The organism is Amycolatopsis sp. NPDC049252, from assembly GCF_043197175.1.
In the GTDB taxonomy this organism is placed as follows: domain Bacteria; phylum Actinomycetota; class Actinomycetes; order Mycobacteriales; family Pseudonocardiaceae; genus Amycolatopsis.
The window spans coordinates 1-56015 of the sequence record NZ_JBICSQ010000028.1 but is presented as its reverse complement, the minus strand read 5'-3'; the positions used below and the strand labels follow the sequence as shown (position 1 = coordinate 56015).

Sequence of the window (56015 nt, the reverse complement as noted above, 5' to 3'; positions counted from 1 at the left end):
CGCGGCGAGGTTCTTCTCGGCCGCGTCCGTGAGCCCGACGGGCGCGTGGCCGCGGACGACGTCGACGACCTGGGCGGCGGTCATGGGTTCCGGGCCCAGGAGCACTTTTTCCGGCATGGGCCCATTGGACACGGCGCTTACCGCTGGTGGGATGCCCCACGGAGTGGTTTCGTCTGGGATCCTAGACATTAGGCTCGGGGCATGGGCGACAGCAGCGAGGTCCCGGCGCTGCGCCGCGGGCTGGCGGTGCTGCGGCTGCTGGCGACGCGCCCGGGCCCGGTGACCGCGTCGGCCATCGCGCGCGAAGCCGGCCTCCCCCGCTCCACGACGTACCACCTGCTCAACGAGCTGGAAGCCGCCGGTTTTGTCGTGCACCTGCCCGCGGAACGCCGGTACGGCCTGGGCATCGCGGCCTTCGAGCTGGGCTCGGCGTACCTGCGCCACGACCCGCTGGAGCGGCTGGCCGGGCCGTTGCTGCGCAAGCTCGTCGACCGCGCCGGGCACACCGCGCACCTCGGCGTGCTGCACGGCAACGAGTCGCTGTACCTGATCAAGGAACGCCCGGCCCGCCCGGAGACGCTGGTGACGGAGGTCGGCGTCCGGCTGCCGGCCCAGCTGACGGCGTCCGGCCGCGCGATCCTCCGGCACCTGCCCGCCCCGCACGTCCGCGCACTGTTCCCGTCGGCCTCGACGTTCGTCCTCCGCACCGGCCGCGGCCCGAGCACCCTGGCCGAACTCCGTCGCACGCTCACCGCGGAACGCCATCTCGGCTGGTCGATCGAAGACGGCCACGTCACGGACGGTTTCGCGTCGGTGGCCTGCCCGGTCTTCGACCACGGCGCCCGCCCGCTGGCCGCGATCAGCGTGACCTTGCGCCACCACTGCACGTCGGAACCGTGCGAAGAGACGTGGCCGGAGCTGGCGGCCGAGGTCGCGGCGACGGCGTCGGAACTGACCACCCGCATCGGCGGCCATCCCGGCTGACCGCCACCCGGCGGCGCCCGGCTGGTGCGATCGGGGCAACTGTCACCGAACGCCTCGATTCCACTGCGCTGGGTGATTACCTTGATTCGACAACGGTTTCGGGGGCGCGAGGGGAACCGGCGGATGGACGACGTTGCGGCATCCCGGCAGCCGGGGCACCGATGGTGACCCGGGTGGGTTTCGGCGCGGTGCTGGCCGTCGCCGAGTTCCGCGCCATGTGGACCGCCGAGCTGCTGTCGATCTGCGGTGACCAGCTCGCCCGCGTCGCGCTCGCCGTCCTGGTGTTCCAGCGAACCGACTCGGCCGCGCTGACCGGCCTGACCTACGCCCTCACCTACGTCCCGTCGCTGCTCGGAGGGGTCCTGCTGGCCGGCGCGGGCGACCGGTGGCCGCGGCGCGACGTGATGATCGGGTCCGACCTGGCCCGGGCCGCGCTGGTCGCGATCATCGCGATCCCCGGCGTCCCGCTGTGGGTGCTGTGCGTGCTGGTCGCGGTGATGACGATGCTGGGCGGGCCGTTCAAGGCGGCGCAGCAGGCGCTGCTGCCGTCGGTCCTCGAGGGTGAGCGCTACCTGGTCGGGATGGCCCTGCGGAACGTGACCATCCAGGGCGCGCAGCTGGCCGGGTTCGCCGGTGGCGGGCTGCTGATCGCGGCCCTCGCCCCGACGGCGGCCTTGGCCCTGGACGCCGTGACCTTCCTGCTGTCGGCCGCGCTGCTGGCGTCCGGGGTGCGACGACGTCCGGCTGTGGCCGCCGCGGCGACGACCGGCGGCCGCGCCTGGCTGGCGTCGACCACGGCCGGCGCGCGGCTGATCTGGCGCGATCCGGCGCTGCGGACGCTGGTGGCGCTGAACTGGCTGGCCGGGTTCTACATCGTCCCGGAAGCGCTGGCCGCGCCGTACGCGGCGGGCATCGGCGCGGGCGCGACGCTGGTCGGCCTGATCATGGCCGCGGACCCGGCGGGCAGCGTGCTCGGCGGGTTCGTCTTCGGCAAGTGGATCCCGGAAGCGGCGCAGGTCCGGCTGCTCGGCTGGCTCGGGATCGCCGCCGGGCTGCCGCTGGTCGTGTTCGTCGTGCGGCCGGGGCTGGTCCCGGCGGTGGTGCTGCTGGCCGCGTCGGGGCTACTGGCGACCGGCTACAACATCCAGGGCACGGTCTCGTTCATGCGGCGGGTACCGGACGAGCACCGCGCGCAGTGCGCCGGCGTGAACTCGGCCGGGCTGATCACCGTGCAGGGTGTCGGCGCGGCGGCCGCGGGTGTTCTGGCCGACGTGCTGAGCCCGGCGCACACCATCGCGGTGGCCGGGGCGGCGGGGGCCGCCGTGGCCGTGCCGATCGCGAGGGCGTGGCGCCGGGTCCGGCTGCTCGGCTCGGAGGAAGAGCGATGACATCAGTTGTCGCGACCGCACATGGCGCGCCTCCTTTCGCCACCTCGGTCCGAACCGGCTCCGTCACCGGGCGGACACCATGAGTATGCGCGGTGGCGGAGCACCGCGCTTTCGTGACGTCCTCGTCCCGCCGCCGCGGTGGGCGCTGTGGCGGCAGGGCCCACGGGTGATCACGTACTACCTGGTCAGCGAGACACTGGCGGTGGTGCTGACGCTGCGGCCGTCACCGATCGAGGTCGACCGCCGGACCGTCGCGATCCTCGGGGTGCTGCTGACGCTCGGAGTGCTGCAGTCGGAGACGGGCCGCCGGGTGGAGCGGATCCGCCGCCGCGTGTCGGGCACACCGCACATCAACATGACGTCGGTGTGGACGTTCGCCGGCGTCCTGCTGCTCCCGCCGCCGCTGCTCGCGGTGCTGGTCACGGGCTTGTACCTGCACCTGGCGATGCGCAGCTGGTACCGGCTGCAGCGCGTCCCGGCGTCGCGGACGGTCAGCAACGCGGCGATCATCCTGCTCTCCTGCTACGCGGCTCAGGGGGTGCTGCGCCTGGCGGGTCTCGACGACATCCGCTCGGCGATGACGCACGGCTGGGCGGGCACGTTCGCGGTGGCCGCGGCCGGCGTGACGTTCTTCGTGGTCAACGCCCTGCTGGTGCTGCCGGCCCGCCGCGAGATCGGCCGGACTCCGGAGGCGTTGTTCGGCACGTGGCCGGACAACGGCCTGGAGGTGGCGACGCTCTGTCTGGGCGCGTTGAACGCGCTGGCGGTGGCGACGCTGCCGGGCCTGGTCGTCCTGGTCCTGCCCCCGCTGCTGTTGCTGCACCGGACGGTGCTGGTCAAGCAGCTGGAGGTGGCGGCTCACCGCGACGACAAGACGGGCCTGTACAACACGAGCGGCTGGCACGCCCTGGCCGAACGCACCTTGGCGGGCGCGGCCCGCCAAGGCGGCACGTTCGGCATCCTGATGCTGGACCTGGACCACTTCAAGCAGGTGAACGACACATACGGCCACCTGGCCGGCGACGCGGTCCTCCGCGCGGTGGCCGAAGCGATCATCGCGGCCGTCCGCGGCCGTGGCGACGCGGTCGGCCGCTTCGGCGGCGACGCGGTCGGCCGCTTCGGCGGCGAGGAGTTCGTGGTCCTGCTACCAGGTATCGCCCACCAGGACATCGCCCCGGTGGCCGAGCGAATCCGCAGGGCGATCAGCACCCTGACCGTCCCGGTGGGTCAGCTGCAGGTGACGGGCCTGTCGGTATCGATAGGCATAGCCGCGTACCCCACGGCGGGAACAGCCCTGCAAAGACTGCTCGACGCCGCGGACACAGCCCTTTACCACGCAAAAGCCACGGGAAGGAACAAGGTGGTCCACGTAGCGGACCTGGTCTAGCGGAAGGTTATGAGGCCCGAACGAACCGGCGCCGCCCGGAAGAGGCATCAAGCCCCAACATAGCGAGCAGCTCAGCACACTCGGTGACATCCGAGGAGTGCCCGGCAACAGTGATGACGGCCTTGTCGTTCTGCTCGGCAAGCCGCTCAGCCTCTTCAGCCCGGATAACACCCATCCGGCTGTCTTCGTCGTTGGCGGTGGAGCTGCCATTGGATCGGGCCCAGGTCATCTGGCACCTACTTCCGGCACGGGCATCCCCGGCCGAGACCGACCGGAAACCCACAACCATTCGTCGACCCACAGCATGACACCCCGAGTGAAATCACCCACAAGGAGGCCCCCTACAACACCCCCAGTAATCACCCGGCCACACCCCATCCAGCCCCGAAAAACCACAAGGAAAGATCGACAACGGCCACCAAGGAGACCCCCTGACGGGCCGCCGCTGAGCCGAAGAGCCAAGGGGCGAAGCCCCAGGCACAAGCCGGAAAGCAGACGGGACACAGAGCCCGGAAAACGCGGAGCGAAGCGAGCCGGAGACAAGGCCGAGGCACCCGCGGCAAAGCGAGCAGAACGCCGCCCCCGAGCACGAGGGTGAAGCGACGCAGTGGGAGCAGAGCCCAGAAACGCGGAGCGAAGCGAGCCGGGGGCCGAGGTCCAGGCACGAGTGGAAAAGAGGCAAAGAGCAGAGCCCCCGGATCGCAGGGCGAGACCCGGGCACAAGGAGACGAACTGGACCAAGCGAAGCCCAGGCACGACAGACAGACCGGAGCCAGAGCCGAGCCCAGAGGCGAGGTGGCAAGAGCAGCAAGGACGGACCAGAACACGACCGAAGCGGCCCGGCCGCAACCACCAGAAGGCACGGAGTGAAGCCCGGCACGAAGGAAAGCGGCAAGGACAGAGCCCCCGGAACAAGGTGGCAAGCGAGGCAAGCGCCGAGGCCAGGACCACAGACCGAAGCAAGGCCGAGCCCCAGACATGAGGAGCAAAACGAACCCCCGGCGGAGCCCAAACACGCGGAGCGGAACGAACCCTGGCGGAGCCCAAACACGCGGAGCGAAGCCTGGCGGAGCCCAAACATGCGGAGCGGAGCGAAGCCAGAGCAGCGCCCAGCCGGGAGAAGCGGAGCGGGGGCAAGGGGCGAAGCCCCAAGTCAGAGGGGCGAAGCCAAAGGCGAAGGGGCGAAGCCCCGAAGCCCAGGCCCGAGGAGCGAAGCGAGGGGGCAAGGGGCGAAGCCCCAAGCATGAGGGGCGAAGCCCAGGGCGAAAGGGCGAAGCCCATGAGCCCCCAAGCCCGAGAACCAGGGGCAAAGCCCCGACCGGGGCCAGGGGGCGAAGCCCCCGGCGGGGGTCCAGGGGGCGGAGCCCCCTGGCGGGGGTCTGGGGGTTCGACCCCCAGATGCGATGAACGAAACGAAGAGAAGGCCCAAGCCCCGAAGGGGCGAGGGCCTTCTCGAAGTGGAGGTGCCGGGAATTGAACCCGGGTCCTCTGGCGTATCGACAGGACTTCTCCGTGCGCAGTCCGCTGCGTCTCTACTTGGCTCCTTCAGTCACGCGAACAAGCTGAAGTGACGAGCCCAGCCACTGTTTGCTTCACGGCAGGTCCCCGTGGCCGGGACTGCCGCTGAGCCTCCTAGCTGATGCCGGTACCCGGGTCGGAGGCACACCCGGGCCGACAGAGACGCACTCGCTCAGGCGGCGAGGGCGTACTCGCGCTGATTGGAATCGGCGCTTATTCGATTGCGATGACGCTTACGGTGGTCTCTCGCCTGCACCGGCACGCTTCTCCTGCCTCAACGTCCAAAGTCGAAACCGTTCACCCCCTTGGTGGGACACAACCTGTACATCATAACGCGTGGCGCCACCCGGTTACTCCCAGCCGGGGTAGGGCCAGCCCTACCGGCGGGATGCCCGCGCGCACCATGTCGGACGAGCTCCGGAAACGCGAGGCTTGGTGGCATCGTGGGATGAAGGGAGCCAGGTCATGGCCAGCGAGAGGCGGGATCCGCCGTTCGGCGGTTCGGTGGTGTTCCTGCTGATGAACCTGCCGTTGGGGGTGGCGGCGTTCGCGTTGCTGACGTCGTTCACGGCGGCCGGTCTGGGGACGGCCGTGGTGTGGGTGGGTGTCGGCTTGCTGGCGGTGCTGGTGCTGGCGGTGCGGGGTGCCGCGCGGATGGAGCGGGCGCGGGTCTACGCGTTGCTGGACCGGTACATCGATCTGCCGTACCTGCCGTTGCCCGCCGGTAAGCAGTCGCTGCGGTGGAAGGCGCGGTTGAAGGACACGTCGACGTGGCGGGACCTGCTGTACTTCTTCGTGTTGTTCCCGCTGGGGCTGATCGAGTTCACGCTGGTGACGGCGTTCTGGTCGACGAGCCTGGCGCTGGCGGGGCTGCCGGTCTACTTCCGGTGGCTGCCGGGTGGGGCGTACCACTTCCCGTCGGACGAGCTGCGCTGGCTGACCGTGGACTCCACGGTCGAAGCGCTACCGTGGGCGGCGCTGGGGGTGTTGTTCATCGCGTTGTCGGTGGCGCTGACGAGGGCGCTGGCGGGGACGCACGCCCGGCTCGCGAACGCGTTGCTGGGCCCGACGGTGGCGCAGCGCCGTCGGATGGAGTGCTGGTGGGAAGACGCGGAAGAGAAGAACCTGGTGGCGGGATGAGTCCCGAGCAACAGCAGCTGGAGCACCCGCGGCCGCACCCGGCCCGCACGATCGGGTACATGATCCTGAGCTTCTTCTTCCGGATCCTGCAGTTCGTGCTGATCGTGACCGGGATTTCGGTGGGTGTCGGCACGGCGGTGGTGTGGATCGGGTTCCCGATCCTGCTGGCGACGACGAGCTTCGTCCGCTGGTCGGCGGATCGGGAGCGGAGCTGGGCCGGGACGATGCTGCGGGTGCCGCTGCCGCCGGTGGAGCGGCGGCCGTACGAAGAGGGCCAGCCGCTGTTGCGGCGGTGGATGGTGCGGCTGAGTGATCCGACGACGTGGCGGGACCTGGCTTACCTGATGGCGGCGTTCCCGCTGGCGTGCGTGGAGCTCGGGATCGCGCTGGCGTCGGTCGTGCTGCTGCCGATGGCGGTCTGGGTGACGCCGTGGCTGGGCTGGTTGCACGGGGAGCTGGCGATCGCGTTGCTGGGCCCGAACCGCACGAAGCGGCTGGAGCAGAAGGCCGAGCGGCTGCAGGCGTCGCGGGCTCGAGGGGTGGACGCGGCCGAGGCGGAGCGTCGCCGCATCGAGCGTGATCTGCACGACGGCGCGCAGCAGCGGCTGGTGGCCGTCGCGATGAGCCTGGGACGGGCGAAGTCGAAGTTCGACCACGATCCCGAGGGTGTGCGGGCGCTGATCGACGAGGCGCACGCGGACGCGAAGCTCGCGGTGTCGGAGCTGCGGGACCTGGCGCGCGGGATCTACCCGGCGGTGCTGGGCGACCGGGGCCTGGACGCGGCCCTGTCGGCGCAGGCGGCGAAGTCGCCGATCCCGGTGGACGTCACGGTGGACGTGAACCCGCGGCCGCCGGCGGCGGTGGAGACCACGGCGTACTTCATCGTCGGCGAGACCCTGACGAACATCGCGAAGCACTCCGGCGCGACCGAAGCGGGCGTGAAGGTGTGGCGGACCGACAACCACGTCGTCGTCGAGATCACCGACAACGGCCACGGTGGCGCCGAGGTGCGTCCCGGCGGCGGGCTGGCCGGGCTGGCCGACCGCGCCGCAACGATCGACGGCGTGATCACCGTCGTCAGCCCGGTCGGCGGCCCGACCGTAATCCGGGCTGACCTCCCCTGTGAATGGTGAATAGGCTGGGCCCCGTTCATCCACGAACCTGGGGGCCGGATGCGGGTAGTCATCGCCGAAGACGCCGTGCTGCTGCGGGCCGGGGTGACCCGTCTGCTCGCCGACGAGGGCATCGAGACGGTCGCGGCCGTCGACAACGGGGACGACCTGCTCGGCGCGGTCCAGGAACACCGTCCTGACCTGGCGATCGTCGACGTGCGGATGCCCCCGACGTTCACCGACGAGGGCCTGCGCGCCGCCCTCGCGGCCCGCAAGGAGCTGCCGGGCCTGCCGGTGCTGGTGCTGTCGCAGTACGTCGAGGAGTCGTACGCGGTCGAGCTGCTCTCGGGCGGCGCCGGCGGCGTGGGCTACCTGCTGAAGGAGCGGGTGGCGGACGTCGCGGACTTCCTGGACGCGGTCCGCCGGGTGGCGAACGGCGGCACGGCGATCGACCCGGACGTCATCGCCCAGCTGATGGCCCGCGGCCGCCGCAACCCGCTGGACGCCCTGACCGCCCGCGAATCCGAGGTCCTCGGCCTGATGGCCCAGGGCCTGTCGAACACGGCGATCGCGAACTCCCTGGTGGTCTCCCACGGCGCGGTGGAGAAGCACATCGGCAACATCTTCTCGAAACTCGGCCTGGAGGCGAGCGCGGAGGAACACCGTCGCGTCCGTGCTGTCCTCACCTATCTCGGCCGCTGAGCGGACGTTCGGTGACCAAAAGTCCCGTAAGGTGGACGCTGGGTCACCCGTTCTGACGGCGGCGCCTGCGAGTCCCCTCACCTACCATGAGCGGACCCGCGGGAGAGAGGAGCGCGCGGATGTCCGACGAAACCCGCTGCGTCCGCTTCTTCGGCGGTCCGCTCGACGGCCGGGTCCAGGAGCTCGGGGACGCCGAGCCGGTGCCCGGCACCGTCATCCGGCACATCCACCTGCACGCCGGCCCGAAGATCGAGACGCGCTACGAGCTCGGCCTCACCGAAGACGGCTGGGAGTACCGGGTCGCCGCGCCTTCGCGCAGTGAAGCCGAACCCGACGGCATCCGGGAGTCCTGAGGCCGTCCGGGGGTAGGGAGAACCCCCGCAGGGCGCGGGGGTGAACAGGACCCCGAAGAGGGCGGTCAGCACCGCTGTTCCCGCAGGTCGATGCGGCCAAGCTCTACTGCATGCAGACAAGCCAGGGGGTCGCACGAGGCGGCCGGGACAGGTTTCTCGACGTCGTCCGGGCGGGGGCCATCCTCGCCGTCATCACCCAGCACTGGGTCATGCCGGTGCTCTCCTACTCCGACGGCAACCTCAGCACCGGCAACGCGCTGGCGACGCCGGGCTGGTGGGTCGTCACCTGGCTGTCGCAGGTGATGCCCCTCGTTTTCTTCGCCGGGGGCGCCGCCAACCTCATCTCGCTGCGCCGGGCCGAGTCGCCGCGCAAGTGGCTCGCCGCGCGAATCCGGCGCCTGATGGTGCCGGTGCTGCCGCTGATGGCCGTTTGGCTGGTCGTGCCGGACTTCCTGCGCGGCCTGGGGGTTCCGCCGCAGCCGTTGCAGGTCGGCAGCGCGATCGCCGCGCAGCTGCTGTGGTTCCTCGCGGTGTACGTCCTGGTCGTGCTGCTCACGCCGGTGATGGTCGCCGCACACCGCCGCTGGGGCCTCAAGGTTCCGCTGGTGATGGCCGTGGCGGGCGTGCTCGTCGACGTCGCGCGCTTCAACGACCTCGGCTACATCGGTTACGCCAACGCGATCTTCGTCTGGGTCGCGGTGCACCAGCTCGGCTTCCACTACGTCGAAGGCCGGCTCGGCTCGCTGACCCGTCGCGGCGCGCTGACGCTCTCGGCCGCCGGCTTCGGCGTCACCGCGCTGATGGTCGCGTTCGGCCCCTACCCGGCCAGCATGATCGGCATGCCGGGGGCGCCGGTGTCGAACATGAGCCCGCCGACCGTGCTGCTCGCCTTCCTCGCCGTCGGCCAGATCGGCCTGCTGCTCGCCTTCCGCCCGCAGCTCAACGCCCTGGCCGAGCGGCCGGGGATCGGGAACGCGCTCAGCTGGCTGGGCGCGCGGTTCATGAGCGTCTACCTGTGGCACATGCCGGCGCTGATCGTGGTGGCGGGCGTGACGGTCTACGGCCTCGGCTACGAAACCCCGGCGCCGGGATCGCTGCTCTGGCTGGTCATGGCGCCCGCGTGGTTCGCCGTGTGCGGCATGGTCCTGCTGGGCCTGCTGCGGCTGTTCGCCCACTTCGAGACGCAGCGTGACGCGTTCGCCGTCACCGCGAAGCTGCCGCAGCTGATCGTGGCCGGGCTGATGGTGTCGGGTGGCCTGCTCGGCCTCGCCGCCCACGGCTTCGCGCCGCTGTCGGACGGGATAGCGCACGGCCCGGTGCCGTGGGTGGTGCTCGCCACGGCGGGGTTCCTGTTGGCGGGCAAGCACCTCCCGGTGACGGACCTGGGCACCCGGCTGCTGGGCCGCGCGGTCGCCGTCTCGGAACGGGCCACCGTCAGGCGTTGAGCAACCGCAGCGGGGTGTCGTGCAGGACGGCCCGCAGGAACGGCTCCCCCAGGCGATCGTCGGCGGCCCAGCCGGCGATCGCCTGCAGCTGTGTCGCGTAGGAGTACGGGATGTTCGGGAAGTCGGTGCCCAGCACGACGCGATCGGCGACGTCCGCCAGCCGCGACGTCCAGTCCGGCGGCAACGGCGACATCGCCTCGGCGAACGGCACCCCGACCATCGTCGTGTCGAGGTGCACCCGCGGGTACCTGGCGAGCAGGTCGAACGCGGCGCCGAACTCCGGCATCGCCGAGTGCGCCAGCACCGCCGTCAGGTTCGGGTGCCGGGCCAGGACTTCTTCGAACACCCGCAACCCGGTGAAGTCGCCCCGCAACGGACCGTGTCCACAGTGGACGACCACGGGCACGCCCGCGTCGGCCAGCGCGCCCCACACCGGCGTCAGCTGCTCGTCACGCGGGTCGTACGCGCCGACCTGCACGTGCGCCTTGAACACCTTCGCACCGGCCCGCAGCGCACTGTCCACAGCGGACCCCGCGCCCGGCTCCGGGTAGAACGTCCCGGTCGGCACGGCGTCCGGCACCCGCGACGCGAACTCCAGCGCCCACTCGGTCAGCCACTGCGCCATTCCCGGCTTGTGCGGGTAGACGAGCGGCGCGAACCGGGTCACGCCGAGGGTCTTCAGCGTGGCGATCCGGTCCTGCTCGTCGGTGCGGTAGTGCACCGGCCACTCGGTGCCGTAGTGCGTGGTGGCCCGGTCGAAGTACGCCCAGACCTTGTCCATCACCGGTTTCGGCAGGAAGTGGACGTGCAGGTCCACCAGGCCCGGCAGGCCGAGCGCAGACGTCCAGCGCGCGACGTCGGCGTCGCCGGCAGGCCCCGCCGTCACTCCGTGAACCGGCCCTTCAGCGCGCGTCCCATCGCCTTGCTGATGTCCCGCTCGGCGTCGCGCTTGGCCAGCGTCTGCCGCTTGTCGTAGGCCTTCTTGCCCTTCGCCAGCGCGATTTCGACCTTGACCTTGCCGTCCTTGAAGTACATCGACAGCGGCACCAGCGAGAGCCCGCTCTCCTTGGTCTTGCCGATGAGCTTCTCGATCTCCCGCCGGTGCAGCAGCAGCTTCCGGGTGCGCCGCGGGGTGTGGTTGGTCCACGTACCCTGCGTGTACTCCGGGATGTGCACGTTGCGCAGCCAGACTTCGCCGTCGTCGACGGTCGCGAACGCGTCCGCCAGGGACGCCTTGCCCTCGCGCAGGCTCTTCACCTCGGTGCCGACGAGCACGAGACCGGCCTCGTAGGTGTCGAGAATGGAGTAATCGTGCCGCGCCTTGCGGTTCGACACGATCACCTTCTGGCCACGTTCCTTGGGCATACGACCACTCTACGTGATTCTCGAAACGACGAGCAGCTGGTTAAAACTAGTGCCGGACGTACAGGCGGAGCGTGACGTAACCGGTGAGGGCGGAGATCACCACGGACACCCCGAGCAGGATCGGCGCGACCGGGAACAGCAGTTCCAGCATGGTGATCTTCGGGAACACGTCACCGGTGAACACCGAGTCGAGGAAGCTCGCCTTGGTGAGCACCAGCATGATGATCCCGAGGACCGCGCCGACCACGCCGGCGACCACCGCCTCCAGGAGGAACGGCAGCTGCGTGTACCAGCGCGTCGCGCCGACCAGCCGCATGATCCCGACCTCGGTGCGCCGGGTGAACGCGGACACCTGGATCGTGTTCGCGATCAGCAGCAGCGCGGCGATGGCCATGATGAGCGCGGCACCGAAGGCCATGTTCCGGACACCGTTGAAGGCGTTGAACACGCGGTCGAGGAACTTCTTCTGGTCGTCGACCTTCCGCACGCCCGGCTTGGTGCTGTAGGCCTGCACGATCGACTCGCTGCGGTCCGGGTCCTTCAGCTTCACGTGCAGCGAAGCGGGCAGGGACTCGGGACCGGTGAGGGCCACCAGCTCGGGCTGGCTCTCGAAGATCTTCTTGAACCGATCGAAGGCCTGGTCGCGGTTCTCGAACACGACCGACTCGACACCGTCGTTGCCCTGCAGGTCCGAACGCAGCGACTGGCAGAGCGACTGGGTGCAGTTCTTGTCGTTCGCGCTGATGTCGTCGGTGAGGTAGACCGAAACCTCGACGTCGGCGAGGAAGTTGGACTTCATCTTGTCGATCGTCCGCACGGCCAGCAGGCCGCCGCCGAGCATGGCGAGCGACACGGCCGTGGTCAGCATCATCGCGATGGTCATCGTGATGTTCCGGCGCAGGCCGGTGATTACCTCACTGAAGACGAAACTGGCGCGCATGTCGGGTGCAGATCCTTGGGGTCGGGGGCGTGCGGGGGTGGGCGGTCAGCGGCCGATGCCGTAGACGCCGCGGGCGTCGTCGCGGACCACCCGGCCGAGCTGCAGCTCGACGACACGGCGCCGCATGGAGTCCACGATGCCGTGGTCGTGGGTCGCCATCAGGACGGTCGTGCCGGTGCGGTTGATCCGCTCCAGCAACAGCATGATGTCCTGGCTGGTGTCGGGGTCCAGGTTCCCGGTCGGCTCGTCGGCGAGCAGCACCAGCGGCCGGTTCACGAACGCGCGCGCGATCGCGACGCGCTGCTGCTCACCACCGGAGAGCTCGTTGGGCAGCCGGTCCGCCTTGCCGTCGAGGCCGACGAGCTCGAGCACCTCGGGGACGACCTTCTTGATGGTCGGGCCGGGCTTGCCGATGACCTCGAGGGCGAACGCGACGTTCTCGGCGACGGTCTTGTTGGCCAGCAGGCGGAAGTCCTGGAAGACGCAGCCGATGGTCTGCCGCAGGCGGGGGACCCGGCGGCGGGCCAGCTTGGCGACGTCGAAGTTGGACACCATCACGCGGCCCTTGCTCGGCGTCTCTTCGCGCAGCAGCAGCCGGAGGAAGGTCGACTTCCCCGATCCCGAGGGACCGATGAGGAAGACGAACTCACCCTTTTCGATGTCGACGGACACCCGCTCGAGCGCGGGCCGCGTCGAGGTCTTGTAGACCTTGGAAACCTCTTCGAGCCGGATCACGATTCGGCATACTACCCACCGGTCTCGTGAAGCCCCGGTTGCCTGTGCCACCCGGGTGGAGCAAGGGGCGTTTGCGCACGGTGAGCGGTCACGCGAACACCCCTTGCGCCGTTAAACGGCCGCCGACTGCTTCCGCCAGCGGATGCCGGCGTCGAGGAAGCCGTCGATCTCACCGTCGAGCACCGCCGACGGGTTGCCGACCTCGAAGTCGGTCCGCAGGTCCTTGACCATCTGGTACGGGTGCAGCACGTAGGAGCGCATCTGGTTGCCCCAGCTGGAGCCGCCGTCCTTGAGCGCGTCCATCTCGGCGCGCTCCTCTTCCTTCTTGCGCAGCATCAGCCGGGCCTGGAGGACCTTCAGCGCGGCGGCCTTGTTCTGCAGCTGCGACTTCTCGTTCTGGCAGGAGACGACGATGCCGGTCGGCAGGTGCGTGATGCGCACCGCGGAGTCGGTCGTGTTGACGCTCTGCCCACCCGGGCCGGACGACCGGTAGACGTCGACGCGGATGTCCTTCTCCGCGATGTCGACGTGGTCGACCTCTTCGACCTCGGGCAGCACCTCGACGTGCGCGAAGGAGGTCTGGCGGCGGCTCTGGTTGTCGAACGGCGAGATCCGGACGAGCCGGTGGGTGCCCTGCTCGACCGAGAGGGTGCCGTAGACGTAGGGGGCGGTGACCTTGAAGGTCGCCGACTTGATCCCCGCTTCTTCGGCGTAGGAGATGTCGTAGACGTCGGTCGGGTAGCCGTGGCGCTCCGCCCAGCGCAGGTACATGCGGAGCAGCATCTCGGCGAAGTCCGCGGCGTCGACGCCGCCGGCCTCGGAGCGGATGGTGACGACGGCGTTGCGGTCGTCGTACTCGCCGGAGAGCAGGGTACGGACCTCGAGGCCGTCGATGGCCTTGCCGAGATCGGTCAGCTCGCCCTCGGCCTCGGCCATGCTGCCGACGTCACCCTCGGCCTCGGAGAGCTCGTAGAGCACGCCCAGGTCGTCGAGCCGCTGGCGCAGCTCGCTGACCCGGCGCAGCTCGCCCTGGCGGTGGGACAGCTGACTCGTCACCTTCTGCGCCGCCTCCGGGTCGTCCCAGAGGTTGGGGCTCGAAGCCTGCTGCTCCAGGTCGGCCACCTGCGCGCGCAACGAGTCGAGGTCCATCACCGACTCGATCTGCGTCAGCTTGCCGGTCAGGTCCTTCAATGCCGCGTCGAACTCATCACTCACGTTTGTCGAGGTTACGGCAAAACCCACGACCGGTCGCGAGCACCGGTCGTGGGCGGGGTGAACCTCAGGCCGACGGGATGGCGTCGAGCAGCTTCAGCGCGGCCTTGGCCTGAGCCTGGGCGAACTCGGCGACGGCCTTTTCGTAGGGACCTTCGGCCGACTTCGTGGCCGTCTTCGCGTCGTCGAGCTGCTGGCCGTAGCTGGTGCGAGCCGACTCGAGGAGCGCCCCGCGCTGCTTCGCCGTCAACGACCCGGCGTGCACGAGCCGCAGGATCAGCGGGCTGCGGAGGTGGTCGGGACCGGCCTCGGACGTCAGCCAGGCCTTGAAGGCCTTCTTGCCGGCCGCGGTGATCAGGTACTGCTGGCTGGAGCGCGGGCCCTGCTTGCCGAGCCGGACGAGGCCTTCCTTGGACAGCGCCGGGAGCTCCCGGTACACCTGACTGCGGGTGACGCTGAAGAAGGCACCGAAGCGCTCACCGGCGCCCGCGACGAGCTGCCCGCCGGTGGCAGGACCGTCGTGGAGCAGACCGAGCAGGGCGGCGGCTGTTGCATTCAATTCGGACACGCCCTCTACATTCCCACTTATCGGCGTCTGTGTCCACAGTGGTCAGCGGATCTGTCCATTGTGGCTAGTGAGATCCCCTCGTTCGGCCCAATCCGCTCTGGTCCACAGTGGACCTCGGACACGCAGCGCTACCACCGTGGCGCCACATTGGTCCGACCAGCCGCATCCGGACGGCCCTCGCAACCACCAGGCAGGTGAGTTCCCGCAGCGACCCTCCCCGGCTGGCCCACTGTGGACACGCACCGCAACCACCGGCAACCGGAGTTCATCTGACGGAATCCGTCGCGATTCGACAGTTTCGCGGAAGAGTCGGCAGCGAAAGTCGTCCGGGCATGACAAAAGAGGCGCGTTCCCGGTTTCCCGAGAACGCGCCTCCTGGTGGTAGCGGGGACAGGATTTGAACCTGCGACCTCTGGGTTATGAGCCCAGCGAGCTACCGAGCTGCTCCACCCCGCGCCGTTGTGGTACTTGAGAAAGATTACACGGTGCGTTCAAGACGTTCACAGGGGGGTGCCGAAAGCCGCTGACCAGGCGTTATGCCTGCCCGAGCCACTGGCGGGCGCCACCGAGGACGATCGCCAGGCCGTCCTCGAAGCGCGCGTCGACATCTCTCAGCACCGAGCCGCCCAGCGCCCCGCGGTAACGCTCGTCCAACTGCCCGGGCACGGGGTAGACGGCCTGCTCTTCGATGGTGAACCCGACGACGAAGCTGTAGACGGTGAAGAGCACCTGGTCCGCCCGCCGCTCGTCCAGCCCGGCGTCGATGCTCCGGCGGAACGGGTGCGCCCCGACCAGGCTCAGGTCGCCGAGGTAGGTCCCGGCGAAGACCTTCCCGCCGTCGCGGTAGGCCAGCATCATCCGGCGCGCCGCCCGGGCCCGGTAGGCGACCGTCTCCCACTCCCCCAGTGGCTCCGGCGGCTCCCGGTCGGCGTCGGCGTACATCTGCGTCGCCATCTCGTCGAGCAGTTCCTGCTTGTTCTTCATGTGCCAGTAGAGCGCCGGCGCCTTGACGCCGAGCTCGGCGGCGATGAGCCGCAAGGTGAGCCCGTTCAGGCCGACCTCGTTGAGCAGCTTCAGCCCGGCACGGGCGATGTCCCGCCTGGTCAGGGCCATGATGAGGGTCTCCTCAGCTTCCACGCTTGACAGCTTAACGATGTTAAGGGCACCCTCGGGACACGTCAATTTAACGTTGTTAAGGGGATCCCGTGAACAAGCTGCAGACCGAGGTGGTGATCGCCGGAGCAGGCCCAACGGGCTTGATGCTGGCGAACGAGCTGGCCCTCGCCGGCGTGGACGTCGTGGTACTGGAGCGCCTGCCGAAGCGCACGGGCCTGTCGAAGGCCCTGAACCTCCAACCACGCACAGCCGAGGTCCTGGACCTGCGAGGCCTGCTGGGCAGAGCTGAAGAGCGATCGTTCGCCACGGTGCCCGAGGGCCACTTCGCGATGATCCCGGTGAGCTACGCGAGCTGGGACACGCGCCACCCCTACCAGCTGGCCATCCCCCAGGCCCAGGTGGAAGCAGCCCTGGAGGAGCGCCTGACCGAGCAGGGCACAAAGGTCCTCAGAGGCCAAGAGCTGACGGCGTTCACCCAGGACGCCGACGGCGTCACAGTCACCACGGCAGACACCCGAATCCGGGCGTCCTACTTGGCGGGCTGCGACGGCGGCAGAAGCACGGTCCGCAAAGCACTGGGACTGCCGTTCGAAGGAATCGACGGCCGAGGCCACGGCGTGGTAGCAGACGTCCTGTTCGAGACCTCCCCACGAGGAGCCCAGGACAAGTGGCGTTCGATGCGCAACATCGTCACCACGGACGGCATAGGCAGGTACACGGGCCTGATCCCCCTGTCCGAACCAAACCTGTACCGCCTGGCCTACGGAGACCGCCTGAACCGCCCCAGGAACCTCCGAGCAGAGGTGACAGACGAAGAAGTGGAAACAGCGATCACCAAGGCCTACGGCAAAGAGGCAAAGATCAAGGAGATCCGCTGGGCCTCCCGCTTCGGAGACGACTCAAGACTGGCCGCAAGCTACAAGGTGGGCCGAGTCCTCTTGGCAGGCGACGCGGCCCACACCCACTTCCCAGCAGGAGGCCAAGGCCTGAACCTGGGAGTACAAGACGCCATGAACCTGGGCTGGAAACTGGCAGCAGAACTAAGGAAAAGAGCCCCAGAAGCCCTACTGGACACATACGAACGAGAACGCCGCCCAGTAGCAGAAGCAGTAGTCCAAAACGTAGCAGCCCAATCAGCCCTGATCCCCGCAACCCCAGAACTACTGGCCCTACGAACAATCTTCAGAGCAATGTCCGAACTCCCCGAGACCCAACACTACTTGTCAGGCCTGGTCTCAGGCCTAAGCATCAACTACGCAAGGAAGGAAGACGCCCACCCAGCCACAGGAACCCGCCTACCAGACTTCAAAACTAAAGAAGGCCGCGCAAGCACCTGGTTCCACAAAGGAACCTTCGTCCTACTGACAACAACCCCCACAGAAAAACCCCACCCAGAAGTGAAAGTGGCAGTAACTCCAACCCTCCCCTGGCCAGACCTGACAAGAATCTTGGTCCGCCCAGACGGCTACCTAGCAAACACAACAGGAGAAACGAAAGGCTGGCTCACCTGAGAACCCAGCCAGACACCGGGGGGTCCAGGGGCGGCGAAGCCCCCCTGGCGGGGGTCTGGGGGTTCGACCCCCAGGACAAATGCGAAGGAGGCGCGGCGGACAGAATGTCCGCACACGCCTCCTGCATCCGTAGCGGGGACAGGATTTGAACCTGCGACCTCTGGGTTATGAGCCCAGCGAGCTACCGAGCTGCTCCACCCCGCGTCGTGTCCCCTACTTTACGCCTTGGTTTCCGGGAGGCGCAAAGCAGGGGGCCGTTGGGTAATGGACGTCACCCGCCGGGCTGGCTGGTGGGTGTCGTCGTGGGTGTCGTGGCCGGTTGCGCCTTGGCTGCCTGGTAGGCCTTCGCGGCGGCGTCGAGGGCGGCCAGGGCCGCGCCCTGGTCGGCGAAGTTGCCGGATTTCTGGGCGGCCTGGAGTTTGGTGATGGCCGATTCGATGTCGGCGGCGGCCTTGTCGAGGGCCGCGTTGCCGCCGCCGGTGTTGGGCGGGGTGGTGGTCGGCGTCGTCGTCGGGGTGGTCGTCGGCTGGCCGGCCTGGGGCGGTGTGGTGGTGGCCGCGCCGGTGCCGGCGCCGAAGACCTGGTCGAGGGCTTCCTGGAGGGTCGCGCCGTAGCCGACCTTGGGTCCGTACGACACGAGAACGCGGGCCAGCTGTGGGTAGCTGTTCTGGTTGCGCTGCCGGATGTAGACGGGTTCGACGTAGAGGAACCCTTCGGCGACCGGCAGCGTGATCAGGTTGCCGTAGATGGGGATGACGTTGGGGTTGTTGAACAGCGTGCGGTCCTGTGCGACGCGTGGATCGCTCTGGAACCGGTTCTGGACCTGGACCGGGCCGTCGACCTGGGTGGCTCCGGTGGCCGCGCTGGGTAGCTGGAGGACGCGGATCTTGCCGTAGTCCTGCGGATCGGAGGACACCGTCATCCAGGACGCGAGGTACTGGCGTTGGAGGCCGGTGAGGGAGCTGGTCAGCTGGAACGTCGGTTTCGTCTGGCCCGGGGTGTCGGCGAGGACGTAGTAACCGGGCTGGTTGGCGGCGCCGGCCGCGGCCGGGTTGGCGCCGCCTTCGGCCGTCGGGTCCTGCGGGACGCTCCAGAAGGCCTGCTGGGAGTAGAACTCCTGCGGGTTGCTCACGTGGTAGCGGGACAGGAGCTCACGCTGGATCTTGAAGAGGTCTTCGGGGTACCGGAAGTGGGACCGCAGGTCCGGGGAGATCTCGGAGCTGGGTTTCACGAGTCCGGGGAAGACCTTCTCCCAGGCGTTGAGGACCGGTTCGTTGTCGTCGATCGAATACAGGTTCACGGTGCCGTTGAAGGCGTCGACCGTGGCCTTGACCGAGTTCCGGATGTAGTTGATGGAGCTGTTGCCCTGGCGGGCGACGCCGTTGAGGGAGTCGTTGGTGGCCGCGCCGAGCTGCGTCTGCTGCGAGTACGGGAAGTTGTTGATGGTGGTGTAGCCGTCGATGATCCACTGGATCTTGCCGTCGACGACCGCCGGGTACGGGTCGCCGTCGAGGGTCAGCCACGGCGCGACCTTGCTGACGCGCTCGCGCGGGTCGCGGTTGTACATGATCTTGGAGTTGTCGCCGATGGCGTCGGAGAACAGGATGTTGCGTTCCCCGTATTCGGCGGCGAAGGCAAGGCGGTTGAACCAGTTGTCGATCGGGACGCCGCCGGTGCCCTTGTAGGTGTAGCGGTCGGTGGCGGTGTCGTACTCGCCGGGCGCGTTGCCCGACGTGCCGCCGACGATGGCGTAGTCGGAGTCCGCGGCGGACAGCTCGCCGTAGTAGATGCGGGGTTGCTTGACCTCGATGCCGGGGGCGCTGCCGTTGGCGCCGGCGCCGGTCGGGTTCTGGGTGTCGCTGGTGGTGGCGATCGGGTAGCCGCCGTCGGAGTTGGCGTCCTTGACCGCGCGGTCGATCGTGTTGGCCGGGGCGGCGACGAAGCCGTTGCCGTGGGTGTAGACGAGGTGCTTGTTGATCCAGCTGGTCTGGTTGCCGGTCAGGCCCTCGGTCTTGATCTCCTTGGCCGCGACGATGTAGTCCTGCGTGGTGCCGCCGACGGTGTAGCGGTCGATGTCCAGCTTGGCCGGGAAGCCGTAGAAGTTCTCCCGGCCGACGCGCTGGGTGAACGTGTCGGAAAGGACGTTCGGGTCGAGCAGCCGGATGTTCGACATCGTCCCGGTGTCGGACTTGACCTCGCTCGCGGTCGCGTCGGACTTGCCCGAGTACTGCTGGTACTGGACGTCGGTCAGGCCGAACGCCTTGCGGGTGGCGTCCATGTTGCGCTGGATGGACGTCGCTTCCTTCTCGTTCGCGTTCGGCTTCACCGAGAACTGGTCGAGGATGGCGGGCCAGGCGACGCCGACCAGGATGCTCGACAGGATCAGCAGCACCAGGGCGATGGCCGGCAGCTGCAGGTTGCGCAGGAACGCGCCGGCGAAGAACGCGATCGCGCAGATCACCGAGATGCACAGCAGGATCAGCTTGGCGGGCAGGACCGCGTTCAGGTCCGTGTAGGTGGCGCCGATGAACAGCGGCGCGCCCCGGTCGGACAACAGCAGGTTGTACCGGTCCAAGAAGTACTCGGCGGCCTTCAGGAGCACGAAGAGGCCGACCGTGATGGCGAGCTGCGCGCGGGTCGGGCCGGCGAGCTGGCCGCCCTTGCCGGCGAGCCGGATGCCGCCGAAGACGTAGTGCGAGATCAGCGCGCCGAAGAAGGAGATGACGACGGTGATGAACAGCCAGCCGAGCAGCCAGTTCCAGAAGGGCAGGCTGAAGGCGTAGAAGCCGACGTCGTTGCCGAACTCGGGATCGGTCTGGCCGAAGGAGGTGCCGTTGAGGAACAGCTGCACGACCTGCCAGTCACCCTGGGCGGACAGGCCGGCGATCAGGCCGGTCAGCACCGGGATGCCGATGCCGAAGAGCCGGATCCGGGCGACGATCGCCGAGCGGTAGCGCGCCAGCGGGTCGTCGGCGCCGGAGATCGGCACGAAGACCGGGCGGGTGCGGTAGGCGATCATCAGGCTGATCGCGAGGGCGCCGCCGACGAGCAACCCGACGGCGAAGAACAAGATGACGCGCGTGATCACCTGGGTGGTGAACACCGACCGCGCGCCGACCTCGCCGAACCACAGCCAGTCGACGTACGTGTCCAGCAGGCGGGCCCCCAGCAACAGCGCGAGCACGATCACCGCGGCGATGATGAGGAGGATCCGGCTGCGCCGGGACAGCTTCGGCAGGCTCACCGGGGGCCGAGTCGCCACGACACGCTCCTGTCTTCGTCAATGCTTGCGGAGGCGCGAGCGCCCCCTGATTCCCTAACTCTACGGATGCCGGGTGAAGTTCCCGGGACCCGCCCAAACCGGACTCGCGACGGCGTCGCGAGGGGCGCCTGCCACCATGTGCGCATGAACGAACCGCACCCGGCCGTCCCCGGTGTCGCCGCCCTCGCCCGTGAGATCGAGGACTTCATGGCCGCGGCCGGCTGGGACCAGCCGCCGCAGCTGTTCGCTCTGGTGCCGACGGCGGCGCTGCTGGACGAGCAGCCGGAGCTGGCCGGGCAGCTGGACCGGGCCAACCCGCTGACGCCGGTCGCCCAGGAGGCGCTGCCCGACGGCGACTTGGCCGAGGCCCTGGGCCGGATCGCCTGGCCCGATCTGGTGATCGGGTGCGCGCTGGCGCAGGAGATCATCGTGCTGCCGCCGGGCTCGGAGTCGGAGCTGCCGGACGTCGCCGAGGCGGACGCGGACAGCCTGCGGCGCGCCGCCGCCGACCACCCGCAGCGGACCGAAGCCCGGCTGGTGGCCGCGGTGCTGCGTGACGGTGAGCGCGCGTGCGTCATGCGCCTGCGCGGGATCGGCACAGCCGAGGACGGCGACGAGAGCGTCGACGAGATCGTGGAAAGTCCCGACCTGGCCCCGAACCTGATCGAAGCGCTGAAGGCGACACTGCTGCCCTGACGGCCACGGGATGCCCGGCCGCTCAGCACGACGCGGTCGGCCGTCCCGCCTTGAGGTTGGCCAGCTGGGCGAGCGCGTCGTCCAGTGTGGACACCTTGATGAGGTTCAGCCCGGCCGGCGCGGTGGTCTTGGCCTCGGCGCAGTTGTGCTCGGGCACGAGGAAGTCGGTCGCGCCGGCTTCCCGGGCGCCGACGACCTTGAACGAGATCCCGCCGATCGGGTCGACCTCACCCGTCTCGGTGATCTCTCCGGTGCCGGCGATGTGCCGCCCGCCGGCCAGGTCGCCGGTCTGGAGCCGGTCGATGATCGCGAGGGTGAACATGAGCCCGGCCGACGGGCCGCCGACGTCCTGCAGCGAGATCGTCACGTTGAACGGCGCGTCGGCGCGGTCGACCGCGGTGAGGCCGATGAAGCCCTCCTTGCGGTCCGGGCGCGAGGCGAGGGTGAGCGGCACGGTCCGCTCCGGCTGGCCGTCGGACTGGAAGGTGATCTGGACGGTCTGCCCGGGCAGGGTGCCGGCCAGCGCGGCCCGGACGTCCCCGGCCTCGGCGACCTTCTTGTTGTTGACCGTGATCAGCTTGTCGCCCGGCGCGAGCACGTGGTCGGCGGGGCTGCCGGACACGATCTCCTTCGCCACCACCTTCACCGGGTAGCCGAGCTTGCGCAGCGCGGCGACCTGGGCGTTGGTCTGCGAGTCCTGCAGCTGCTGGATGTTCTCCTGCTTGACCTGTTCGTTGGTCTCGCCCGGCTTGAAGTACTCCTCGCGCGGCGCCAGCGCGTACCGGCCGCTCGCCCAGAAGCCGAGGCCCTGGAACAGGGTGACGCCGTCGTGCAGGGAGACGGTCGTCATCCGCAGCTCGCCGGTGGTCTGGAAGGTCTGGTGACCGGCGACCTGGATGACCGGGTTGCCGGCCGCGTCGCGACCGAGCGTGTCGTAGGTCGGGCCCGGGCTGATCGCCACGAACGGCACCGGCACGACCGAGCCGAGCACGACGAACACCAGGAACAGCGAGCCGCTGACCACGAGCGTCCAGCCGCGGCGGGTCATCCGCCGGGCCTCCCCGGCCTGCTCCGGCGGCGGTTCCGGCAGGCTTGCGGCGGGGGCGGTCTCGGTGCGCTCCTCGGAGGACTTGGTCACGCCCGACAGCGTACGGTGACCGTGTTCGCTTCTCGGTGAAGGCCACGCACATGGGTCCGGTTGACGCGCTCCGGGGCGCCCGACCCGCGTACGGTGGACCCATGAGCAAACCCCCGTTCGGCTTCGGACCTTCCGATCCCGACAAACGAGGTGAGAACGATCCCTCGGAGGGCGGGCAGCAGTCCGGCGCCGAGGCCTTCAACCAGCTCGGTCAGATGCTGAGCCAACTGGGCCAGATGCTCAGTCAGGCCGGTACTTCCAGCGGGCCGGTGAACTACGACCTCGCCAAGCAGATCGCCCTGCAGAACCTGGGCAGCGCCGGCAACACCGGCGAGAGCAAGCTCGGGTTCTCGGGCGGAGACGACTCGAACGCCGCCGTGCGCGACGCCGCCCACCTCGCGGAGATGTGGCTCGACCCCGCGACGTTCCTGCCCGCGGGCGCGACGTCGACGGTCGCCTGGTCGCCGCGCACCTGGGTGGAGAAGACCCTGCCGACGTGGCAGCGGCTCTGCGACCCGGTCGCCCAGCAGATCTCGGGCGCATGGATGCAGGCGCTGCCGGAGGAGGCCAAGCAGGCCGCCGGCCCCCTGATGCAGATGATGGGGCAGATGGGCGGGATGGCCTTCGGCTCCCAGCTCGGCAGCGCGCTGGCCCAGCTCGCGTCGGAGATGCTGACCTCCAGCGAGATCGGCCTGCCGCTGGCCCCGGCGGGGACGTCGGCGCTGCTGCCGGCGAACATCGAGAAGTTCGCCGAGGGCCTGGAGCTGCCGAACAGCGAGATCCTCGTGTTCCTGGCCGCCCGCGAAGCGGCCCATCAGCGGCTCTTCACGCACGTGCCGTGGCTGCGCCAGCGGCTGCTGGCGACGGTCGAGGAGTTCGCCCACGGGATCTCGGTCGACACGTCGGCGCTGGAGTCCCTGGCCGGCCAGATCGACCCGGCGAACCCGGCGAGCATCGAAGAGGCCATGTCGTCCGGGCTCCTGGAGCCGCAGACGACCGAGGAGCAGAAGGGCGCGCTGAACCGCCTGGAGACCCTGCTGGCCCTGGTCGAGGGCTGGGTCGACGTGGTGGTCGCCGAGGCGGTCGGTGATCGCCTCCCGGGTGCGGACGCCCTGCGCGAGACCCTCCGCCGCCGCCGCGCGACCGGTGGTCCGGCCGAGCAGACGTTCGCCACCCTGGTGGGCCTGGAGCTGCGCCCCCGCCGCATGCGCGCGGCGTCGACGCTCTGGAACATGGTGGGCGAACAGCACGGCATCGAGAAGCGCGACGCCCTGTGGTCCCACCCGGACCTGATGCCGACGGCCGAGGACCTGGACGAGCCCTTGGACTTCTCGGCGCGAGTCGGCGAGGCCGGTTCCCTGGACGACCTGGACCCGATCGCCGAGCTGGAGCGCACCGAACGCGAAGAGCGAGAAAAGGCAGACCCGCCGTCCACCGACGACGACAACCCCAAACCGTAAGCAGAACCGGGGGGGGGGGGGGGGGGGGCGGGCGGGGGGGGGGCCGCGCGCCCCCCCCCCCCCCCCGCCCCCCTCCCACCCAACCCCCAACCTTTCCCACCCCCGGGGGGCCGCGGGGGGCGCCCCCCCCGGTTCTGCATCCCCGCCCACCCGCCGTGTCGACCCCCCAATCACACGAGTCGACCTCCCAATCACACAAGCCGACCCTCCGGGCACACGTGTCGTCCATCCAGGTACGCGAGTCGTCCCTCTGGCTACGCGAGTCGTCCAGCCAGGCACACGAGTCGTCCGCCCAGGTACGCAAGCCCCCCTGGCCAGGCGAGTCGTCCAGCCAAGTACGCGAACCGACTCCCCGGCGCGGAGGCCGATCGTCCAGGTACGCAGATCGTCCTAACCGAGTAAGCGTGTCGTCCAACCAGGTACGCGTGTCGTCCAACCAGGTACGCGAGTCGTCCGAACCGAGTAAGCGTGTCGTCCAACCAGGTACGCGAGTCGTCCAGCTAGGTACGCGAGTCGTCCGCCCAGGTACGCGAACGACCGCCTTGGCCCCGCGAACCCCAACCATCCAGGCGCGCGAACCAGCCGCCCCGGCCTCGCCATGCCAAGCACCCGAGCCAACAAGCCGCCACCCCGCCCCGACGCAACCGGGGTGACCCGCACCAGCGGATCACCCCGGTTCCGTCCGGAACCATCAGCCGGTCAGTCCTCGGTGGAGATCCCCCACCCGGCTGCCGCCGACAGCCCTTCCAGGTACCCGATCGCGCGTTCCGCTTTCGGGTACCGCTGCACCAGCGCCCAGAACGCCGCGTCGTGCCCGGGCTCGCGCAGGTGCGCCAGCTCGTGCACCAGGACGTAGTCCAGCACCCAGGGCGGGACCTTCCGCAGGAAGTCGCTGACCCGGATGGTCGCGTCGACCGGGGTGCAGGACGCCCACCTCGTGCGCATCGGCGGCACCCAGCGGACGCTCGCCGGCACCGCGGTGCCGCCCAGGTACTTGCCCGACAGCTGCGCGCACCGCGCCAGCAGGGCTTCGTCCGACGCCTTGGGGGACGCCGGCCGACGTGGTTCCGAGCGCTGCAGCTTGCGCTCCATCTCGGCGACCCAGTGTTTCTCCTCCGCCCTCGTCATCCGCGCCGGGATCAGCACGACGAGCGTGTCGTCGTTCCAGTACGCGGTGACCGTCCGGTGCCGGCGCTGGCTGCGCCGCACTTCGACCTTGTGTTCAGGTGTGTCCGACGGGGGGTTCGTTTCCCCCCGGCCCCTCAGCGAGGGCATCCGTGCTTCGACCACTCGACAACGGTAAGGCCACCCACCGACAATCCCGAGCGCCTTAAGGTCACAGCCCCGAGTTGTCCACAACTACTCCCACCTGTGGACAACTCGGCCGTTCCGGATCTTTCCGGGGCCTCCGGGTCGGCGGTGGGTGCGATCCTGCGGACATGCTCCTCTCGACCAAGGACATGCCGCCGGTGCTGCTGCCCGCCTTTCCCGCCCTGCTCCCGGGCCTGACGGTGCTCGAACGCGGCCCGGACGAGATCCAGATCGGCCTCGACCCGCGCCACGGCGTGGCCATCGAAGGCCTGCCCGCGAGCCTCGTCACGCGGTTGCGCCTGCTCGACGGCAAGCACCCCGTCGAGCGCGTTCTGCTCGCCGAGAGCGAACACGGTGATCAGCTGCGCACGCTCCTGCTCCAGCTGACCGCCCTCGGCCTGGTCACCGAAGCCGGCCCACCGGGCGCCGCCGGTCCCCGCGGCGAAACCGGCATGTGGTCGCTGCGGGCCCGCCACCACCAGACCGCGCTGACCGACCGGCGGCGCGCGACGGCGATCTCGGTACACGGTGACGGCCGCCTGGCGGTCGCCGTCGCCGTGCTGCTGGCCAACGCCGGCATCGGGCACGTCGAGCCGCGGCTGCCCGGTGTGGTGACCGAACACGACCTCGGCACCGGCTTCACCGACGCGGATCTGGGCCGTCCCCGTGGCCAGGCCGTCGGCGAGCTGCTCCGCCGGGTCGATCCGCGGGTCCGCGTCACCCGGCTCCACGACCGGTACCCCGACCTGGTGCTGCTCACCGACGCGATCGTGCCCGCGCCGGAGGTCGTCGCCGAGCTGATGGAGGACGGCGTCCCGCACCTGGCGGTCCGGGTACGCGACGGGACCGGCATCGTCGGGCCGCTGGTGGTGCCGGGCCGCAGTTCGTGCCTGCGCTGCGCCGACCTGCACCGGACCGACCTCGACCCGTGCTGGCCGCGCGTCGCCGGCCAGCTCGCCGGGCGGCACCAGCGGCCCGACCTCGGCGCGGTCCAGGCGTGCGCGTCGCTGGCCGTCGCGCAGGCCATGCGGCTGCTCTCACCGCACGAGCTGGCGCCGCCGTCGTGGAACGCGACACTCGAGATCGACGCCTTCGACGGCCGCATCCGCCACCGCGGCTGGCCGCCGCACCCGAGGTGCGGATGTGGCCCGCCGCCCCCACCTCAGGAGACGTAGGCCACTAAGACGCCACGAGCAGGCTGCGCGTGGCCGTGCGCGCAAGGCAGAATCGACGAGGTGACTGACTTCCGCGACGCCGCCGATCGTGACACCGCGATGCCGAGCAAGGGTGCGGCCCGCACCGCCAAGCTCGCCAGCCTCCCGCTCGGGATCGCCGGCCGGGCGGTGGGCGGCTGGGGCAAGCGGCTCGCGGGCCAGAGCGCCGAGCAGGTGAACGCCACGCTCTCGGCGAAGGCCGCCGAGCAGCTGTTCGAGGTGCTCGGCACGCTCAAGGGCGGGGCGATGAAGTTCGGCCAGGCGCTGAGCGTGTTCGAGGCGGCGGTGCCGGACGACATGGCGAAGCCCTACCGCGAAGCGCTGACGAAGCTGCAGGCCGCGGCGCCGCCGATGGCGGCCCGGCAGACCCACCGGGTGCTCGCCGAGCAGCTCGGCCGCGGCTGGGCCGGCCGGTTCGCCTCGTTCGACGACCAGCCGGCGGCGGCCGCGAGCATCGGGCAGGTGCACCGCGCGGTCTGGCACGACGGCCGCGAGGTCGCGGTCAAGGTCCAGTACCCGGGGGCCGACGAGGCGCTGCGCAGCGACCTGCGGCAGCTGCAGCGGTTCAGCAGGCTGTTCCAGGCGTTCGTGCCCGGCACCGAGGTCAAGCCGCTGCTGGCCGAGCTGGCCGCGCGGATGAACGAGGAGCTCGACTACCAGTCCGAGGCCCAGCACCAGCGGGCCTTCGCGAAGGCGTTCGAGGGCGACCCCGGCATCCTGGTGCCGCGTGTCGTCGCCAGCGCGCCGAAGGTCGTCGTGACGGAGTGGGTCAGCGGCACGCCGCTGTCGAAGGTGATCTCCGACGGCGACCGCGAGACGCGCAACCTGGCCGGCCGGCTGCTGGCGGAGTTCCACTACTCCTCCCCCGAGCGCGTCCACCTGCTGCACTCGGACCCGCACCCGGGCAACTTCATGATCACCCCGGACGAGCGGCTGTGCGTCATCGACTTCGGCGGCGTGGCGCGCCTGCCCGAGGGCATCCCCCGCCACCTGGGCGAGATGACCCGGCTGGCCCTCGACGGCGAATCCGCCGACCTGATGCGCCTGCTGCGGGAGAACCGGTTCATCCGGCCGGACAGCGACCTGTCCGCGGACGAGGTGCTCGCGTATCTGGCGCCGTTCACCGAGCCGCTGGCCGAGCCGACGTTCCACTTCACGCGCAAGTGGATGCAGCGGCAGGCCTGGCGAGTCGGTGACAGCCGCGGCAACGACTTCCGCGTCGGGCGCTCGCTCAACCTGCCGCCCGAGTACCTGATGATCCACCGGGTCACGGCGGGCTCGACCGGCATCCTCTGCCAGCTCGACGCGGAGATCCCGGCGCGAGGCATCGTGGAGCGCTGGCAGCCCGGTTTCGCTGCCTGAGTTGTCCACAGGCCGGGCCACCAACGGTGGATTCCGGGCGAGTTGTCCACAGCTGCGGGAAACGGGGTTCCACCCGGTTGGCGGAGCGGTCATGCTCGGTTCATGACCGCTACTCATCGCACCGATCCACTCGCCCTCGGTAACCCCGACACGTGCGAGGTGATGAACCTCGAACAGCTACGCAGGGCCGGGGTGTCCGATCGAAGAACCCGGCGGCTCTGCGGCCCCGGTGGGCCGTGGCGCCGCCTGCACCCCGGTGTCGTCCTGCTGCGCAACACCACCCCGACCCGGCAGCACCTGCTGCACGCCGCGATCGTGCGGTACGGGTCGAAGGTGGTGATCACCGGCGCCGACGCGCTCCGGGCCCACGGCGTGAAGTGTCCCGCGACCGGCGAGATCGAGCTGCTGGTGCCCGACTTCTGCCGCGTCACGGCCCGGTCGGGGATCCGCGCGACCCGGACGTCCCGGTTGCCGGACCCGGTGCTGGTGGACGGCCTGCCGTTCGCCCCGCCGGCCCGGGCGGCGCTCGACCTGGCGAGGGCGGAGTCCGATCCGGCGCGGATCCGGCAGCTGCTGACGCTGCCGCTCTACTGGGGTCTGTGCGACCGGCAGCAGCTGCTGGCCGAGCTCGAGGCGGGTCCCCAGCGAGGCTCCTCGGCGGTGCGGAAGGTGCTGCGCCGCCTCGACGACGGCCCGATCCGGGCGCACGGCCTGGCAACGCGAGTCCTCGACGCGGCGCTGCTCCCGCCGCCGGTCTGGGACGTCACGATCTGCGACCGCCGCGGCCGCCGCATCGGCGAGGCGGACGCGTGGTGGGACGAGATCGGCCTGGCCTGGCAGTACCGCTGCGGCCCGGGCGTCGGCGGCGGCTTCTCACACCTGGCACTGGCGGCGACCGGCATCGTCCTGGTCCGCTGCACGGTTCACCAGCTGCGCAAGGTCCCCCGCGACGTGGCGAAGGAGCTGGTCCAGGCATACGGCGACGCGGCCCGGACCCCACGCCCCCGAGTCCGCGCGTTGACCACGCCCTCCATCGGCGGCGCAGCATGACTCCCCATCGGCAGGCGCCGAGCCACGCCCACCGGAATCACCCCCTGGCTCCGGGTCCGGGCGCCGACTCTGCCCACGATCAGCGGCGCGACATGCCCGATGCCGGCAAGCGGCAAGCCGTGCCGCACCGAGCTCACCCCGCGCCTCACGTCCGGGCGCTGGCCATGCCCCACCGGGACCACTCCGCGCCTCCGCGCCCGGGCGCTGACCCTGCCCTCCATCGGCGGCCCGGCATGACCCGTGGCAGCAGCCGGCGAGCCATGCCCACCGGGATCACCCCTCGCCTCCGAGCCCGGACGCTGACAACGCCCTCCATCGACGGCCCGGCATCACCCGTGCCAGCAGCCGGGGAGCCACGCCTACCGGGATCATCCCCTTGGCTCCGCGCCCGGGCGCTGGACCTGCACTCCACCGACGAGGCGGCATGACTCATGCCAGCAGACAGCGAGCCGTGCCCCACCGGGATCGCCCCTCGTCCCCGCGCCCGGGCGCTGACCACGCCCTCCGTCGGGGCCCGGCATGACCCCATGTCGGCGGGCGGCGAGCCATGCGCACTGGAATCCCGCCAGGCTCCGGTTCCGGGCGCCGACTCTCTGCCCACGATCAGCGGAGCGACACGCCCGGTGTCGGCAAGCGGCGACCGTGCCCCACCGAGATCCCCTCTCGCCCCCCCCGCCCGCACGCTAACCCTGCCCTCCATCGGCGGCCCGGCATGACCCGTGCGATCAGCCGGCGAGCCATGCCCGCTGGGATGACCCGGCGCCCGGGCCTTGGCCCCGCCCTCCATCAGCGGCGCGACATGCCCGGTGTCGGCAAACGGCGAGCCGCAGTTCCGGAACCAGACGCTCGGCACGAACCGGCCGGTGGGCTCACCAGTACTCGTCCGGCAGCTTGCCCTCGATGTCGCGCACGTGCTGCCGCGCGCAGTCGGGGCACAGCCACTGCACGGTGCCGCGCTCGCGGGTGGACACCCAGGCGAGCGCCGTAGCCGGGTCGTCTTCCGGGCTCCGGGTGCGCCCGCAGCGCGTGCACCCGACGGGTTCGGGCGCACTCACCGCGAGCGTCCACTGTGGATCGCCTTGGCGCCGAACAGGTACAGGTCGGCACGGTGGCCGAGGAAGTCCGGGCCGCTCGGATCGACGAGTGCGGCGATGGTCGCGCGATCCTCGGCGTCGAGCCGGTCCCCCACCGACTCGGCGAGCCAGCCGACGCGGTGCACCACGTACTCGCGCAGCAGGTCCGAACCGGGCATCGGGTGGTCGATGAGCGCGCCGAACGACTCGACGTCCTCGAGCCCGGCCTCGCGAAGCGCGCGCGGCCAGCCGTAAGGCATGGCGACGCTGCCGGTGATCCCGGCACGCATCTCGGCGAACCACTCGGCCCGCGCGGCGAGCAGCCGTTGCTCGAGACCGGGCCGTCCGATCCCGAGATCCCAAGGGAGGCAACGCATTTCGAGCCCGCCTTCGGAAATGGCGAGCACCGCACCCGGCCTCAGCAGCCCGGCCAGGGTCCGCAGCGCGGCCTGCTGATCGCCGACGTGGTGCAGCACGCCGGACGCCCACACGAGGTCGGCGGCGGGCACCCGGTCGGCCAGCCGGGGATCGGCGAGGTCCCCGTGCACGCCGACGACCTCGACGCGCTCGCCGGCGACCGCGCCCACGGCCCGCCGGGCTTCGGCGAGCAACGCGGGTGTGGCGTCGAGCAGCACGACGGTGCCTCCGTCGCCACGGGCGAGTTCGCGCGCGAAGTGCACGCTCATCCCACCGGCACCGCACCCGACGTCGACCACGGTCGGCCGCCCGGCCGTCCCGGAAAGGAGCCGCCGCGCGACGGGCGCGAGCGCATCGGCGTCGAGGGCATCGGCCATGCGCAGCTGGGCGAGCCGATCCGCCCAGTCGATGTCGTCGTGGGTGTGTACGGACATCACCCCATTCAACACCGCCACCCGACCAGCGGAAACCCAGCACGAAAGCCCCTGCCACCCGAAGGCGGCAGGGGCCTGCGCTCAGCTCTGGTTCTGGTACCGCTCCGCTCGCTGAGCCGCCCATCGGGCTACTCGGCTCCACCGGCGGACGGCACGGGCGCTACCTCGGGCCCGCTGGGCACGGACCCCTTCCTCCAGATCCCGTATTCGGGCCCTGGACAGTTCTTCGTAAAGCAACATCTCGCTGATCTCCTCGATCTCGGTCTTCGTCAGCTGCAGGTGCACGCGCGTGCGTGCTTCGTGATCCCTCGTGGTGACCGGTTCGACGCTCATGCGGCGGCGCTCCGGTGGTCGCCGCTCTTGGCGGCGGCGGGCTCGACGGTGGCGTTCTTGCGGGGGCGGCCACGGGGCCGCTTGCGCGCGATCACGACACCGCGCTCGAAGATCTCGCCACCCCAGACGCCCCACGGCTCACGCCGGGCCAGCGCGCCGGCCAGGCAGGCCTCGCGAACCGGGCAGTCGGCGCAGGACGCCTTGGCGCGCTCGAGCTCGGCCGGGGACTCGGCGAACCAGAGGTCCGCGTCGCCCGAGCGGCAGGGCAGAGCCACGTCCGGGACGGTGACGGGGTCGAGCAGGTCGGCGAATATTGCCTCACCCGCGGTGTAGGCGATGGCCGAAGACATGTGAGTTCCTCCTTGTGTCGTACGGGTTTCGGTTTGAGACATGGGGCTGGGCAAAGCTGTTCCTCTTGGGTTGTGCAGCCAAAAACACGAAGGCCGCGGATCCGGGTTTTCCGGTTCCGCGGCCTTCGTGAGCCTCAGTGTCCTGACTGGGTCAGGAACTTCGCTCCCGTATCGACAACGGAACACGGAACTGCTTGATGGTCGGCAGATCGGCCTGCGGGTACGCGGCGAGAACGCCCTCGTTCCCGAAGACGACGACATCGCCGGTGGCCCACTGCCGCATAACGCGGCGCGTGCCACGGATCCCGTGCGCGCTCACGGGCACACCGGTGCCCGGGCGCGAAGCGGCCGCAACTTCCGCGGCGCAGGACAGACGGGTGCCCGGGTTCGTGAGCGTCAGATTGATGGTCATTTCACCGGCACCTCCTTCGTCTGTACTCTGCACACGTGGCCGCGGAGCGGCACTCACGTGGATCCCCAGCCGAGCCGTTCCGGCTCGGTACTGGCAGGTTATTGCCCCTCACCACACCGGGGCAACTTAATTACGGGAAAATCCTCGAAGTTACGAAGATCGCCCCTGAGCAGCGGGTTCGCCGCGTGGATCATGGTCTCGACGCGGTCAAGACCACATCAAGATCGGCAGGGCCTTCCGGACCTTCAGGACTCCGCCGACGCGCGGACGACGCCGAGGATCCCGCTGCCGAAGCGTTCGAGCTTGGTCGCGCCGATCCCGGAGATCGACACCAGCGCCGCCTCGTCGAGCGGGCGCTGCTCGGCGACGGCCATCAGCGTCGCGTCCGTGAACACGACGAACGGCGGCACCTTGAGCTCCCGGGCGCGCTCGGCGCGCCAGGACTTCAACCGCTCCAACAGGTTCTCGTCCACCGACGACGGGCAGCGGCCACAGCGGCCGAGCTTGATGTCGAGGGTCTCCAGCAGCGGGCCGCCGCACACCCGGCAGCGCGTCTTCACCGGCGCCACGGGCTTCTGCTGCGACCGCGCGGCCCGGGCCGCCGGGTGGTCCTCCGGGATCAGGCCGTAGAGGAACCGGCTGCGCCGCCGGTTGCGGCGCGCTCCCGGCGTGCGGGCCAGCGCCCACGACAGCCACAGGTGCTCACGCGCCCGGGTGACGCCGACGTAGAACAGCCGCCGCTCTTCCTCGATCGAGGCCTCGTCGCCGTCGGCGTGGATGATCGGCATCGTGCCCTCGGCCAGGCCGACGAGGAACACCGCGTCCCACTCGAGGCCCTTCGCCGCGTGCAGCGACGCGAGCGTCACGCCCTCGACGGTCGGCGGGTGCTGCGCCGCCGCGCGCTGGTCCAGCTCGGTGTTGAAGCGCGGCAGGTCCGCGTCGGCCACCGTCGAAGCGAGCTCCTCGGCCAGTTCGACGATCGCCAGGAGCGCGTCCCACCGCTCCTTGGCCGCGCCACCGGCGGGCGGCGACTCGGTGAGGCCGACGCGGGAAAGCACCGAACGCACCGTCGTGACCAGGTCGGAGCTGCCGTCGCCGCTCGCGGCGCGCAGCGCGGACATCGCCTGCCGGACCTCGGTCCGGTTGAAGAACCGCTCGCCGCCGCGGACCAGGTACGGGATGCCGGCCTCGGCCAGCGCCGACTCGTAGGCCTCGGACTGGGCGTTGACGCGGTAGAGCACCGCTATCTCGCTCGCCGCGACGCCGCCGTCGAGCAGCTCGCGCACGCGCCGCGCGACGGCGCCGGCCTCGACGGCCTCGTCGTCGAACTCGGCGAACCGCGGCTGCGGGCCCGGCGGGCGCTGGCCGATCAGCTTCAGCCGTGAACCGGCGGGACGGCCGCGCGCGGCGCCGATCACCTGGTTCGCCAGCGAGACGACCTCGGGCGTCGACCGGTAGTCGCGTTCGAGCCGGACGACGGTCGCCTCCGGGAAGCGCCGCGTGAACTCCAGCAGCGACTTCGGCGACGCGCCGCCGAAGGAGTAGATGGTCTGGTTGGCGTCGCCGACCACCGTCAGGTCGTCACGGCCGCCGAGCCACGCGTCGAGCAGGCGCTGCTGCAGCGGCGTGACGTCCTGGTACTCGTCGACGACGAAGCAGCGGTAGCGGTCGCGGAACTCCTCGGCCACGACGCCGTGCTCCTCGAGCACCGCCGTCGTGTGCAGCAGCAGGTCGTCGAAGTCGAGCACCTGCGCGGCGGTCTTCAGCTGCTCGTAGTTGCGGTAGACCTCGGCGACCTGCGGGGCGGGGGCCGGGATGTCCCGCTGGAGGCGCGCGGTGACGGCCGGGTAGTCGTCGGGGGTGATCAACGACGCCTTCGCCCACTCGATCTCGCTCGCCAGGTCGCGCAGGACCTCGATCTCGGTGCCGAGCTTGGCCCGGGTCGCGGCCTGGCCGACGTAGCGGAACTTGTTCTCGAGCAGGTCCCACGGCCGGTCGCCGACCACGCGCGGCCAGAAGTACCGCAGCTGGCGGCGGGCCGCGGCGTGGAACGTCAGGGCCTGCGCGGCGTCGACGCCGAGGCCGCGCAGCCGGGCGCGCATCTCCCCCGCGGCCCGCGTCGTGAACGTGACGGCGAGCACCTGACCAGCGGAAACGTGCCCGGACATGACCAGGTGGGCGATGCGGTGGGTGATCGTGCGGGTCTTGCCCGTGCCGGCGCCGGCGAGGACGCAGACCGGCCCCCTGGGGGCACTGGCGGCGGCGCGCTGCTCGGGGTCGAGACCATCGAGCAGACGGGTGCGGCTCTTCGGGGAAAGTACGCCAGTCACGCCCCGCATCCTCGCAGAGGGGGACGGGGAATCCGGGCAGGGGCACGCGGCCGTATCCTGGTCATATGGCGGGACAGCAGGACAAGGAAGCGGCCAAGCAGGCCAAGAAGGAGAAGCGCGCGGCGAGCAAGGCCCGGCGTGGCCAGCTCTTCGAGGCCTTCAAGATGCAGCGCAAGGAAGACCCTTGGCTCATCCCCTGGATGGTCGGCTCGATCGTCGTCGTCGCGGGTGTGGCCTTCGGGATCGGCTTCTTCTTCGACTCCCAGTGGGTGCTGCTCCCCTTGGGCATCATCCTCGGCGCGCTCCTCGCCATGATCATCTTCGGCCGGCGCGTCCAGAAGACGGTCTACTCGAAGGCCGACGGCCAGCCCGGCGCCGCGGCGTGGGCCCTGGAGAACCTCCGCGGCAAGTGGAAGGTGACGCCGACCGTCGCCGCGACGACCCAGCTCGACGCCGTGCACCGCGTGCTCGGCGGCCCGGGCGTGGTGCTCGTCGCCGAGGGCGCGCAGCACCGCGTGAAGACCCTGCTCGCCCAGGAGAAGAAGCGCGTCTCCCGGCTGATCGGCGACACCCCGATCTACGACGTGACGATCGGCCACGACGAGGGCCAGATCCCGTTGAAGAAGCTGCAGGGCTTCCTCATGAAGCTGCCCCGCAACCTCAAGCCGGCCCAGGTCGACGCCCTCGAGGCGAAGCTGGCCGCGCTCGGCAACCGCGGCGCCGCGATGCCGAAGGGCCCGATGCCCGCCGGTGCGAAGATGCGCAACGTCCAGCGCACGATCCGCCGCCGCTGACCCGCGCAGACGACGAAGGCCCCGTCCGGTGGACGGGGCCTTTCTCGTACGCGGGTGCTCAGCGCAGCCGGATGACGACGGTGCCGGTCAGCCGGTCGAGCCAGCTGCGGCCGTCGGCGTTGCGGACCGCGGCCGGGATGAGCACGAACGTCAGCACCGCTCGCACCAGGGCCCGCAGTGGGCCGACCAGGGTGCCGCCGTCGAGCCGCGCGACGCGGACGCCGACCACGCCCATCCCGGGCGTGAAGCCGAAGAAGCCGGCGGACACGACGGAGATGACCGCCCAGACGCCGCCGGACCACAGGTTGAAGTTCTGCATGGCGACCGGGTCCTGCAGGTTCGGGTGCACGAAGATGGCCGTGACCAGCGCCGCGATCACGAGGTCGACGAGCAGCCCGAGCAGCCGCGCCCCGCCGCTCGCCGCCGAGCCGACGCCGGACTCGGGCAGGCCGAGCCGGTCACCCGGCCAGCGTGATCCACCCTGATCGGTACTCTGTGCACCGTCGCCGGTGCCGGGCAGCCATTCGCCGGTCCATCTCGCCACCCGTCCAGGGTATGCCGGTGGCGCAGAGCACATCCGACCTGGTCGGATACCCGATATCGACCCTCCGTTAACACCGGCGAAACATACGGGTGACGGTCGGGCAACACCGCGCTTTTAGCGTGAGCCGAAGAGAGCACTGCCGCACGAGCTCGAACGAGAAGGAGTCACCGAGGGTGCCCACTACTCCAGACGACATTCAGCGCCTCATCGCCGACGAAAACGTCGAGGTCGTCGACGTCAGGTTCTGCGACCTTCCGGGCGTCATGCAGCACTTCACGGTCCCGGCGAAGGCCTTCACCGAAGAGGCCTACGAAGAGGGACTCGCGTTCGACGGCTCCTCGGTGCGCGGTTTCCAGTCGATCCACGAATCGGACATGCTGCTGCTGCCGGACCCCGAGACGGCGCGCATCGACCCGTTCCGCAAGGCGAAGACGCTCTCGCTGAACTTCTTCGTGCACGACCCGTTCACCCGTGAGGCGTACAGCCGCGACCCGCGCAACATCGCGCGCAAGGCCGAGCAGTACATCGCGGAGTACGGCGTCGCCGACAACGTGTACTTCGGCCCCGAGGCCGAGTTCTACATCTTCGACTCGGTCCGCTTCGACTCCGCCGAGCACGCCTCGTTCCACGAGATCGACTCCGTCGAGGGCTGGTGGAACACCGGCGCCGACGAAGACGGTGGCAACCAGGGTTACAAGACGAAGTTCAAGGGCGGTTACTTCCCCGTCCCGCCGGTCGACCACTTCGCCGACCTGCGCGACGACATCGTCCGCAACCTGACGGGCTCCGGTTTCGAGATCGAGCGCGCGCACCACGAGGTGGGCACCGCCGGCCAGACCGAGATCAACTACAAGTTCAACACGCTGCTGCACGCCGCGGACGACCTGCAGCTGTTCAAGTACATCGTGAAGAACACCGTGTTCGCCGCGGGCAAGACCGCGACGTTCATGCCGAAGCCGCTCGCGGGCGACAACGGCTCGGGCATGCACTGCCACCAGTCGCTGTGGAAGGACGGCACGCCGCTGTTCCACGACGAGTCCGGTTACGCGGGCCTGTCCGACACGGCGCGCCACTACATCGGCGGTCTGCTCAAGCACGCCCCGAGCCTGCTGGCCTTCACGAACCCGACGGTGAACTCCTACCACCGCCTGGTCCCGGGCTTCGAGGCCCCGGTTTCGCTGGTGTACTCGCAGCGCAACCGCTCGGCGTGCGTCCGCATCCCGATCACGGGCAACAACCCGAAGGCCAAGCGCGCCGAGTTCCGCTGCCCGGACTCCTCGGGCAACCCGTACCTGGCGTTCTCGGCGATGATGATGGCCGGGCTCGACGGCATCAAGAACAAGATCGAGCCGGCGGACCCGATCGACAAGGACCTCTACGAGCTGCCGCCCGAGGAGGCCAAGAACGTCAAGCTGGTCCCGGGCGACCTGGGCACGGTCCTCGACACGCTGGAAGCCGACCACGACTACCTGCTCGAGGGTGGCGTGTTCACGCCGGACGTGATCGACACGTGGATCTCGTACAAGCGCGAAAACGAGATCGACCCGCTGCGCCTGCGCCCGCACCCGTACGAGTTCGCCCTGTACTACGACGTCTGATCGGCGCGGGGCTTTGACCAGGCATTTCACTGGTCCGAGCCCCAGCCAGGCCGTCACCAGGCCGTGAAGGTCAGCAGGTGACGGCCCACCAGACACGGGACGGCGGTCGAGGGGAACACCCCGACCGCCGTCCCGTTCCTTATATATGTGCCGCCTCACGCGGCGTCCCTCCGGCGGAACACCTCATCGATGGCCCGCCGCGTCCGCTCCGAGCTTGACGGCATGAGGTGCGTGTAGACGCGGAGCGTGAACGCCGGGTCAGCGTGCCCGAGGTACTCGGCGAGTGCCCGGATGCTCTCCCCCGCGTCCAACAGCGCCGACGCGTAGAAGTGCCGGAGCGCGTGGAAGCCGTCCGCCCGGACCGGCGCCTCCACCCCGGCCGCCCGTAGCGCAGGCTTCCAGGTGTAGTGGTTGAAGGAGTGCCGGTGAAGCTGGTTACTCTCGCGGGTGTAGACCAGCAGCCGGACCGTCACCGGCTTGCCATCCGGCACCTCCCACGGCAGCGTCACGGCCAGCGGCGGGAACCGCTCCATGTGTTCCTCGATCGCCATCCGCACCTCCGTTGATAACGGCACCTCCCGCGTCTTGCGGTGCTTAGGCAGCGCGAAGACCATCCGGCCGCGAATGATCTTGACCTGACGTTCGACCCGCAGCATGTCGGAGCCCTCGGTCAGGTCGTCCGGTGACCAGCCGAAGACCTCTCCTTGGCGGAGCCCGCAGCCAGCGCCGAGCGGGACCATGACGCCGTACCGGTCGCCGAGCGTCCGACGAACGGCGTGCACCCGCGCTTCCGGCCACGGGATGGCCTTGGGGTACTCGCCGCGCGGCTTGGTGACCGACTTGGCGTTGCACGGGTTCTTGTTGATCCGTTCGTCGTCGATCGCCGCCGCGAAGATTGCCGAAACATTGGCGAAGATCGTGCGCCGGTAAGTCTCAGCGAGCCCCTTCATTTGCAGGGCCCGATCCCACTCGCGAATAGTCGAAGGCCGAATATCGCGCAGCGCCTTATCTCCGAGCGTCGGATAGACGTGCAGCTTGAGCCGGAACTCAGTTCCCTCTCGGCTCGATTCGTCGAACGTCTGAGAGTTGAGCCAGCTCTCACCGAACTCCCTGAACGTCATCCGGCCGGCCTCCGGGTCGAGGTAGGTCCCTTGCGTCTTGTCGTTCTCGACCTTGTGCAGGAAGGTGCGCGCGGCCGACAGTTGCCGGTCCGGGTACATCTTGGAACGCTCGCGCCCGTCCGGGTCCAGGTAGCGCACCTTGTACCGCAGGCCGACGCCGTACAGGTCGGACTTCTCCTTGACCGGCTTGCCCTTGGCGTCGAGGACCGGCTTCTTGGTCTCCGGGTCGACCTTCGGCCGATACCAGCGATCTTGAATGTGCCCCATGACAGTCTTCTCCCCTGCTTCGAATTCAGAAAGTTTCAGGCCGCGTTGGCGAACCACTCACGGACGACTGCCGGGTCATAGCGAAGATGCTTTCCCATCTTCCGCCCCGGCGGGCCGTATCCACGCTTTCGCCATGCTCGGACAGTTTCGACCGATACGTGAAGGAAAGCCGCTACGTCATCGAGCGTCCAAAGCCGCTCAATGTGCCTCACGTTGTCCATCCCCTCCCCCTTCCAGATCAGGCCGCGAGCTGAGTTGCCGAAGTTTCCGGACCGTCCCCCGGCGGTCCGGCGGCAGCGAGTAGCGCCCGGTCGTACTCGGCCTTCCACGTGATCCGCTCGGCGATCGCCCGCATGATCAGGTGCGGTCGAGGAGGGACCTGCGGATCTCCCGGTTCGACCTTCCGCCACACGAGCCGGGCCGGGTCCGGTTGTGGCTTCTCGATCCCGATCGCCGCCAACGCCTGCGTGACGAACGCCTTCCGATCGGCTTTGTGGTCGTCGAGGGTCTTGCCCGACCACTTGCGCGACACCAGCACCCGCCGTCCCGGCAGTCCGAGCGTGGTCCGCCGATGTGCCCGTCCCTTGCAGTGCCCCGGCGTGGTCTTGCTGCCCGCGCCCTTCGGCTGCACCCCATACAGGAGCCAGACCGCGCACCGGGGCGAGCACGGGGTGACCGACAGTTCGGCATGCAGTCGGTCGTGGTGATCCCGCAGCCGTGCCGTGTCCGCCTCGACGACCTCGCCGGTGGACTTGGTGAGGTACTTCGTGAGGTAGCCGATGTGGCGGCCGGCCTCTTCGGTCCCGCCGAGGATGCCCTTCGAGTGCACCTGCCGCCCGAAGGTCACCACGTGCGCCGGGTCCTCCACCTCTTCTACGGCGTCGTCCCAGGTGGTCAGCGGTTGCCGGGTGTCCGGATCCAGGAACGCCCGGGTGTCGCCGTCCCAGACCGGCAGCCGGTCGGCGTAGAGCACCTGCTCGTGGTTGGGCCACCAGACCTGGTGATAGGTGGCTTCGGTGACCTGGCGGATGACGTCGTGCGGGATCGCACCGCGGATCGCCGCGTGCAGGTGCGGAGCCGTCCGCTTCTGCGGCTCGACCGTGGCGAAGTACTGCGCGTCCCAGCCCACGGCCCGCCGGAGGTTCTGCCACCACCGGTCCACCAGCGCGGAGAAGTGCACCGCGTCCCGAGCCGCCCGCCGGTAGTCATATCGACTTGGGTCGACTGGGGAGCCGTCGCCACGGACCGGGCCGTAGGTGTCGCAGGTCAGCGTGACGAACATCGACGGCCGGAACTTCCCCGCGAACTCACGCCCGACCGTCGTCTTCGCGACCCTCCGCCGAGGCAGGTTCGGCGCGTCCTGCCGACGACGGGTCGACCGCTTCACCGCCCGTTTGGTCGGGACATCGACGGCAGGCAGCCGACCGCGCATCCCAAGTTGCCGAAGTTCCGCATCCACCCCCGTGATCTCGTCGCGAAGTTCCTCCGCCTCCGCCCGGTCGTGCTCGACCACCTCCCGGTAGGCCGCGACCAGGTCGGCGCGGTAGGTCAGCAGCTCCTTGTGATCCTCCGACGGTGGCTCGGGGGTGAGGTTGGGTTCGTCGGTCATGTGCCAGCCCTCGCGGCACTGAGCCTGCCGAAGGGCCTTCGCCTTCCGCGCACACGGCAGGCACACCGATTCCACGGTGGAGCCGCACGGGACCGGGACGTAGCGCAGTTCGCCGGTGGTGGTGTCGCCGACCTCCATGGTGAACGGGCGGACGCAGACGCCGTGCTTCTCCGCCGTCGCCCGGATGACGTCGGCCGCCAGGGGTGTCCGCATCCGTTCTGCCCGCGTCCCGGTGGCCGGCGGGGTCTGTTCCTGGTCGGTCATCAGGCGGCCACCTCCCCGGGGCGGGACCATTGGCGAAGCTGGAACAGGGGCATGTCCTGCCGTTGCCCGGCGGGCAGGTCCGGGAACACCGCCGGGTCGTGTGCGACCCCGCTATAGACGTGCACCGGGATGCCGCACGGGGTTCGGCCGTCTACCGACAGGTGCACCGAGTCGCCGTCTTGGACCCGCCAGAGCGAGGCCGACACCTCGTCGAGGGTGTTCGCCCATGTCAGCAAGGCACCAGCGACGTCGGGCAGCCGGTGGGCGTCGAGCTGGACCGTCAGCGGGTCCGACCACGTCCGCACGGTCAACGTCGCCACCGGGGGCAGCTGGTGCAGGTCAAGGTGGTCCCGGATCGTGTCGAGGAAGACCATCAGCCGGTTCACGCCGCCACCCCCTCGCCGCCCAGCACCGGACGAGCGACCCCGCCGTTGGTGACGTACTGCTCCAGCGCCTTGACCGTCTCGTCGGACACCCAGCCCGCGCGGATACGCAACGGTTCGCGGATGCCTTCGCCCCATACGAACCCGACCCCGGCTTCGCTGTCGCCGATTCGGTTGGCCCACGCCCCACGCTCATAGGCGCCGTCGCCGAGGACCATGCCGACGTGCGTCTTGGACGTGACGCGCAGGCAGACGCGGCGGGTGAACAGCTCCCGGACCGGGACGGTGTCCTTGGTCGGCTCCTGCACATAGCCGCGGACCGAGATGTTCAAGGCCCGCCCCTGCGTGTTCAGCAAGGCGACGCGTTCGACGATCTGCTCACGGGTCTTGCGATCCGTGTACTTCGTGAGCGCGCCAATCTCGTCGAACTCCAGCAACTCCAACGGGTACTCCGTCGACAGCGGGATAGTGCGAACCCGCCCGGCGAACTCCCGCTTGCGGGATTCCATCTCCTCGACCAGGCCGTCGAGCACCTCGAGCGCGTCCTTCCCCGACACCGCGTACCGGGTGAAGATCCCGCGCCCGTAGGCCAGTTCCATGCCTTTGGGGTCGATCCCGGACATGCGGACCAGCCCGGATCGGATCGCCGGAGCCGCCGACACCAGCGGGCACCACATCACCGAGTTCTTTCCAGCACCCGACGCACCAGCGGTCAGGCAATGCGCCCCGGAACCCAGTAACGGCACCCGCCAGTCGTGCCCGTACTCGGTCCGACCGGCCCAGACCTTGCGCAGATCCACTGCGGACTCCTGCACCGCGACCAGGTCAGGAACAACGGGCGAGTGCACGAGGGACGCCAGCTGGTCCCGGCGCTGGAAGTCGACCGACACCACGTTCGGCGCCAGCTCCCGCACCTGACACCGCGCGACCTTCCGCGCCGAAGCCAGTGCACGGGCCGCCTCGTCGAAGTCCTCGGGTTTCTGGCCGGGCACGAGCTGCACCCGGACCTCATCCCACGACGGTCCTGAGCGGACGCCGAGAACCTTCGGGACCTGCACGCCGGACTGCCGGGCCGTCGCCCGAGAGGCTTTCCGGCGACCGACCAGGTTGACGGTGACCTCGACCGGCAGCGCGGCATCGCGGACGCTCAGGCCGCAGGCGTGCAGCCAGCCGGGCAGCTTGAGGTGGTACACGGCCCAGCGCAGCCACCACGACCGCAGAGGCCGGCCGCACCACTGGTCGAACGAGGTCACGTCCAGCAGCCGCCACACGCCGAGGATCAGCGCCAGGCCGCCGAGGTTGACCACGAGCCAGACCCAGCCGACCCAGACGCACCACAGGTAGACCGCGATCACGGTCAACGATGTGCGCCAGTGGATCACGACCTGGGAGAACAGCCAGAACACGACCTTGCAGGCCCACCACAGGGCCACGAACACGACAACCATGGTGGTCAGCAGCTCAGCCATGGACGCCAGCGCCCGCCCGATCTTGGCCAGGACCCACATGAAGAGGCCGAGGCCGGCCAGGGCGATCACGAGCATTCCGGGGGAGGTCATCGCAGACCACCACCCAGCACCGCCGAGAGATCCAGCGGCAACGCACCCAGGCACGGGGCGCACTTGGTTTCACCGGGCAGCAGCCGAGCGAACCGCTTGCATTCCGAACATCGCGAGCGGGTGACCCCCACTGGCGATGGTTGCTTGTCATCGTCTAGCGTCTGCATTGTTCACACCTCGCGGTTGTGGACAGCGCAGGAGCGGCATGGTTGGTAGCCGAGTTTCCGCTTCTGCGCCTTACGGTTCCGCGTCGCCGGAAGTGGACGCGTTTCATCGCCGCACGACATAGCGTGCGTTTTTCGTTGCAGTGTTTGACTTCTGGACTATCTACACGGGACTATTCGGGCTTGATCTTCGCGCCCTGAATCTTCGCCGACACCTCCCCCGCTTGACGTCGTTCGTAGTCCGCCCAGTACAGGGATTCGTGGTGGTGGCCCCGGTCGACGTCGGCAACAACCTCGTACATCCGGGCATTCGCCTGGCGATAGGCCAGCCAGACGGACGGGTTCGCGTCCGGCGCGGGCCGCCGATCCATCGCGATCTCGTGCGCGTCCCGCAGGGTGCGCGGCTTATCCGGCGTCTTCATCACGCACCAGCCGAGTCATCGCGCGAGCTTCGAGAAGCGCCGCCAGGTCCTCCGCGCCGTCGCGGAGCTGGCGAAGGAACCTCACGCACGCCGGCCACATCGCCGGGTCGTCCGGCGGTCGGAGCGTCACCACGCACGGCGCCCCCGCGAGCACCAGCATCGGCGGGTGCGTCGGTTCCGAACCAGTCTCCTCGACCGTCAGTTCCGCTTGCGGGCCGACGACCCACGTCACGCCGAACCCGTCCCATCCGGTGGTCGACATGCCCTACCTCATCTCGAACGCTGTACTTGTCAGCCTGAATCTCAAATGCCTCAGCCGCGGACATGACCGCCGCGTGCGCCCACCCGGGAAGCTCGAACTCGGCGGCAAGGTGGCGCCAAGCAGCGGCGACCGCCCGCGACACCGACGGCAGCTCAGCGTCCGACGCGGCCGGGTACCGGGCGTAGGCCAGTTCCCAAGCCCGCACCAGCTCCCACCGGCTCATGTCAGCTCCCCTGGTCGACGCCCCGAATCAGCGCGGCTGAACTCCACCTGCGAGCGCCGCATGAACTCCTCCGCCGCAACCGCCGACGCGTGACGCGCCCACAGCGGCACAGCCAGATCGGCGGACAAGGCACGCCAGGCAACCGCCACAGCGTGGTAAGCGAGAGCAAGACGCCGCACTGCCGCCAGATCGTCCGAAGCCGATCTCATCGCGGCGAACAGTGCGGCCGTCTGCTCCGCGTACGCCTCGTTCCACCGAGCGACCGCCTCACGCGACGGCCGCCCCGCCATCACGCGGCCTTCTGCTGACTGCCCGAGCCCTCACCAGCTGGCGTCTTTGCGGCAGCCTGCTTCGAGCCAGCGCTACGGCCCGGCTCACGCATGCCGGTCGCCCGCAGCACCCAGCCCTGATACTTGAACTTCTCGCCCATCACCCGGGGCTCGACCATCAGGCCCTCGAACACGACAGGCCGGAAGTCGAACCCCTGCATCGCTGCCGGAGGCGGAACAGGCTGAACCCGGTCGAGCAGGGTCACGGTGGCCGACTTGTCGCGGTCCTTCTCCGCCGACGGGTCGGTCACGGTGACCTTCCACTGCGGCAAGCCGGTCTGCTCATCGATCTTCTGCTTGGGCTGCTTGCCCCGGGCCTTGTCTTCGTTGGAGACGTACTCCATGTCCGGTGTGACCGGACCAACGATCGCGGCTCCGGCCGGGAACACGACATCGTGCTCGATCTCGAAGCGTGTCCCGCGCGCTACTGCCATGTCGGTACCTCCTGGTCAGGCGCCTCACTCGGCGCTGCCGTACTTGGCTGACTTGATCAGGTTAGCCAGGTTGCCTAGCCAAGTCAAGCAAGTCGGAAGCAGCCTAGGTCGCTAGGTCGCCTAGACAGGTGCTACCGACGTCAGGGAGACTCTGAGACGAATGTTTGCAAGGTGCGTCGCCCACATCAGACGGAGGAGCTGTGGCACTGGACCCGGACGACCCGAGGCCGCCATATGTGCAGGTGGCGAATGCCCTGCGCGCAGCGATCCTGACCAGGAAGTTCACTCCGGGCGACAAGCTGCCATCGCGAAACGAGCTGGCAAAGACATACAACGTCGCGCCTATGACCGTGCAGAACGCTATCCGCGAACTGCGCGACGAGGGCCTGATCGTGTCGCGCCAGGGCAGCGGCGTCTTCGTTCGAGAGCGCACCGAACGCCCCGTCGGGCTCCGACCGCACATCGAACGCGCCTTCGAGGCCGAGGACGTCACGATCGATTTCGCCGGCTTCTCGGGCGAGACCCTGCACGGAGTCATCTCCGAGCCACTGGACAAGATCCGAATCGGCCGGCTACCTCCGGAGTCGATCACCGTTCGCCTGCTCGTGCCGGACCCGACGCAGCCATGGTCCCTCCCGGTCACGGTCGACGAGCACGCCGACAGCCCGCTCTTCCGCAAGCGCGCCGAAGAGATCATGCGGCGACACACCCTCGCCATCGTCGACTCGGTGACCGAGCTTGCCGAGATGGGCCTGGTCAACAAGGCGACAGCGCAAGTTCGCGTGCACCCGTCACCGCCGATGTTCAAGCTCTACTTGATCAACAACGAAGAGACGTTCTTCGGCTTCTACCCGGTCCGCGAGCACGTCATCAGCTACGGCGGCGAGACACAGGCGATGTATGACCTCATGGGCAAGGACGCGATCCTCTTCCACCACTCGATCAACGACGACGACACGTCGACCGGATCGCAGTACGTCGAGCAGGCGAAGACATGGTTCGACAGTCTGTGGAATAGCGTCGCGAAGGACTACCAGCGTTGACACCCGAAGAGACACTTACCCAGGCCACCGCACTGTTACTCGATTTCGACGGCCCGGTATGCGCGGTGTTTGCTGGCATTCCGGTATCAACAGTTGCCGATCAACTCAGGCAGGTATTGGCCGACGGCGGCCACGCGAATCTTCCAGCCCCGATTGCGACCTCGGAAGACCCGTTTGATGTACTTCGCTACGCTGCCGAACTCAGCGAAAATGATGCCCGCCTAGTCGAAGCGGCCTTCACAGCTCACGAGCTTGAGGCGGTATCTACTTCCACACCGACAGCCGGATCCCACGATCTCATCAAAGATTGGCATGCTTCCAATCGACCAATCGCGATCGTCAGCAACAACAGCGTCACTGCAATACAAGCTTACATTGACTTCTATAATCTCAGCTCTTCAATTGACTACATATCCGCTAGAACCGGACCAGACGTGCGACTTCTCAAACCAAGCCCCCACCTTCTCAACCAAGCGTCCGCCGCCCTAGACGTTGCTCCTGGTGACGCCGTTTTTATCGGCGACTCACTGACCGACATCGAAGCGGCCCGCATCGCGGGAGTACACTCGATCGGTTACGCCAACAAGCCCGAGAAGTCATCGGCTTTCGCAGATGCCGATGCTGTCACCCATACGATGATAGAGCTGACAGCAGCCTTTGCGGAATCGCAACGGTCGAAGTCAGAAAGATCTCATGAACCAGGCTCATACCATTGAGCTTTCTTCGCCATCCTCGATTTAACGCCTTGAGGTCGATTCCTGCTTCCTGGATGCTCGACGGCACCATGTCCAGGAAATTCGTCATTAGGTGCGCGATAGACTTTTTCACCTAGCTCGCGAATATCGCCAGCCCGCAACCAGCATACTCGATAGTCCTCACCCCACCGCTTAATCAGATTTTCCACGGCCAGGTCGGTGTCTTCCCAATCCTCTTCGACGTAAACCGACATCAATCCATCATCACGGTGATTTTGAAACGCCTGCGAAGAAGGACGCTCTTCGCCATCCACTTCTTTTACCCAGTCACGATGAACCACCCGGAAGACCCTACAGTCATCCGGGACCTCTTTCGGCTCATCTTCAGGCAAGAAAGCACCTACTTCGGTTACCGGAACTAGCGCAGTGCGGAATCTTGGACAGCAAGCAAGAACACAGTCTGATTCTCAGAGATCAGACCCTCAGCCTCCCAGTCTTCGCCGCGCGACCAGTAGAACTCGTCACCGTAACCACTAAAAGTCAAATGCAAAGAGTGACCATTCCTGTCCCACTCAATGCCAATCGAGCCATCATCGCCCAACGCAATAAATGGACGTCGTACGGGAGGCCGGATCGAAGAAATGAAGTTAACAGCCCGAGCAAAAGCACCAGGATTGACAAACTCGCTGCGATACAGCCAATCGGCCATCTGGTTGAGCGCGTCCGAAACCCACGCTGACGTCGGCGCACTGGGCGCAACGATGCTCGCACTTGACGACACATCAGACGAGTCGAACAAGTTGGTTACTTTTTCAGTAACACTGGCTTGAGGAGGGGAGCTGCTGTAACCAGACCCCTGGGACATCAATGATCTCGTCTTAACAGTGTTGTTCATGCCAACCCCCAGGCCCTCTTGACATCTTCTCGAACCATCTGTTCAAAGTTTTTGGTTATAGCCACATGTGCCACATCCAAAAACGATATTCCAACCTCCAAAGGAGTCTTAGGCAGGTAAGAAGCACTTCGCAGAGTTGTGCTGACATTAAGCACTGGCACGCCGGTCTCCGTATCTATTGCAGGCTGCGCGGACGCATGAAGCCTCCCGGCGAAGCTTCCATCGTCATCTCGCAGAACCCGCGAATAAGAAAATGAGACCTGCTCATAGTCATCTGATGCGCCGAACTCAATGTTCGCAACCTTATGCGTATCCGAATGCGATTTCCAGAGCCCCCCCGGACGCACAACGTCGATGTAAGTCAGCTCGACTTGACGGAGGTGAATTGCCTCATCTCCTGCCCGCTGAAGCGCAGTATTGAGCTCAACGCATATATCAACAAATTCACTACGAAGCTGCTCGTATCCAGGGTAGGTCAAATCCGACTTCTTGCGCCAGTTAAGAGCGACGTAATCTGGCTGAACCTGCATCAAGCGGCTACCGTCATCGCTGCTCAACCAATATCGCGCCTGCGGAAAGTCGTTCATTTGGCTCATACGAAGCCCGAGCGCTGCCGCGCTCAGACTGTTCGGACCGGGCGGGAACTCTGCAGGCATCTCGTACGGCGGCCGAAGCTCAAGGGTCGGGAACCGTTGAAGAAAGCTCTCAAGGGTCAGTCCAGCGCGTGGTCCCAACAAGGCACCACGCTTGTCAAAAGCAAACGACAAGACCACCTCGTCAACAGGTGGTTGACGCTGCTCGCTCATCGTGGTGCCTCCCGTGCCCAACGGACCCATCTCTAGGATGCCTGCTCGACTAGCCGACAGCCAGACGAGAATCCTGAGAATCTACATCCAAGCCTGCCGAACTTAGCTCTATGGGATCAAGGCGCCGCCAGCGGCGCGCTCGTTCCGCGCCGTCCGGCGGCTGGCCCATGCGGCACGGACGGCCTGCCGCTCCGCTCCGGCCGCCGGCCGCGGGCCAGCCGCCGTATCCGCCAGCGAGGCGCAGCGCGCCGCACCGCCTGACCGACAGGCAAGGGGTGACGAAATCCGACGGCTACCGCGTGTCGACCGAAATGGCCCCCGGCAGCCTTCTACTCTGACCACAGGCCTACTCCAGTCACTTCCTCGGACGGCCGTCGAGGAAGTGCCCCTGGCTCTCGACGCTGCCGGGTACATCGCCCGGGCAGTGCCTCAGGGGATGAGGTAGGTGAAGGCCCATGTGTCGACAGGGCCGGAAGAAGCGGTTCACCGTCAGCATCACCGGCAAAGTGACACTGACGGCGAACCACCTGGTAACCGTGATCGCGCTGGCCCTGCTAGGCCTGCAAACCTTGTACCAGCGCTGACCTGCGGTAACTCATCGTCGGGGCCGTCCATCAGGGCGGCTCCGACGGCGAGTAGCGCGGAATAACATGCGCTCTTATCCCGCAAACTACTGTAAACCTGCGGGTGTACGTACACCCACAACCCGCCCGGCATGTTCTGGCCTAACTTGGCTTAATCTGGCCTAACTTGGCCCGATCAGCTCGTGACTAACAGTCATCGCGTCGGCCCGGTCCTCGTAGGGATCGTTTAACACCAGCCCGTCGGCATCAAGGGCGCCTGGCGGCGTCGCTACGCGATGAGCTTCGCTCCCCCTTGACCCCGACAGCCCGGTGCTAACGCTGGCAGGGGCGAGGGACGACGGGGCGGACTGCCAGCGCGTCAGGCCGTCTCCAGGCCGTCAGACGTCCGCCAGAGTTGACCAAGAACGACCAACGACGACCGATAACCAGCAGCTCAACAGGGGTGCCGACGATCAGTCCGCAGGTGGAGGCCACGACGTGGCAGACCTACGACGTGTGATCCACTGACGCGTCCCTTGGGCACGCCGGCGGCGAGGAGCGGAAACGCCCTCGCCGCCGGCGTTCTTTTCGCCCCGGGCCGGGGGCTTTGCCACCCGGAACCCCCGAAAAGCTGTCTCAGTCGCCCTCGGCCGTCGACAGCAGCTTCAGGTCCGCGCCCGCCTCGGCGAACCGGCCACGCGGGTCCGCCACCAGCTTGCGGCGCTCCAGGTCCATCAAGCCCAACGTGCAGGTGATCTCCGCGGCGAGCGTGCCGTCGGCCTTGTAGATGTTCGTGTTCATCGAGAACGTCTTGCCGCTGCCGAACTTCGCGTCGCACGTCACGTCGAGCTCTTCGCTCGCGCGGATCTCCCGGCGGAACACGATGTGGGACTCCAGCAGCACCGCCGCGAACCCCGACAGGCCGTTGAGGGCACCCGCGCTTTCCAGCAGCTCGAGCCGCGACACCTCGCCGTACGAGTGGTACACGGCGTGGTTGAGGTGGCCCAGGGTGTCCAGCTCGTAGTGGCGGACCTTGATCCGGGTCCGGAACGGCTCTCGATCGCTCACGCACCCCACCTTAATCAGCCTCGTAGAACAGGTGCTCCACCACCGTGTGCGCGCGGCGCGTGATCCGGCGGTACGTGTCGAGGAACTCGCCGGGGTCGTCTTCCGCGGTCTGGCCGAGCACCCGCGCCACCGCGACCAGGTCGCGGCCCGAGCTGGGGACCTCGTCGACGGCCTTGCCGCGCACCAGCATCCCGGCGTTGCGCACCCGGGTCGCCAGCAGCCACGCCTCGGCCAGCGAGTCCGCCTCGGACTGCTGGGCCAGGCCGGCGCCGGGGAGCACGGCCAGGGCGTCCAGGGTGGACGTCGTCCGCAGCCCGGGGACGGCGTGGGCGTGCTGCAGCTGCAGGAGCTGCACCGTCCACTCGACGTCGGCGAGGCCGCCGCGGCCGAGCTTCGTGTGCCGCGTCGGGTCGGCTCCGCGAGGCATCCGCTCCGTCTCGACGCGCGCCTTGATCCGCCGGATCTCGCGGGCTTTCGTCCCGTCCAGGCCGCCCTCGGGGTAGCGGATCGGGTCGATCATCGTGATGAACCGCTGGCCCAGGTCGTCGTCGCCGGCGATGAACCGGGCGCGCAGCAGCGCCTGCGCCTCCCACACCTCACCCCAGCGCGCGTAGTAGGCCCGGTACGACTCGAGCGTTCGCACCAGCGGCCCGCTGCGCCCCTCCGGCCGCAGGTCGGCGTCGACGACGAGCGCCGGGTCCGGGCTCGGCGCGCCCAGCATCTTCCGGACGGTTTCCGCGACCGACGACGCGAACTTCACCGCGTCGGAGTCCGAGACGCCTTCAGCCGCTTCGCACACGAAGAGCACGTCGGCGTCGGAGCCGTAGCCCAGTTCGGCGCCGCCCAGCCGGCCCATGCCGATGACGGCGATCCGCGCCGGCGTCCGGCCGAGTTCGGCCTGGCGCTGCCGAAACGCGGATGCGAGCGCGCTTTGCAGCACCGCGACCCAGACACTGGACAACGCCGCGCACACCGCCGGGACGTCGAGCAGGCCGAGCAGGTCCGCACACGCGACGCGCAGCAGTTCGTGCCGCCGCAGGGAGCGCGCCGTCGTGACGGCGGCGTTCAACCCGGGCTGCCGCCGGACGGCCGCGCGCAGCGACGTCGCCACCTCGGCGGGCGTGCGGCCCAGCAGCCGGGCCGGGTCGCCGAGCAGCTGCAGCACCTCGGGCGCGCGGACCAGCAGGTCGGGCACCAGCCTCGACGTGCCGAGCAGGGTGGCCAGCCGTTCGACGACCGTGCCCTCGTCCCGCAGCACCCGCAGGTACCACGGCGTGTCTTCGAGTGCCTCGGAAACCTTCCGGTACGACAGCAGCCCGCCGTCCGGGTCCGGGGTGTCGGCGAGCAGGTCGAGCAGCACGGGCAGCAGTGCCTGCTGGATCGCAGCGCGCCGGGACACGCCGGAGGTGAGCGCCTTGATGTGCTGGAGCGCGCCGTCGGGGGCGGTGTACCCGAGCGCGGCCAACCGGCTGGCGGCCTGCTTGGTCGTCAGGCGCAGTGCCTCGGTCGGCACGTTCGCGACCGACTGCAGCAGCGGCCGGTAGAAGATCTTTTCGTGCAGCCGCCGGATGCCCTTGCCGTGCTTGCGGAACTCCGCGAGAAGGGCCTCCCCCTCGCTCTTGCCCCCGGCCGGCTTGATCCCGCTCGCCCGCGCGAGGATCCGCAGCTCGACGGTGTCCGACGTCGCGGGGAACAGGTGCGTCCGGCGCAGCCGCCGCAGCTGCAGGCGGTGCTCCAGCATCCGCAGGAACTCGTACGACGCGCCCAGCTCGGCGGCGTCCTGCCGGCCCACGTAACCACCTTCGCCGAGCGCGGCGAGCGCGTCCATCGTGGACGGTGACCGCAGCTCGTCGTCGACCCGGCCGTGCACGAGCTGCAGCAGCTGCACCGCGAACTCGACGTCACGCAGGCCGCCGCGGCCCAGCTTCAGCTCGCGCTCGGCGTGCTCGGACGGCACGTGCCCCTCGACGCGGCGCCGCATCTGCTGCACCTCGGCGACGAAGTTGTCCCGGTCGGCGGCCGACCACACCAGCGGCGCCACCATCTCGGCGTACTGCCGCCCGAGCTCGACGTCGCCGGCGACCGGACGGGCCTTGAGCAGCGCCTGGAACTCCCAGGTCTTGGCCCACTTCAGGTAGTAACTGTGGTGGCCTTCGAGGGTGCGGACGAGCGCGCCGGCCTTGCCCTCCGGGCGCAGCGCGGCGTCGACGTCGAAACACGCCTTCCCGGTGACGCGCATCATCGTGCTCGCCAGCCGCGTCGCGACACCGAGATCACCCGCGCCGACGAAGATGACGTCGACGTCGCTGACGTAGTTGAGCTCCCGGCCACCGCACTTGCCCATCGCGATGACCGCGAGCGAATTCTCGGCGGACGCGCCGACCTCGGCCTCGGCGACCACCAGCCCGGCGGCCAGCGCGGCCTCGGCCAGCTCGGTCAGCTGCGCGGCGACCTCGGCGTAGCGCGGCTGCTCGAGCCCGGCCTCGACAAGGTGCCCCAGGTCCGCGGCGGCGATGCCGAGCAGCAGCCCGCGGTAGGCGACCTTCAGCACGTGCTCGGCCTCGAGCCCGGTGATCACCGAGCCGTCCTCGCGCACGAGCGCGGCGCGCAGGGCTTCCCGGTACCCGGCGGGGTTCGTGCTCTTCTTGCCGGTGAGCGAGTGCCACTCCGCGGGGTTCGCGCACAGGAAGTCGGCCAGCGCGCTCGACGTCCCGAGCACGGAAAGCAGGCGGCCGCGGAAGGTCCGGTTCTCGCGGAGCTGTTCTTCGAGCCGTCGCCACTCGGCGTCGTCGGACTCGCGGATCCGGTCCAGCCCGCGCAACGCGAGGTCGGGATCGGCGGTGCGGGACAACGCGGAGAGGACGTCGGCCGCGGCGGCGACCGGGCCGGCGTCGTCCCACCAGCCGGCCGCGCGCAACTGACCCTCGGCACGGGCGTCGGTGAAGCCGTACCTCGCCGCCGAAGCGGTCGTTCGCGCGCGGTCTGCCATCACGAACCACCGTAGCCGGTACGGCGTCCCGATTCCGGCTCAGGCGGCGAGGCGTCCCGGCTCGGTGTCGGCCGGCGTCGGCTCGGGGACCTGGAAGCTGTGCGCGGTGACGGGATGGCGGCGCGAAAGCAGCCAGATCCCGGCGCCCACACCGATCCCGACCACACCGACGGCGATGGTGCCCGCGCTGCCGAGCGACGCGATCTTGCCGGAGATGGCGCCGACGATCGCGGCCGCGGGCAACGTGAACAGCCAGGCGATCACCATCCGGCCGGCCATCCGCCAGCGGACGGGCGCCTCGCGGCGGCCGACGCCGGAGCCGACGATCCCGCCGGAGCACACGTGCGTCGTCGAAAGCGGGAAGCCGAGCCGCGACGAGACCAGGATGACGAGCGCCGAGCTCGTCTGGGCGGCGAAGCCCTGCGGACCCTCGATGTCGGTCAGGCCCTTGCCGAGGGTGTGCGTGATGCGCCAGCCGCCGAGGTAGGTGCCCGCGGCCAGTGCGCAGGCCGCGCTGACGATCACCCAGACGGGCGGGGCGGCACCGGGCGGGAGGCTACCGGCGGTGACGAGCGTGAGCGTGATCACGCCCATCGTCTTCTGCGCGTCGTTCGTGCCGTGGGCCAGCGAGACCAGCGACGCCGAGACGATCTGGCCGACCTTGAACCCCCGCGTGGCCGGCCGGTTCCGGACGAGGAAGCGGTACACGAGGTACGTCGCGACCATCGCCACGACACCGGCGATCACCGGCGACGCGGCCGCCGGGATCAGCACCTTCTCGACGATCTTTCCGAAGTGGACCGAGTCGGCGCCCGCCGAAACCCAGGTGGCGCCGATCAAGCCGCCGAACAGCGCGTGCGACGAGCTCGACGGCAGACCGACGAACCACGTCACGAGGTTCCAGACGATCGCGCCGATCAGCCCGCCGAACACGATCGACGGGCCGATCTTCGTGTCGTCCACCAGGCCGCTCGAGATCGTCTTGGCCACCTCGACCGACAGGAACGCGCCGACCAGGTTGAGCACCGCCGAGATCGCGACGGCCACCCGGGGCTTGAGCGCCCCGGTCGCGATCGACGTCGCCATCGAGTTCGCGGTGTCGTGGAACCCGTTTGTGAAATCGAATACCAGGGCCGTGACGACGACGAGCACGACCAGCAACGAGGGCTCCACCCCGACCTCCGAACCCTTGTGGGGACTTACCCGCAAGGTACCTGACGAGTGACGCGGGTTGTTAACAGCCCGTTGCCGGTTGTGACGCTGTCCGTTAAGCCAGCGGTAATGAGCGTTGACTTTCGGCGGCGGACGGGAGCTCCCCGGACGCCAATCGGACGAACCGCTGCGCGAACGGACGCCACGTCTCGGCGATGTCGTCGTGCACCGTGATCAACTTGTCGTGTTCGAGTGAGCCGGGCCGGGCGAACTCCGCCATCCCGGGCTCGTCCGCGGCCCAGCTCTCGACGACCTCGGGCGTCGTCTCGATGTGGAACTGGACTCCGTAGACACATCGGTTGAACCGGAAAGCCTGTTTCTGGTAGCGCGGAGCGGAGGCGAGCAGCTCGGCGCCCGGCGGGAGCCGGGTGATCGCGTCGTTGTGGAACTGGAGGACGTCCTGCATGAGCGGCATTTCGGCGAAGAGCGGATCGGTCCACGCGGCGTCCTTCTTCGACACCAGGTGCGGGCCGACCTCGGGCCCGTCCCGGCCGACCTCGACGCGCCCGCCGGTCGCGACGGTCAGCAGCTGGGCGCCGAGGCAGATCCCCAGGGTCGGGAGCGGCCTCGACGCCGCCTTCGCCAGCAGGCGCCGGACGTCGGCGAGCCACGGGTGCTTCGCGTCGTCCTCCGCGCCCATGCCGCCGCCGAGGCAGACGACCCCGGCGTAACCGTCGAGATCGGCGGGCAGGTCCTGCCCGGGCAGCAGCCGGACGTCGAGCTCCGCGCCGGCCTCGGTCAGCCAGTCACCGAGGGCGCCGAGCGGGTCGGAGGCGTCCGGCTGGATGATCAGCAGTCGTGTCACGTCTTCCAGGGTAGGTGCGTCAGCAGGCGCAGCGAATTCCGCCCGCTGCCTGGTCTGTTCCGTCGACGGGGTAACCGGCGGCGATCCAGCTCGTGATGCCGCCGGAGAGCCGTTTCACCTGGAAGCCGAGCTCGGCGAGCTTGAGCGCGCCCTTCGTGGCGGCGTTGCAGTTGCTGCTCTCGCAGTAGCAGACGTACACGAGGTCGCGCTCGAGGTGAGCGGTGCTCTCGGGCGTCATGTCCCGGTAGGGCAGGTTGACGGCGCCGGGGATGTGCGCCGCGGCGAACGCCTCGGGAGCGCGGGTCTCGACGACGGCGTAACCGGCGGTGCGGCCGGCGTCCAGGTCCCGGGCGAGGTCGTCCGGATCGACCTCGAAGCCGAGCTCGGCCCCGAAGTAGGCGACGGCGTCGGCGGGAGCCGGGGCGGGGAAGGCGAGTGTGCGTGTCATAGGCGTAATCCTGCTGATCACGGCGTCGCGAACACAGGGCAGAATCGGGGTTCGGCCCGGGTTCAGCCGGGGATTTCGCGGTGTGGCTCGTACTCGGTTGGGAGAATCGCGGTGGACCTCGACGACGTCGACTGGCACCTGATCGAGCTCCTCCAGGCCGACGGCCGGCTGAGCTTCACCGAGCTGGGCCGCCGGGTGTCGCTGTCCGGCTCGGCGGTGACGGAACGGGTCCGCCGTCTCGAGGAACGCGGCGTGATCACGGGCTACGCGGCGAGCGTGGACACGACAAAGCTGGGCCTGCCGATCGAGGCGCTGGTCCGCGCCCGGGTGCGCAGCCTGGACACCCCCCGCTTCCGGACGGCGGTGCTGCCCCTGCCGGAGGTCATCGCCGCGGACCACATCACGGGTGACGAGTGCTGGATCCTGCGGGTGCTGTGCCGGAACACGGCGGAGCTGGAGGAGCTGGTCGAGAAGGTGCAGAGGTATGGGGAGACGACGACGTCACTGGTGCTGTCGTCGCCGTTGCGCCGGCGCCCGCTCGCTCGACGGGGGCGGCCGGACCCCGGGTGAGGCATCGGACATGTCTGGGGGAGGCATCTCGCGTGATCCGCGGGGCATCACTCGTGACTGGGCGGGCATAACCCCCGGGCTGGGACGCGGTTTCGCGTGCTTGGAACCGGACTCGCGTAACTTGGTCGGCTGGCTTGTGTACACGGCCGGCCGACTCGCGTACCCGACGTGCCGACTCGCGTACCTGAAGGGTCGGGTCGCGTACCCAGACAGTCGGCTGGCGTACCTGGACAGTCGGTTCGCGGGATCAGAGAGCGTGCCTGAAGGTCGACTCGTGTGGCTGCGGACCCGGCCGTGTCTTGGGCATAAAGAAAGGGCCCGGCCGGGAGAACCAAAGTTCTCAACCGGGCCGGGCCCTTCCCCACGTAAGTTCGGCGGTGTCCTACTCTCCCACAACCCTTCGGTTGCAGTACCATCGGCGCTGTCAAGCTTAGCTTCCGGGTTCGGAATGGGACCGGGCGTTTCCCTGACGCTAAAACCACCGAAACACTATCAAACACCCACACCCCCCAACCAACAGGGAGCAGTGTGGTGCTTCAGAACCGTAGAGTGGATGCGTAACACCTTCGTAGACAAGTCCTCGGCCTATTAGTACCAGTCAACTCGACAACACATTACTGTGCTTCCATA

At 69.0% G+C, this 56015-nt stretch carries 54 protein-coding genes, 2 tRNA genes, 1 rRNA gene and 1 other RNA gene (1 of these 58 running past the window's edge); 19 read left to right on the top strand and 39 right to left on the bottom strand.

The genetic code is table 11. The features are described 5' to 3' along the window. Positions 1-117: the 5' portion of a histidine ammonia-lyase gene (gene hutH / locus ACGFMK_RS26455; RefSeq protein WP_392768353.1), read on the bottom strand. 1410 nt of this gene lie to the left of the window's left edge; only the first 117 of its 1527 coding nucleotides appear in the window; it begins with the start codon at positions 115-117; its stop codon lies beyond the left edge, outside the window. Positions 118-201: 84 nt separating this feature from the next. Between hutH and ACGFMK_RS26450 the strand changes: the two genes are divergently transcribed. The 3 genes from ACGFMK_RS26450 (at position 202) to ACGFMK_RS26440 (ending at position 3759) form a co-directional block, all read left to right on the top strand. Next, entirely contained in the window at positions 202-984 is a 783-nt protein-coding gene (locus tag ACGFMK_RS26450) for an IclR family transcriptional regulator (protein ID WP_392768350.1), read from the top strand. A gap of 161 nt (positions 985-1145) precedes the next feature. Then, complete coding sequence (locus ACGFMK_RS26445; protein ID WP_392768348.1) at positions 1146-2372, top strand: MFS transporter; 1227 nt, start codon at positions 1146-1148, stop codon at positions 2370-2372. Positions 2373-2451: 79 nt separating this feature from the next. Then, entirely contained in the window at positions 2452-3759 is a 1308-nt protein-coding gene (locus tag ACGFMK_RS26440; RefSeq protein WP_392768345.1) for a diguanylate cyclase, read from the top strand. A 7-nt stretch (positions 3760-3766) separates the two neighbouring features. Here ACGFMK_RS26440 and ACGFMK_RS26435 read toward each other — a convergent pair whose 3' ends face one another. Then, complete coding sequence (locus tag ACGFMK_RS26435; RefSeq protein ID WP_247061315.1) at positions 3767-3988, bottom strand: hypothetical protein; 222 nt, start codon at positions 3986-3988, stop codon at positions 3767-3769. A 1226-nt stretch (positions 3989-5214) separates the two neighbouring features. After that, positions 5215-5582, bottom strand: a transfer-messenger RNA (tmRNA) gene (gene ssrA, locus ACGFMK_RS26430). 160 nt (positions 5583-5742) lie between these two features. Here ssrA and ACGFMK_RS26425 point away from each other — a divergent pair. The 5 genes from ACGFMK_RS26425 to ACGFMK_RS26405 all read left to right on the top strand — a co-directional run bounded on the left by ACGFMK_RS26425 (position 5743) and on the right by ACGFMK_RS26405 (position 10029). Next, positions 5743-6417, top strand: coding sequence for a sensor domain-containing protein (locus ACGFMK_RS26425; RefSeq protein ID WP_392768342.1), 675 nt, complete (start codon positions 5743-5745; stop codon positions 6415-6417). Next, entirely contained in the window at positions 6414-7550 is a 1137-nt protein-coding gene (locus ACGFMK_RS26420; protein WP_392768339.1) for a sensor histidine kinase, read from the top strand. The genes ACGFMK_RS26425 and ACGFMK_RS26420 overlap by 4 nt, the downstream gene beginning before the upstream one ends. 39 nt (positions 7551-7589) lie before the next feature. Further along, positions 7590-8231 carry a response regulator transcription factor gene (locus ACGFMK_RS26415; RefSeq protein ID WP_323332018.1) on the top strand — a complete coding sequence of 214 codons (642 nt, stop codon included), beginning with the start codon at positions 7590-7592 and terminating at the stop codon, positions 8229-8231. Positions 8232-8350: 119 nt separating this feature from the next. Next, positions 8351-8584, top strand: a complete 234-nt coding sequence (locus tag ACGFMK_RS26410; protein WP_323332017.1) for a hypothetical protein — start codon at positions 8351-8353, stop codon at positions 8582-8584. A gap of 110 nt (positions 8585-8694) precedes the next feature. Beyond that, positions 8695-10029 (top strand): acyltransferase, encoded by a 1335-nt coding sequence (locus ACGFMK_RS26405; RefSeq protein WP_392768336.1) that lies wholly within the window; start codon positions 8695-8697, stop codon positions 10027-10029. Here the strand turns inward: ACGFMK_RS26405 and ACGFMK_RS26400 are convergent. From ACGFMK_RS26400 to ACGFMK_RS26365, 8 genes are all read right to left on the bottom strand, one after another. Further along, positions 10019-10915 (bottom strand): amidohydrolase family protein, encoded by an 897-nt coding sequence (locus ACGFMK_RS26400; RefSeq protein WP_392768333.1) that lies wholly within the window; start codon positions 10913-10915, stop codon positions 10019-10021. The genes ACGFMK_RS26405 and ACGFMK_RS26400 overlap by 11 nt on opposite strands. Continuing rightward, positions 10912-11394 carry an SsrA-binding protein SmpB gene (gene smpB / locus ACGFMK_RS26395; RefSeq protein ID WP_392768332.1) on the bottom strand — a complete coding sequence of 161 codons (483 nt, stop codon included), beginning with the start codon at positions 11392-11394 and terminating at the stop codon, positions 10912-10914. Before smpB ends, ACGFMK_RS26400 begins: the two co-directional genes overlap by 4 nt. A 46-nt stretch (positions 11395-11440) precedes the next feature. Further along, positions 11441-12334 (bottom strand): permease-like cell division protein FtsX, encoded by an 894-nt coding sequence (gene ftsX / locus ACGFMK_RS26390; RefSeq protein WP_323332013.1) that lies wholly within the window; start codon positions 12332-12334, stop codon positions 11441-11443. A 45-nt stretch (positions 12335-12379) separates the two neighbouring features. Then, entirely contained in the window at positions 12380-13069 is a 690-nt protein-coding gene (ftsE, locus tag ACGFMK_RS26385; protein ID WP_323332012.1) for a cell division ATP-binding protein FtsE, read from the bottom strand. A 111-nt stretch (positions 13070-13180) separates the two neighbouring features. Continuing rightward, positions 13181-14284 (bottom strand): peptide chain release factor 2, encoded by a 1104-nt coding sequence (gene prfB, locus ACGFMK_RS26380; RefSeq protein ID WP_392768329.1) that lies wholly within the window; start codon positions 14282-14284, stop codon positions 13181-13183. 64 nt (positions 14285-14348) lie between these two features. Next, entirely contained in the window at positions 14349-14849 is a 501-nt protein-coding gene (locus ACGFMK_RS26375) for a PadR family transcriptional regulator (RefSeq protein ID WP_392768327.1), read from the bottom strand. A 379-nt stretch (positions 14850-15228) separates the two neighbouring features. Beyond that, positions 15229-15305 (bottom strand) — tRNA-Met (locus ACGFMK_RS26370). A gap of 78 nt (positions 15306-15383) precedes the next feature. Beyond that, positions 15384-15962, bottom strand: a complete 579-nt coding sequence (locus ACGFMK_RS26365) for a TetR/AcrR family transcriptional regulator C-terminal domain-containing protein (protein ID WP_392768463.1) — start codon at positions 15960-15962, stop codon at positions 15384-15386. A gap of 92 nt (positions 15963-16054) precedes the next feature. Between ACGFMK_RS26365 and ACGFMK_RS26360 the strand changes: the two genes are divergently transcribed. Beyond that, positions 16055-17476, top strand: a complete 1422-nt coding sequence (locus ACGFMK_RS26360) for an FAD-dependent monooxygenase (RefSeq protein WP_392768324.1) — start codon at positions 16055-16057, stop codon at positions 17474-17476. 130 nt (positions 17477-17606) lie between these two features. On the opposite strand, the gene ACGFMK_RS26355 is transcribed toward ACGFMK_RS26360, so the two are convergent. Together ACGFMK_RS26355 and ACGFMK_RS26350 are read right to left on the bottom strand one after the other, a co-directional pair. Continuing rightward, positions 17607-17680, bottom strand: a tRNA-Met gene (locus ACGFMK_RS26355). 67 nt (positions 17681-17747) lie between these two features. Then, positions 17748-20738, bottom strand: coding sequence for a UPF0182 family protein (locus ACGFMK_RS26350; protein ID WP_392768321.1), 2991 nt, complete (start codon positions 20736-20738; stop codon positions 17748-17750). A 144-nt stretch (positions 20739-20882) separates the two neighbouring features. Here ACGFMK_RS26350 and ACGFMK_RS26345 point away from each other — a divergent pair, with 144 nt between their 5' ends. Continuing rightward, positions 20883-21434, top strand: coding sequence for a PPA1309 family protein (locus ACGFMK_RS26345; RefSeq protein WP_392768318.1), 552 nt, complete (start codon positions 20883-20885; stop codon positions 21432-21434). 22 nt (positions 21435-21456) lie between these two features. Here the strand turns inward: ACGFMK_RS26345 and ACGFMK_RS26340 are convergent, their stop codons facing one another. Continuing rightward, positions 21457-22572 carry a PDZ domain-containing protein gene (locus ACGFMK_RS26340; RefSeq protein WP_392768316.1) on the bottom strand — a complete coding sequence of 372 codons (1116 nt, stop codon included), beginning with the start codon at positions 22570-22572 and terminating at the stop codon, positions 21457-21459. 101 nt (positions 22573-22673) lie between these two features. On the opposite strand from ACGFMK_RS26340, the gene ACGFMK_RS26335 reads away from it, so the two are divergent. Then, positions 22674-24032 (top strand): zinc-dependent metalloprotease, encoded by a 1359-nt coding sequence (locus ACGFMK_RS26335; RefSeq protein ID WP_392768313.1) that lies wholly within the window; start codon positions 22674-22676, stop codon positions 24030-24032. Positions 24033-24731: 699 nt separating this feature from the next. Here the strand turns inward: ACGFMK_RS26335 and ACGFMK_RS26330 are convergent. Then, positions 24732-25241, bottom strand: a complete 510-nt coding sequence (locus tag ACGFMK_RS26330) for a M48 family metallopeptidase (RefSeq protein ID WP_323332003.1) — start codon at positions 25239-25241, stop codon at positions 24732-24734. Positions 25242-25471: 230 nt separating this feature from the next. Here ACGFMK_RS26330 and ACGFMK_RS26325 point away from each other — a divergent pair, with 230 nt between their 5' ends. The 3 genes from ACGFMK_RS26325 (at position 25472) to ACGFMK_RS26315 (ending at position 28969) form a co-directional block, all read left to right on the top strand. After that, on the top strand, positions 25472-26518 hold the full coding sequence (locus tag ACGFMK_RS26325) for a hypothetical protein (protein WP_392768309.1): 1047 nt from the start codon (positions 25472-25474) through the stop codon (positions 26516-26518). A 60-nt stretch (positions 26519-26578) separates the two neighbouring features. Next, positions 26579-27919: an ABC1 kinase family protein gene (locus ACGFMK_RS26320; protein ID WP_392768306.1), complete on the top strand. Its 1341-nt coding sequence runs from the start codon at positions 26579-26581 to the stop codon at positions 27917-27919. Positions 27920-28081: 162 nt separating this feature from the next. Next, the gene (locus tag ACGFMK_RS26315; RefSeq protein WP_392768460.1) at positions 28082-28969 is read left to right on the top strand and encodes a hypothetical protein; all 888 of its coding nucleotides are present in this window, start codon (positions 28082-28084) and stop codon (positions 28967-28969) included. 869 nt (positions 28970-29838) lie between these two features. Here ACGFMK_RS26315 and ACGFMK_RS26310 read toward each other — a convergent pair. From ACGFMK_RS26310 to ACGFMK_RS26285, 6 genes are all read right to left on the bottom strand, one after another. Beyond that, positions 29839-30024 carry a hypothetical protein gene (locus tag ACGFMK_RS26310; protein WP_392768303.1) on the bottom strand — a complete coding sequence of 62 codons (186 nt, stop codon included), beginning with the start codon at positions 30022-30024 and terminating at the stop codon, positions 29839-29841. Continuing rightward, a complete protein-coding gene (locus ACGFMK_RS26305; protein ID WP_392768300.1) occupies positions 30021-30893 on the bottom strand; it encodes a class I SAM-dependent methyltransferase in 873 nt (290 codons plus the stop codon). The genes ACGFMK_RS26310 and ACGFMK_RS26305 overlap by 4 nt, the downstream gene beginning before the upstream one ends. An 81-nt stretch (positions 30894-30974) precedes the next feature. Continuing rightward, on the bottom strand, positions 30975-31226 hold the full coding sequence (locus ACGFMK_RS26300) for a hypothetical protein (RefSeq protein WP_392768297.1): 252 nt from the start codon (positions 31224-31226) through the stop codon (positions 30975-30977). After that, complete coding sequence (locus ACGFMK_RS26295) at positions 31223-31576, bottom strand: WhiB family transcriptional regulator (protein ID WP_323331996.1); 354 nt, start codon at positions 31574-31576, stop codon at positions 31223-31225. The genes ACGFMK_RS26300 and ACGFMK_RS26295 overlap by 4 nt, the downstream gene beginning before the upstream one ends. A gap of 151 nt (positions 31577-31727) precedes the next feature. Continuing rightward, a complete protein-coding gene (locus ACGFMK_RS26290; protein WP_392768294.1) occupies positions 31728-31988 on the bottom strand; it encodes a hypothetical protein in 261 nt (86 codons plus the stop codon). 245 nt (positions 31989-32233) lie between these two features. Beyond that, entirely contained in the window at positions 32234-34327 is a 2094-nt protein-coding gene (locus ACGFMK_RS26285; protein WP_392768292.1) for an ATP-dependent DNA helicase UvrD2, read from the bottom strand. Between the two features lie 56 nt (positions 34328-34383). On the opposite strand from ACGFMK_RS26285, the gene ACGFMK_RS26280 reads away from it, so the two are divergent. Further along, a complete protein-coding gene (locus tag ACGFMK_RS26280) occupies positions 34384-35112 on the top strand; it encodes a DUF4191 domain-containing protein (protein ID WP_392768289.1) in 729 nt (242 codons plus the stop codon). A 58-nt stretch (positions 35113-35170) separates the two neighbouring features. On the opposite strand, the gene ACGFMK_RS26275 is transcribed toward ACGFMK_RS26280, so the two are convergent. After that, positions 35171-35560, bottom strand: a complete 390-nt coding sequence (locus ACGFMK_RS26275; RefSeq protein ID WP_392768458.1) for an RDD family protein — start codon at positions 35558-35560, stop codon at positions 35171-35173. A 269-nt stretch (positions 35561-35829) separates the two neighbouring features. On the opposite strand from ACGFMK_RS26275, the gene glnA reads away from it, so the two are divergent. After that, positions 35830-37254: a type I glutamate--ammonia ligase gene (gene glnA / locus ACGFMK_RS26270; RefSeq protein ID WP_392768286.1), complete on the top strand. Its 1425-nt coding sequence runs from the start codon at positions 35830-35832 to the stop codon at positions 37252-37254. Positions 37255-37409: 155 nt separating this feature from the next. On the opposite strand, the gene ACGFMK_RS26265 is transcribed toward glnA, so the two are convergent. From ACGFMK_RS26265 to ACGFMK_RS26230, 8 genes are all read right to left on the bottom strand, one after another. Continuing rightward, entirely contained in the window at positions 37410-38642 is a 1233-nt protein-coding gene (locus tag ACGFMK_RS26265; RefSeq protein WP_392768283.1) for a tyrosine-type recombinase/integrase, read from the bottom strand. A gap of 35 nt (positions 38643-38677) precedes the next feature. Beyond that, positions 38678-38863 carry a helix-turn-helix transcriptional regulator gene (locus ACGFMK_RS26260; protein ID WP_392768280.1) on the bottom strand — a complete coding sequence of 62 codons (186 nt, stop codon included), beginning with the start codon at positions 38861-38863 and terminating at the stop codon, positions 38678-38680. Between the two features lie 17 nt (positions 38864-38880). Continuing rightward, entirely contained in the window at positions 38881-40515 is a 1635-nt protein-coding gene (locus ACGFMK_RS26255; RefSeq protein WP_392768277.1) for a replication initiator, read from the bottom strand. Continuing rightward, positions 40515-40901 carry a hypothetical protein gene (locus ACGFMK_RS26250; RefSeq protein WP_392768275.1) on the bottom strand — a complete coding sequence of 129 codons (387 nt, stop codon included), beginning with the start codon at positions 40899-40901 and terminating at the stop codon, positions 40515-40517. Before ACGFMK_RS26250 ends, ACGFMK_RS26255 begins: the two co-directional genes overlap by 1 nt. Continuing rightward, positions 40898-42457, bottom strand: a complete 1560-nt coding sequence (locus ACGFMK_RS26245) for an FtsK/SpoIIIE domain-containing protein (protein ID WP_392768272.1) — start codon at positions 42455-42457, stop codon at positions 40898-40900. Before ACGFMK_RS26245 ends, ACGFMK_RS26250 begins: the two co-directional genes overlap by 4 nt. A gap of 337 nt (positions 42458-42794) precedes the next feature. Then, positions 42795-43043 (bottom strand): AMED_5909 family protein, encoded by a 249-nt coding sequence (locus ACGFMK_RS26240; protein WP_392768269.1) that lies wholly within the window; start codon positions 43041-43043, stop codon positions 42795-42797. Then, positions 43027-43305, bottom strand: coding sequence for a hypothetical protein (locus ACGFMK_RS26235; RefSeq protein ID WP_392768266.1), 279 nt, complete (start codon positions 43303-43305; stop codon positions 43027-43029). Before ACGFMK_RS26235 ends, ACGFMK_RS26240 begins: the two co-directional genes overlap by 17 nt. Before the next feature lie 512 nt (positions 43306-43817). After that, positions 43818-44291 (bottom strand): hypothetical protein, encoded by a 474-nt coding sequence (locus ACGFMK_RS26230; protein WP_392768264.1) that lies wholly within the window; start codon positions 44289-44291, stop codon positions 43818-43820. A gap of 200 nt (positions 44292-44491) precedes the next feature. Here ACGFMK_RS26230 and ACGFMK_RS26225 point away from each other — a divergent pair, with 200 nt between their 5' ends. Beyond that, a complete protein-coding gene (locus ACGFMK_RS26225; protein ID WP_392768262.1) occupies positions 44492-45334 on the top strand; it encodes a GntR family transcriptional regulator in 843 nt (280 codons plus the stop codon). Next, complete coding sequence (locus tag ACGFMK_RS26220) at positions 45331-46050, top strand: HAD family hydrolase (protein WP_392768259.1); 720 nt, start codon at positions 45331-45333, stop codon at positions 46048-46050. Before ACGFMK_RS26225 ends, ACGFMK_RS26220 begins: the two co-directional genes overlap by 4 nt. Here ACGFMK_RS26220 and ACGFMK_RS26215 read toward each other — a convergent pair. The 8 genes from ACGFMK_RS26215 to ACGFMK_RS26180 form a co-directional block, all read right to left on the bottom strand. Next, positions 46026-46421 carry a hypothetical protein gene (locus tag ACGFMK_RS26215; protein WP_392768256.1) on the bottom strand — a complete coding sequence of 132 codons (396 nt, stop codon included), beginning with the start codon at positions 46419-46421 and terminating at the stop codon, positions 46026-46028. The genes ACGFMK_RS26220 and ACGFMK_RS26215 overlap by 25 nt on opposite strands. A gap of 26 nt (positions 46422-46447) precedes the next feature. After that, positions 46448-46924, bottom strand: a complete 477-nt coding sequence (locus tag ACGFMK_RS26210) for a hypothetical protein (RefSeq protein WP_392768253.1) — start codon at positions 46922-46924, stop codon at positions 46448-46450. Next, a complete protein-coding gene (locus ACGFMK_RS26205) occupies positions 46921-47730 on the bottom strand; it encodes a TIGR04255 family protein (RefSeq protein WP_392768250.1) in 810 nt (269 codons plus the stop codon). The genes ACGFMK_RS26210 and ACGFMK_RS26205 overlap by 4 nt, the downstream gene beginning before the upstream one ends. 1199 nt (positions 47731-48929) lie before the next feature. Next, complete coding sequence (locus ACGFMK_RS26200; RefSeq protein WP_392768247.1) at positions 48930-49361, bottom strand: acyl-CoA thioesterase; 432 nt, start codon at positions 49359-49361, stop codon at positions 48930-48932. A 10-nt stretch (positions 49362-49371) separates the two neighbouring features. Continuing rightward, positions 49372-52350: a bifunctional [glutamine synthetase] adenylyltransferase/[glutamine synthetase]-adenylyl-L-tyrosine phosphorylase gene (locus ACGFMK_RS26195; protein ID WP_392768244.1), complete on the bottom strand. Its 2979-nt coding sequence runs from the start codon at positions 52348-52350 to the stop codon at positions 49372-49374. A 39-nt stretch (positions 52351-52389) separates the two neighbouring features. Further along, positions 52390-53523: an anion permease gene (locus tag ACGFMK_RS26190; protein WP_392768241.1), complete on the bottom strand. Its 1134-nt coding sequence runs from the start codon at positions 53521-53523 to the stop codon at positions 52390-52392. Between the two features lie 94 nt (positions 53524-53617). Then, positions 53618-54367, bottom strand: coding sequence for a type 1 glutamine amidotransferase (locus tag ACGFMK_RS26185; protein ID WP_392768238.1), 750 nt, complete (start codon positions 54365-54367; stop codon positions 53618-53620). Positions 54368-54386: 19 nt separating this feature from the next. Next, positions 54387-54815, bottom strand: coding sequence for a rhodanese-like domain-containing protein (locus tag ACGFMK_RS26180; protein ID WP_392768235.1), 429 nt, complete (start codon positions 54813-54815; stop codon positions 54387-54389). Positions 54816-54926: 111 nt separating this feature from the next. Here ACGFMK_RS26180 and ACGFMK_RS26175 point away from each other — a divergent pair, with 111 nt between their 5' ends. After that, entirely contained in the window at positions 54927-55385 is a 459-nt protein-coding gene (locus ACGFMK_RS26175; RefSeq protein WP_392768232.1) for an Lrp/AsnC family transcriptional regulator, read from the top strand. A 369-nt stretch (positions 55386-55754) separates the two neighbouring features. On the opposite strand, the gene rrf is transcribed toward ACGFMK_RS26175, so the two are convergent. After that, positions 55755-55871 (bottom strand): 5S ribosomal RNA (rrf, locus tag ACGFMK_RS26170). Between the last annotated feature and the right edge of the window lie 144 nt (positions 55872-56015).

What these genes read in the sequence shown, in the direction of transcription:
- ACGFMK_RS26290 (WP_392768294.1), bottom strand. Translation starts at nt 31,988, where the DNA reads ATGACCATCAATCTGACGCTCACGAACCCGGGCACCCGTCTGTCCTGC.
- ACGFMK_RS26435 (WP_247061315.1), bottom strand. Translation starts at nt 3,988, where the DNA reads ATGACCTGGGCCCGATCCAATGGCAGCTCCACCGCCAACGACGAAGAC.
- ACGFMK_RS26440 (WP_392768345.1), top strand. Translation starts at nt 2,452, where the DNA reads ATGAGTATGCGCGGTGGCGGAGCACCGCGCTTTCGTGACGTCCTCGTC.
- ACGFMK_RS26405 (WP_392768336.1), top strand. Translation starts at nt 8,695, where the DNA reads ATGCAGACAAGCCAGGGGGTCGCACGAGGCGGCCGGGACAGGTTTCTC.
- ACGFMK_RS26235 (WP_392768266.1), bottom strand. Translation starts at nt 43,305, where the DNA reads ATGTCGACCACCGGATGGGACGGGTTCGGCGTGACGTGGGTCGTCGGC.
- ACGFMK_RS26195 (WP_392768244.1), bottom strand. Translation starts at nt 52,350, where the DNA reads ATGGCAGACCGCGCGCGAACGACCGCTTCGGCGGCGAGGTACGGCTTC.
- ACGFMK_RS26315 (WP_392768460.1), top strand. Translation starts at nt 28,082, where the DNA reads ATGAACCTCGAACAGCTACGCAGGGCCGGGGTGTCCGATCGAAGAACC.
- ACGFMK_RS26210 (WP_392768253.1), bottom strand. Translation starts at nt 46,924, where the DNA reads ATGAACAACACTGTTAAGACGAGATCATTGATGTCCCAGGGGTCTGGT.
- ACGFMK_RS26445 (WP_392768348.1), top strand. Translation starts at nt 1,146, where the DNA reads ATGGTGACCCGGGTGGGTTTCGGCGCGGTGCTGGCCGTCGCCGAGTTC.
- ACGFMK_RS26415 (WP_323332018.1), top strand. Translation starts at nt 7,590, where the DNA reads ATGCGGGTAGTCATCGCCGAAGACGCCGTGCTGCTGCGGGCCGGGGTG.
- ACGFMK_RS26230 (WP_392768264.1), bottom strand. Translation starts at nt 44,291, where the DNA reads ATGGCAGTAGCGCGCGGGACACGCTTCGAGATCGAGCACGATGTCGTG.
- ACGFMK_RS26450 (WP_392768350.1), top strand. Translation starts at nt 202, where the DNA reads ATGGGCGACAGCAGCGAGGTCCCGGCGCTGCGCCGCGGGCTGGCGGTG.
- ACGFMK_RS26300 (WP_392768297.1), bottom strand. Translation starts at nt 31,226, where the DNA reads ATGAGCGTCGAACCGGTCACCACGAGGGATCACGAAGCACGCACGCGC.
- ACGFMK_RS26410 (WP_323332017.1), top strand. Translation starts at nt 8,351, where the DNA reads ATGTCCGACGAAACCCGCTGCGTCCGCTTCTTCGGCGGTCCGCTCGAC.
- ACGFMK_RS26295 (WP_323331996.1), bottom strand. Translation starts at nt 31,576, where the DNA reads ATGTCTTCGGCCATCGCCTACACCGCGGGTGAGGCAATATTCGCCGAC.
- ACGFMK_RS26265 (WP_392768283.1), bottom strand. Translation starts at nt 38,642, where the DNA reads ATGGGGCACATTCAAGATCGCTGGTATCGGCCGAAGGTCGACCCGGAG.
- ACGFMK_RS26285 (WP_392768292.1), bottom strand. Translation starts at nt 34,327, where the DNA reads ATGCGGGGCGTGACTGGCGTACTTTCCCCGAAGAGCCGCACCCGTCTG.
- ACGFMK_RS26420 (WP_392768339.1), top strand. Translation starts at nt 6,414, where the DNA reads ATGAGTCCCGAGCAACAGCAGCTGGAGCACCCGCGGCCGCACCCGGCC.
- ACGFMK_RS26255 (WP_392768277.1), bottom strand. Translation starts at nt 40,515, where the DNA reads ATGACCGACCAGGAACAGACCCCGCCGGCCACCGGGACGCGGGCAGAA.
- ACGFMK_RS26365 (WP_392768463.1), bottom strand. Translation starts at nt 15,962, where the DNA reads ATGGCCCTGACCAGGCGGGACATCGCCCGTGCCGGGCTGAAGCTGCTC.
- ACGFMK_RS26280 (WP_392768289.1), top strand. Translation starts at nt 34,384, where the DNA reads ATGGCGGGACAGCAGGACAAGGAAGCGGCCAAGCAGGCCAAGAAGGAG.
- ACGFMK_RS26240 (WP_392768269.1), bottom strand. Translation starts at nt 43,043, where the DNA reads ATGAAGACGCCGGATAAGCCGCGCACCCTGCGGGACGCGCACGAGATC.
- ACGFMK_RS26425 (WP_392768342.1), top strand. Translation starts at nt 5,743, where the DNA reads ATGGCCAGCGAGAGGCGGGATCCGCCGTTCGGCGGTTCGGTGGTGTTC.
- ACGFMK_RS26245 (WP_392768272.1), bottom strand. Translation starts at nt 42,457, where the DNA reads ATGACCTCCCCCGGAATGCTCGTGATCGCCCTGGCCGGCCTCGGCCTC.
- ftsX (WP_323332013.1), bottom strand. Translation starts at nt 12,334, where the DNA reads ATGCGCGCCAGTTTCGTCTTCAGTGAGGTAATCACCGGCCTGCGCCGG.
- ACGFMK_RS26345 (WP_392768318.1), top strand. Translation starts at nt 20,883, where the DNA reads ATGAACGAACCGCACCCGGCCGTCCCCGGTGTCGCCGCCCTCGCCCGT.
- ACGFMK_RS26325 (WP_392768309.1), top strand. Translation starts at nt 25,472, where the DNA reads ATGCTCCTCTCGACCAAGGACATGCCGCCGGTGCTGCTGCCCGCCTTT.
- ACGFMK_RS26335 (WP_392768313.1), top strand. Translation starts at nt 22,674, where the DNA reads ATGAGCAAACCCCCGTTCGGCTTCGGACCTTCCGATCCCGACAAACGA.
- ACGFMK_RS26205 (WP_392768250.1), bottom strand. Translation starts at nt 47,730, where the DNA reads ATGAGCGAGCAGCGTCAACCACCTGTTGACGAGGTGGTCTTGTCGTTT.
- smpB (WP_392768332.1), bottom strand. Translation starts at nt 11,394, where the DNA reads ATGCCCAAGGAACGTGGCCAGAAGGTGATCGTGTCGAACCGCAAGGCG.
- ACGFMK_RS26305 (WP_392768300.1), bottom strand. Translation starts at nt 30,893, where the DNA reads ATGTCCGTACACACCCACGACGACATCGACTGGGCGGATCGGCTCGCC.
- ACGFMK_RS26180 (WP_392768235.1), bottom strand. Translation starts at nt 54,815, where the DNA reads ATGACACGCACACTCGCCTTCCCCGCCCCGGCTCCCGCCGACGCCGTC.
- ACGFMK_RS26260 (WP_392768280.1), bottom strand. Translation starts at nt 38,863, where the DNA reads ATGGACAACGTGAGGCACATTGAGCGGCTTTGGACGCTCGATGACGTA.